Annotated in this window: 49 protein-coding genes and 1 tRNA gene (2 of these 50 cut by a window edge); 32 read left to right on the top strand and 18 right to left on the bottom strand. The window is 62.4% G+C overall.

Annotation, left to right across the window (positions count from 1 at the left end; all coding sequences use genetic code 11):
* The 10 genes in view from Q5H93_RS21750 to Q5H93_RS21795 are tightly spaced (at most 11 nt apart) and all read left to right on the top strand, a layout consistent with a single transcriptional unit that may run on beyond the window.
* On the top strand, positions 1–836 hold the 3' portion of the coding sequence (locus Q5H93_RS21750; protein WP_305008813.1) for a hypothetical protein. Its footprint begins 205 nt before the window's first position; 836 of the gene's 1041 nt are visible here — the last part of the coding sequence; its start codon lies off the left edge, out of view; its stop codon occupies positions 834–836.
* Positions 833–1282, top strand: coding sequence for a hypothetical protein (locus Q5H93_RS21755; RefSeq protein WP_305008814.1), 450 nt, complete (start codon positions 833–835; stop codon positions 1280–1282). The genes Q5H93_RS21750 and Q5H93_RS21755 overlap by 4 nt, the downstream gene beginning before the upstream one ends.
* Positions 1283–1285: 3 nt before the next feature.
* Positions 1286–1507 (top strand): hypothetical protein, encoded by a 222-nt coding sequence (locus Q5H93_RS21760; protein ID WP_305008815.1) that lies wholly within the window; start codon positions 1286–1288, stop codon positions 1505–1507.
* A 2-nt stretch (positions 1508–1509) separates the two neighbouring features.
* Positions 1510–1821: a hypothetical protein gene (locus Q5H93_RS21765; protein WP_305008816.1), complete on the top strand. Its 312-nt coding sequence runs from the start codon at positions 1510–1512 to the stop codon at positions 1819–1821.
* Complete coding sequence (locus Q5H93_RS21770) at positions 1818–2120, top strand: hypothetical protein (RefSeq protein ID WP_305008817.1); 303 nt, start codon at positions 1818–1820, stop codon at positions 2118–2120. The genes Q5H93_RS21765 and Q5H93_RS21770 overlap by 4 nt, the downstream gene beginning before the upstream one ends.
* An 11-nt stretch (positions 2121–2131) precedes the next feature.
* Positions 2132–3010, top strand: coding sequence for a hypothetical protein (locus tag Q5H93_RS21775; RefSeq protein ID WP_305008818.1), 879 nt, complete (start codon positions 2132–2134; stop codon positions 3008–3010).
* Positions 3010–3816, top strand: a complete 807-nt coding sequence (locus tag Q5H93_RS21780; protein ID WP_305008819.1) for a LamG domain-containing protein — start codon at positions 3010–3012, stop codon at positions 3814–3816. Before Q5H93_RS21775 ends, Q5H93_RS21780 begins: the two co-directional genes overlap by 1 nt.
* Position 3817: 1 nt before the next feature.
* On the top strand, positions 3818–4645 hold the full coding sequence (locus Q5H93_RS21785) for a hypothetical protein (protein ID WP_305008820.1): 828 nt from the start codon (positions 3818–3820) through the stop codon (positions 4643–4645).
* Complete coding sequence (locus Q5H93_RS21790) at positions 4632–5129, top strand: hypothetical protein (RefSeq protein ID WP_305008821.1); 498 nt, start codon at positions 4632–4634, stop codon at positions 5127–5129. Before Q5H93_RS21785 ends, Q5H93_RS21790 begins: the two co-directional genes overlap by 14 nt.
* Positions 5126–5980, top strand: coding sequence for a hypothetical protein (locus tag Q5H93_RS21795; RefSeq protein WP_305008822.1), 855 nt, complete (start codon positions 5126–5128; stop codon positions 5978–5980). Before Q5H93_RS21790 ends, Q5H93_RS21795 begins: the two co-directional genes overlap by 4 nt.
* Before the next feature lie 94 nt (positions 5981–6074).
* On the opposite strand, the gene Q5H93_RS21800 is transcribed toward Q5H93_RS21795, so the two are convergent.
* A tRNA-Ile gene (locus Q5H93_RS21800) sits at positions 6075–6148 on the bottom strand.
* A gap of 163 nt (positions 6149–6311) precedes the next feature.
* Here Q5H93_RS21800 and Q5H93_RS21805 point away from each other — a divergent pair.
* From Q5H93_RS21805 to Q5H93_RS21840, 8 genes are all read left to right on the top strand, one after another.
* A complete protein-coding gene (locus tag Q5H93_RS21805) occupies positions 6312–6968 on the top strand; it encodes an HAD family hydrolase (RefSeq protein WP_305008823.1) in 657 nt (218 codons plus the stop codon).
* Positions 6934–8187, top strand: a complete 1254-nt coding sequence (locus Q5H93_RS21810) for a site-2 protease family protein (protein WP_305008824.1) — start codon at positions 6934–6936, stop codon at positions 8185–8187. The genes Q5H93_RS21805 and Q5H93_RS21810 overlap by 35 nt, the downstream gene beginning before the upstream one ends.
* Positions 8188–8229: 42 nt before the next feature.
* Complete coding sequence (locus tag Q5H93_RS21815; protein ID WP_305008825.1) at positions 8230–8850, top strand: hypothetical protein; 621 nt, start codon at positions 8230–8232, stop codon at positions 8848–8850.
* A 132-nt stretch (positions 8851–8982) separates the two neighbouring features.
* Positions 8983–9333 carry a hypothetical protein gene (locus Q5H93_RS21820; protein WP_369811082.1) on the top strand — a complete coding sequence of 117 codons (351 nt, stop codon included), beginning with the start codon at positions 8983–8985 and terminating at the stop codon, positions 9331–9333.
* A 126-nt stretch (positions 9334–9459) separates the two neighbouring features.
* Positions 9460–10296, top strand: coding sequence for an MbnP family protein (locus Q5H93_RS21825; RefSeq protein ID WP_305008826.1), 837 nt, complete (start codon positions 9460–9462; stop codon positions 10294–10296).
* A 124-nt stretch (positions 10297–10420) separates the two neighbouring features.
* Positions 10421–11422, top strand: coding sequence for a hypothetical protein (locus Q5H93_RS21830; protein WP_305008827.1), 1002 nt, complete (start codon positions 10421–10423; stop codon positions 11420–11422).
* 171 nt (positions 11423–11593) lie between these two features.
* Positions 11594–12913: a hypothetical protein gene (locus tag Q5H93_RS21835; protein ID WP_305008828.1), complete on the top strand. Its 1320-nt coding sequence runs from the start codon at positions 11594–11596 to the stop codon at positions 12911–12913.
* A gap of 15 nt (positions 12914–12928) precedes the next feature.
* Complete coding sequence (locus Q5H93_RS21840; RefSeq protein WP_305008829.1) at positions 12929–14194, top strand: hypothetical protein; 1266 nt, start codon at positions 12929–12931, stop codon at positions 14192–14194.
* Between the two features lie 198 nt (positions 14195–14392).
* Here the strand turns inward: Q5H93_RS21840 and Q5H93_RS21845 are convergent, their stop codons facing one another.
* From Q5H93_RS21845 to argH, 10 genes are all read right to left on the bottom strand, one after another.
* Positions 14393–15073: a hypothetical protein gene (locus Q5H93_RS21845; RefSeq protein WP_305008830.1), complete on the bottom strand. Its 681-nt coding sequence runs from the start codon at positions 15071–15073 to the stop codon at positions 14393–14395.
* A gap of 334 nt (positions 15074–15407) precedes the next feature.
* Positions 15408–22769 (bottom strand): DUF8693 domain-containing protein, encoded by a 7362-nt coding sequence (locus Q5H93_RS21850; protein WP_305008831.1) that lies wholly within the window; start codon positions 22767–22769, stop codon positions 15408–15410.
* A gap of 98 nt (positions 22770–22867) precedes the next feature.
* Entirely contained in the window at positions 22868–23815 is a 948-nt protein-coding gene (locus Q5H93_RS21855) for a methionyl-tRNA formyltransferase (RefSeq protein ID WP_305008832.1), read from the bottom strand.
* Between the two features lie 90 nt (positions 23816–23905).
* Positions 23906–24448, bottom strand: coding sequence for a phage tail protein (locus tag Q5H93_RS21860; RefSeq protein ID WP_305008833.1), 543 nt, complete (start codon positions 24446–24448; stop codon positions 23906–23908).
* 36 nt (positions 24449–24484) lie between these two features.
* Positions 24485–25024 (bottom strand): phage tail protein, encoded by a 540-nt coding sequence (locus Q5H93_RS21865; protein ID WP_305008834.1) that lies wholly within the window; start codon positions 25022–25024, stop codon positions 24485–24487.
* Positions 25025–25054: 30 nt separating this feature from the next.
* On the bottom strand, positions 25055–25591 hold the full coding sequence (locus Q5H93_RS21870; RefSeq protein ID WP_305008835.1) for a phage tail protein: 537 nt from the start codon (positions 25589–25591) through the stop codon (positions 25055–25057).
* 333 nt (positions 25592–25924) lie between these two features.
* Complete coding sequence (locus tag Q5H93_RS21875; protein ID WP_305008836.1) at positions 25925–26542, bottom strand: hypothetical protein; 618 nt, start codon at positions 26540–26542, stop codon at positions 25925–25927.
* Positions 26543–26593: 51 nt separating this feature from the next.
* Positions 26594–28012, bottom strand: coding sequence for an MATE family efflux transporter (locus Q5H93_RS21880; protein ID WP_305008837.1), 1419 nt, complete (start codon positions 28010–28012; stop codon positions 26594–26596).
* Between the two features lie 293 nt (positions 28013–28305).
* On the bottom strand, positions 28306–29187 hold the full coding sequence (locus Q5H93_RS21885; RefSeq protein WP_305008838.1) for a hypothetical protein: 882 nt from the start codon (positions 29185–29187) through the stop codon (positions 28306–28308).
* A gap of 85 nt (positions 29188–29272) precedes the next feature.
* Entirely contained in the window at positions 29273–30595 is a 1323-nt protein-coding gene (gene argH, locus Q5H93_RS21890) for an argininosuccinate lyase (protein ID WP_305008839.1), read from the bottom strand.
* 169 nt (positions 30596–30764) lie between these two features.
* On the opposite strand from argH, the gene Q5H93_RS21895 reads away from it, so the two are divergent.
* Positions 30765–31229 (top strand): VOC family protein, encoded by a 465-nt coding sequence (locus Q5H93_RS21895; RefSeq protein WP_305008840.1) that lies wholly within the window; start codon positions 30765–30767, stop codon positions 31227–31229.
* A gap of 13 nt (positions 31230–31242) precedes the next feature.
* Here Q5H93_RS21895 and Q5H93_RS21900 read toward each other — a convergent pair whose 3' ends face one another.
* Together Q5H93_RS21900 and argB are read right to left on the bottom strand one after the other, a co-directional pair.
* Positions 31243–32313, bottom strand: coding sequence for a M20 family metallo-hydrolase (locus Q5H93_RS21900; RefSeq protein WP_305008841.1), 1071 nt, complete (start codon positions 32311–32313; stop codon positions 31243–31245).
* Positions 32301–33083, bottom strand: a complete 783-nt coding sequence (argB, locus tag Q5H93_RS21905; RefSeq protein WP_305008842.1) for an acetylglutamate kinase — start codon at positions 33081–33083, stop codon at positions 32301–32303. Before argB ends, Q5H93_RS21900 begins: the two co-directional genes overlap by 13 nt.
* A 508-nt stretch (positions 33084–33591) precedes the next feature.
* On the opposite strand from argB, the gene Q5H93_RS21910 reads away from it, so the two are divergent.
* The 8 genes from Q5H93_RS21910 to Q5H93_RS21945 all read left to right on the top strand — a co-directional run bounded on the left by Q5H93_RS21910 (position 33592) and on the right by Q5H93_RS21945 (position 43351).
* Positions 33592–34176, top strand: a complete 585-nt coding sequence (locus tag Q5H93_RS21910; protein ID WP_305008843.1) for a GNAT family N-acetyltransferase — start codon at positions 33592–33594, stop codon at positions 34174–34176.
* A gap of 10 nt (positions 34177–34186) precedes the next feature.
* Positions 34187–35383 carry an argininosuccinate synthase gene (gene argG, locus Q5H93_RS21915; protein ID WP_305008844.1) on the top strand — a complete coding sequence of 399 codons (1197 nt, stop codon included), beginning with the start codon at positions 34187–34189 and terminating at the stop codon, positions 35381–35383.
* On the top strand, positions 35373–36353 hold the full coding sequence (gene argC / locus Q5H93_RS21920; protein WP_305008845.1) for an N-acetyl-gamma-glutamyl-phosphate reductase: 981 nt from the start codon (positions 35373–35375) through the stop codon (positions 36351–36353). Before argG ends, argC begins: the two co-directional genes overlap by 11 nt.
* Positions 36353–37516 (top strand): aspartate aminotransferase family protein, encoded by a 1164-nt coding sequence (locus tag Q5H93_RS21925; RefSeq protein ID WP_305008846.1) that lies wholly within the window; start codon positions 36353–36355, stop codon positions 37514–37516. The genes argC and Q5H93_RS21925 overlap by 1 nt, the downstream gene beginning before the upstream one ends.
* A 130-nt stretch (positions 37517–37646) precedes the next feature.
* On the top strand, positions 37647–38729 hold the full coding sequence (carA, locus tag Q5H93_RS21930) for a glutamine-hydrolyzing carbamoyl-phosphate synthase small subunit (protein ID WP_305008847.1): 1083 nt from the start codon (positions 37647–37649) through the stop codon (positions 38727–38729).
* Between the two features lie 112 nt (positions 38730–38841).
* Positions 38842–42072, top strand: a complete 3231-nt coding sequence (gene carB, locus Q5H93_RS21935) for a carbamoyl-phosphate synthase (glutamine-hydrolyzing) large subunit (protein ID WP_305008848.1) — start codon at positions 38842–38844, stop codon at positions 42070–42072.
* A gap of 19 nt (positions 42073–42091) precedes the next feature.
* Complete coding sequence (locus Q5H93_RS21940; protein WP_305008849.1) at positions 42092–42361, top strand: hypothetical protein; 270 nt, start codon at positions 42092–42094, stop codon at positions 42359–42361.
* 45 nt (positions 42362–42406) lie between these two features.
* The gene (locus Q5H93_RS21945) at positions 42407–43351 is read left to right on the top strand and encodes a Rossmann-fold NAD(P)-binding domain-containing protein (protein WP_305008850.1); all 945 of its coding nucleotides are present in this window, start codon (positions 42407–42409) and stop codon (positions 43349–43351) included.
* Positions 43352–43423: 72 nt separating this feature from the next.
* On the opposite strand, the gene Q5H93_RS21950 is transcribed toward Q5H93_RS21945, so the two are convergent.
* The 4 genes from Q5H93_RS21950 to Q5H93_RS21965 form a co-directional block, all read right to left on the bottom strand.
* Positions 43424–44587 carry a T9SS type A sorting domain-containing protein gene (locus Q5H93_RS21950; protein WP_305008851.1) on the bottom strand — a complete coding sequence of 388 codons (1164 nt, stop codon included), beginning with the start codon at positions 44585–44587 and terminating at the stop codon, positions 43424–43426.
* A gap of 239 nt (positions 44588–44826) precedes the next feature.
* A complete protein-coding gene (locus Q5H93_RS21955; protein WP_305008852.1) occupies positions 44827–45750 on the bottom strand; it encodes a pirin family protein in 924 nt (307 codons plus the stop codon).
* Between the two features lie 220 nt (positions 45751–45970).
* Entirely contained in the window at positions 45971–46738 is a 768-nt protein-coding gene (locus Q5H93_RS21960) for a LytR/AlgR family response regulator transcription factor (protein ID WP_305008853.1), read from the bottom strand.
* 101 nt (positions 46739–46839) lie between these two features.
* Positions 46840–48840, bottom strand: a complete 2001-nt coding sequence (locus Q5H93_RS21965) for a sensor histidine kinase (protein ID WP_305008854.1) — start codon at positions 48838–48840, stop codon at positions 46840–46842.
* Between the two features lie 140 nt (positions 48841–48980).
* On the opposite strand from Q5H93_RS21965, the gene Q5H93_RS21970 reads away from it, so the two are divergent.
* From Q5H93_RS21970 to Q5H93_RS21985, 4 genes are all read left to right on the top strand, one after another.
* A complete protein-coding gene (locus tag Q5H93_RS21970) occupies positions 48981–52220 on the top strand; it encodes a tail fiber domain-containing protein (protein ID WP_305008855.1) in 3240 nt (1079 codons plus the stop codon).
* 30 nt (positions 52221–52250) lie between these two features.
* The gene (locus tag Q5H93_RS21975; protein WP_305008856.1) at positions 52251–53381 is read left to right on the top strand and encodes a hypothetical protein; all 1131 of its coding nucleotides are present in this window, start codon (positions 52251–52253) and stop codon (positions 53379–53381) included.
* Positions 53382–53398: 17 nt separating this feature from the next.
* Positions 53399–53728: an SMR family transporter gene (locus Q5H93_RS21980; RefSeq protein ID WP_305008857.1), complete on the top strand. Its 330-nt coding sequence runs from the start codon at positions 53399–53401 to the stop codon at positions 53726–53728.
* A gap of 76 nt (positions 53729–53804) precedes the next feature.
* Entirely contained in the window at positions 53805–54236 is a 432-nt protein-coding gene (locus tag Q5H93_RS21985; RefSeq protein WP_305008858.1) for a GNAT family N-acetyltransferase, read from the top strand.
* Positions 54237–54239: 3 nt separating this feature from the next.
* Here the strand turns inward: Q5H93_RS21985 and Q5H93_RS21990 are convergent, their stop codons facing one another.
* Complete coding sequence (locus tag Q5H93_RS21990) at positions 54240–55175, bottom strand: phytanoyl-CoA dioxygenase family protein (protein WP_305008859.1); 936 nt, start codon at positions 55173–55175, stop codon at positions 54240–54242.
* A 208-nt stretch (positions 55176–55383) separates the two neighbouring features.
* Here Q5H93_RS21990 and Q5H93_RS21995 point away from each other — a divergent pair, with 208 nt between their 5' ends.
* Positions 55384–57536 carry the 5' portion of a ComEC/Rec2 family competence protein gene (locus Q5H93_RS21995; RefSeq protein WP_305008860.1) on the top strand. It continues 238 nt past the right edge of the window, so only the first 2153 of its 2391 coding nucleotides appear in the window; it begins with the start codon at positions 55384–55386; its stop codon lies off the right edge, out of view.

Here is a 57536-nt window from a genome sequence, read left to right on the forward strand (position 1 = left end):
AGTACGGCTACGACGGCCAGTTGCGCACCGAGTTCACGGGCTATGTGTCGGAGTTGAAGCCGGGCACCCCGTTCCAAATCAAGTGCGAAGACCAGATGTGGGCGCTGAAACGGCAGACCCTGAAAAGCAAATCGTGGCATTCGGTCACGTTGCGCGAGGTGCTGACCTATATCCGCGACCAGTCGAGCCTCACGTTCGAGATTCGGGAGCTGGGCAAGCTGGACGTGGGCAAGTACATGATTGACCGGGCCACCGGGGCGCAGGTGTTTGACAACCTTAAAAAGCTCTTTGGGCTCAACTGCTTTTTCCGCGACGGGGTGCTGGTAGCGGGTAAGCCCTACGACAGGGCCACGGCCAAAACCCACGCTTACGGCTTCCGGCAGAACATCATCGACAGCGACCTGGCCTATATCAATGCCGCCGACGTGGCCCTGCACTTTCGCGCCACCAGCACCCAGCCCGATGGCAAGAAGGTGCAGGTGGATGCCTCGGGCGTGGTGAAAACCAATAAGGTGAAAGGCGACAACACGGCCCGCGTGACGGCCCTCAGCGCCGGTATCAGCAAGGGCGAGCTGCGCACGCTCATCGGCCCGCCCGGCCTTACTGCTGCCCAGTTGCTGAAATGGGTAGAGTTGGAGGCGGGCCGCCTGCGCTTCGACGGCTACCGGGGCGGGCTGACCTCCTTCAACCTGCCCACGGCCGAACACGGCGATATCGCCACCATTACCGACCCCGACTATCCCGAGCGGGCCGGCTCCTACTACATCGACAGCGTGAGCAAAACCTTTGGGGTGAATGGCTCGCGGCGCAAACTCAAACTAGGCCCCCGCGCATGACCGCCCGCGAAGTATTCACCCGCCTCATTGATAGCCGCATCCCGACGCAAGTCGTGGGCGGCACGGTGCTGCGCGTGGATAAGACCCGCGCCGTGTGCGACGTGAAGCCCGCCGATGACGAGGCGGCCGAGCTGCTCGACGTGCAGCTGCGGGCCGTGGACGACGGCAGCACCACCGGCTTCATCCTGTGGCCCGTGGAGGGCTCGCCCGTGCTGGTGGGCCTCATCGACAACGACCCCAACAACTGCGTGGTGGTGGGGGTGTCGCGGGTGGAGCAGTTCACCCTCGCCACCGAAACCGACAGCGCGGGCAAGCTCTGGGCCGACTTGTGTGCCGTTCTGGAGGAACTCACTGTCCCTACCAGCGGCGGCCCGAGCGGGAGGCCCATCAACCTGCCTGCCATTCAACGAATCGCCCAACGCGCCGCCGCGCTATTCACCTCTTAACTGATGGCCCTCAACACCGCCCAAGCCGAAACCGACGTGCTGGCCCTGCTCGATGACATGGCCGCCCGAACGACTGACCCCGGCCAATCGCGCCGCGACTACGCCCGCGAGCTGGTGCGCATCATGGCCGACATGATGCGCACGGGCACCGTGACGGGCACCGTGACCACGACCGGCAGCGCCACCACTCAAACCGGCACCATTACCACCGCGACCATCTCCTGACCATGCCCGCCGCTACCGACCTGTTACTTGGCCCAGACTACGACCTCGCTTTTACCGAGGCCGGCGACCTAGCCGTGGGTGCCAGCGACAGCCAACACCTGGCCCTGCTGTTCTACACCTACCAAGGCGAGTGGAAGGCCGACCCATTGGTGGGCATCGGCCTGCGCCGCTACCTGAACGCCCCACTCGGGCCGGCGGAAGCGGCGGCCCTCAACCGCGAGGCATCCATTCAATTCACCCGTGACGGCTTCCAGGTACTGGCCCTGGACCTCTCCGACCTGTCGGCCGCCGTCCTTAACGCTGTGCGCCCATGAGTACCCACACCATCATCACCGCCGGGCAGTCGCTGCTCGATGTGGCCGTGCAGGAGTTGGGCAGCCTCGAAAGCCTGTTCGACCTAGCCGACGCGGCGGGGCTCGCCATCACCGACGCCCTAACGCCCGGGGCTATGCTACCGGTACCCGCCAGCGCCGCCGCCCTGCCGGACGTGGCCCGCTACTTCGCCGGCCGTGGGCAGCGCATCAACACGGGCGACGTGCCCGCCGGCGTCCCGCCACCCCGCCCCGGCGACTACACCCTTGACTACGCTCCCGGCGACTACCTCACGATTTAGCCCACAGCCTTATGCCGCTTACTCCCTACTCGCAGCAGCTCAGCGACCTGCTGCCCCTGAAAATCCGTAGCGCCGGCGACCCGGCCGGGCCGACGACGGCCGAAGACCACCGCGCTTTTGAAGCGCTGGAAATTGAAGCCATTGCCTACCTGGAGTCGATGACGCGGGGCAACCGCATCTTCGTGGCGGAGCTGAATGGCAGCCGGCCCGGCCCGGATATTGAGGCCATCGAAGGCGACCTGTGCCTGGACCGCATCGGGAGCGGTTTGCCGCTGTGGACCTGGCTGGATGGGGAGTGGATTGCGCTGGGCAACCTGGTGGGCGCCGATGGCAGCAAAATCCTGGGCGGCGTGGGCGAACCCGCCCCAGCGCTGGGCATCATCGGCGACTGGTATTTCCGCTACAACGTGGCCGCGTTTGAGAAAATGGCCGGCGGCTGGGTGAGTCGCTTTCCCATCGGCACGGGTGCGACGGTGCCCGACCAAGTGGGGCAAAATGGAAAATACCTCAGCACCAACGGCACGAACACCTTTTGGGCAACCGTGCCCGCCGGCTACTCCGACAACCAGGCCAAGGATGCGGCGCTGCAAGCCATTTTGGCCACCAGCACTATCACAGCGACCTACAACACCGGCACCCGGCTGCTGAGCGTGAACGTGCGGGCGGCCAGCCTCAACATGAGCCACCTCGACCCGGCCGCGCTGGCCACCGGCACCCTCACCGGTGCCCAGCAGACCGCGCTCAGCAACGCGGCCAACTGGACCGCCAAAGCCTACAACAGCAGTACGCTGGTGCTAACGGGCATCCCGGCTGGCACCACGTACGACGACGCTAACTATCTCTACTACTTCGCTTCGGATAATCGGCCACTTCGGATGGCACTCGCATAATGGCACAACGGCTTTTAACACTCGGGGCCGCTGCCCTACGCCTGCGCCTGCCCGGCTACGCGCTGGCCTTCCCGAACTTTCTCCAGAACCTCACCAACGCCACGACCAGCTACGTAGGCAACACCTTTACCCTGGAAACGCTGGTGAAGGTGAATGCCTTTGCCAATCCGCCCGGCTACGGGAGCGGGAACCTGGCCCAGTACATTTTCTTGTGCAGCGGCTCCGAAAGCTATGCGTTCAGCCTACTGTTTTTGGCCAGCGGTAAAATCCGATTCCGGAACTACAAAAACGGCGTCGATTACGAGACGGGCAGCGGCGTGGTGAAGGTGGGCGGCTGGTTTCACCTCGCTTTCGTGCATGACTACGAAAACCTGGTGATGCGCTTCTACATCAATGCCGTGCAGGTGTACCAGACGGACATTGTGATGACCATTCGGCCCAACACGGCCTTTTCCATCGGCAACGTTGATAGTGACCGCTCCAACAGCAACCTGTTTGGCGAGCTGGATGAGTTCCGGATGTGGAAAACAGCCCGCACGGCACAGCAAATCAGCGATAACTACCGCCGCCCGAACGCGGCGTTGATTGCGGACGGGCAAATCACCCCCGCCACCACCGCTTTCTGCCACGATTTCGACACCCCGGTGCCGGTGGCCTCGCCCGTCTTTACCGATGGCTCCGGTAACGGGGTTTCCCTCAGCTCCTCCTATGCCGCGTTGCGGGCAGCCCAGACCGGGCCCTGCCCACTGCTCACCGGCTACCCAACCACCACGCCCCGCAAAATCCTGACGCTTACGACTGCTTAATATGGCCCGTTCGATTGCAACCATTCAGGCCGAAATGGCCGCCGCCCGCGCCGCCCGCGCTGAACTGGCCGGGCTGAGCAGCCCCAGCGCCACCAGCATCTACCGGCTCATGGAGTTCGTGGTGGCCGCCAGCATCTGGGCCTTTGAAACCATCTTGGACCGCTTCCGGGATGAGGTGGCGGGCATCATTGCCCGCGCCCCTGCCGGTACACCGTTATGGTATGCTGACCGGGCGCTGGAATTTCAGCTCGATGATGAGCTGGTGATACTGCCCAGTGGCAAGCCGGGCTACGGCGACGGGGGCACTGGTGCCCGCATCGTGACGCGGGCCACGGCAAAGGAGGCCAGCACGGGCAAGCTCTTCGTGAAGGTGGCTAAGGACGGGGCCACGGCGGGTACGCTGGCGGCGCTCAGCAACGATGAGCTGGTGCAGGTGCGCGGCTACATGGACCGGCTGAAGTTTGCGGGCACCCGGCTGGAGGTGGTGAGCCGGGAAGCCGACCGGCTGCTGGTGCTGGGCACCATCTACTATGACCCGCTGCTGCCGCTGGCCACCGTGCGAGCCAATGCCGTGGCGGCGGTGCAGGGCTACCTGGCGGCGCTCGACTTCGATGGGCAGGTGTACGTGAGCAAGCTGGTGGATGCGCTCCAGGCCGTGGCCGGGGTGCGCGATGTGGAGATGGTGAGCGTGGCCGCCCGCGTAGGGGTAGCCGCTCCGGTGGCCATCCCCCGCGTGTACGAAACGGCGGCGGGCTACATCGTGCCCGAAGACACGCCCGGCCTGACCTTACTCGACACCTTAACCTTCGTGCCCGATGGCCAGCAATAGCCCTATCGACTTTGAGCGCCTGGCGGTGCAACTGATGCCCGCGCTGCTGCGCAAGCCCCGGCTGGTGGCTTGGCTTCAGGCCATGCTCCACCCGCTTCGCCAGCTCTACACCCGGTTTCTGCTGGAGGCCGATGCTACGCGCCGTGAGCTGGCCTACAACAGCCAAACCATTCTGTTTGAGCAGGCGCTGAATGACCAATTCGACCCCAGCGCCCGGCGCATCATCATTCGCAACAGCGACACCGAGCTGCCAGTGGTGTACCTGAACTTCCGCAGTGAAGGCCAGCCCGAGAAGTACGCCCGCTTCGCCGTGGAGGGGCCGCCCTGGCTGCGGCTCTACAGCCAGGCCGAATACAATACCCAACTCGATTTCACCGTGCGCGTGCCGGTGGTGCTGCGCACGGCTGAGCGCACCACCCAGCTCCACGCCCGCATTCAACACTTCAAACTGGCCACGCGCCGCTATACCCTTCGCTTCGTATGAAAAAGCTCGAATTTGATACCGGTGGCCGCCCGTTGGCCAATGATGACTTGGTGGTGCTTCAGGACGAAGCCGCCGCCGTGATGTTTGCCCCCTACACCGGCCGGGGCGCATTCATCGTGTCGGGCTGCCAAGTGAGCGGCGTGGCCGGCGCCTACACAGTGGCCGCTGGCCTGCTGTGCCTGGATGGGGAGTTTCTGCGCTTTTACGGCGCCAGCAATGTGGCCCTGCCTGCGCAATTCCAGCGGGGCGGCTTCGACTTTATTGACGAACGGCCCTACGAAACGGGTGGCACGAAGGCTTGCATTCGGGAGCGTCCGGCCGTACTGGTGGCCCCAAATGCGGGCTACATGGGCGGGGAGTTCCTGCCTTTCACCGCACAAGGTGGCAAGCGCTGGAAGCACGTTTTGCAGGCGGCCACGCGCACTATCGGCGAAACCCAGGAACTGGTAACGGCTAGCAGCTACGTGCCCGCCAACTACGATGCCACTGGTGTAGGACTGGTGGGCACCGAAGCATGGGGCTGGGCACTCTGCAATGGGCAGGGTGGGCGACCCGACCTGCGGGGCCGGGTAACGGTAGGGCTGGACCCAGGCCGGGCAGATTATGACGCCATCGGCGACGCGGGCGGCGTGGAAATGGTCACGCTGTTAGTGTCGCAGATTCCCCAGCACACACACCCGCTGGTGGCCAACGTGGACACGCTTGGCGGCCCTGGGCAGCTTGTTACCCGTGCAGGTAACGCGGGAGCATCTGGCGATACTCCCAACTCCGGCCCGGCTGGTGGTGGTCTGGCCCACGAAAACCGGATGCCGTTCTACACCGTGGTGAAGCGGGTATGGGTAGGGTTCTAAAGTCAGCAGCGCTCGCTTCTGCCAATAAATTGTAGTCGGATTTGTAGTCCAAAAAGTAAAATGGCCCCTCACGCTACCGTGAGGGGCCGTTTCGTGGGCCCAACTGGAATCGAACCAGTGACCTGCTGATTATGAGTCAGCTGCTCTAACCGATTGAGCTATAGGCCCGTTGTCGGAGGTGTTTATTCTTTCACCTTTAAACCCCGGCCATGCCTGGAAACCTCCGACGCTGCAAAAGTACGACCTTCGCGGGGAAATTTCTCGTGGGTGGCCCCAGGTTTTTGCCCGAAAGCCGCCGGAAAATGAGAAAAAGTTTTTCCATAATTCATTCATGCTTCCTCACTTATTATTTGATTTCGGCGGCGTTATCATCAATATTGATTACGACCGCACGCTGGCGGCCATGCGGCAGCTGAGCCGCGCTGGCAGCGCCATCGAGTTTACCCAGGCGCAGCAGGCCGAGTTGTTTGACCAGCTGGAAACCGGGCACCTCACGCCCGCCGAGTTCCGGGCCGGGCTACGGGCGGGCTACGAGCTGGAGGCCAGCGACGAAGCCCTCGACGCCGCCTGGCACGCCATGCTGCTCGACGTGCCCGCCGAGCGGCTGGCCCTCATCGGCGAGCTGCGGCGGCGCGGGCACCAGACGGCCCTGCTCAGCAATACCAACGTGCTGCACATCGGCGCGATAAACCAGCAGCTGGCCACGCAATACGGCTTCCGGCAGGGCATTGCCGATGTGCTCGACCGCGTGTTTTACTCGCAGGAAGTGGGGCTGCGCAAGCCGGGCGGGGAGATTTTTCGGCACGTGCTGCGCGAAATGAACTGGGAGCCGGCCGACGTGTTATTCATCGAAGACAGTCCGCAGCACATTGCCACGGCCCGCCGTCTGGGGCTGCAGGTGCTGTACCTCACCCCGCCCCACACCCTCACTACCGCGCTGCCCGAAGCCCTCCGTGTCTTTCCCGCCGAATACGTTCCCGCCGTCTGAGCCCGCTGGCTCCGAAATCGTTACTTCTTCTACCGAACCTGCCACCTTGCGCGAGGCGCAGGCCGCTTTCCGGCGCTACGAGCGGCCGGCTGCGGCCGTGTGGCGCACCTGGGCCGTGCACCTGGGGCTGCTGCTGGTCACGGTGTTTACCACCACGCTGGCGGGCGTGCGGCTCACGAGCGCCCAGATGATGCCGCTGGAATTTCTGCCGCTGGAGATTTTTCAGTGGCCCCCGGCGCTGCTGCGGGCCGAGCTGACGCGCGGGCTGTGGTTTGCGCTGCCGTTTTTGGGTGTGCTCACGGTGCACGAGTTCGGGCACTACTTCGTGGCGCGCTACCACCGGGTGCGCACCACGCTGCCGTATTACATCCCGTTTCCGCTGGGACTGGGCACGTTCGGGGCGATTATTCGGATTAAGGACAAGATATTTTCGCGGCGCGAGTTTTTTGACATTGGTATTGCCGGGCCGCTGGCGGGTCTGGTGGTGGCCGTGCTGCTGCTGGGGTACGGCTTTACCCACCTGCCGCCGCTCGACTACCTTTTCAGCTTCCACCCCGACTACGCCCCGTACGGCGCCGACTACGCCCGCTACGTGTACGGCCCCGACACGGCGGGCGGCTTCGTGCTGGCCCGGCCGCTGCTCTACCAGGGGCTCGAACACGCCCTAGCCGACCCCGCCCGCCTGCCGCACCCCAACGAGCTGCTGCACTACCCGGTGCTGGTGGCGGGGCTGATGGCGCTGTTCTTCACCGCCCTCAACCTGCTGCCGCTGGGCCAGTTCGACGGCGGGCACATCCTCTACGGGCTGCTGGGCTTCCGGCGCTACAACCGGCTGGTGCCCTTGCTCTTCACCGGCTTCATCTTCTACGCCGGGCTGGGCTTGTTTTCGCTGCGCGACGGCTGGCAAACCTGGCTCTACGGCGGCCTGCCCTACGCGGGGTACCTGGCGCTGGTGTTCTGGCGGATGCTGCCCCGGCCCCGGCAGGGCCTGCTGCTGGGCGCGGCGGTGTGGGCGGCCCAACTGGCCTGTGCCACCGCCTGGCCCACGCTCACCGGCAACCCCGGCTGGCTGCTGATGGGCCTGATAGTGGGGCGCTTCATCGGCGTATACCACCCGCAGGCGCCCGACGAGCGGCCGCTGTCGGCGGGGCGGCAGGTGCTGGGCTGGCTCATGGTGGTTATTTTTGTATTGTGCTTCACGCCCTCGCCGTTTCAGTAGGGTAGGAGCGGCCCTAATGTTTAGGGCAGGGGATGAATTTCAATGGTATTTCAACAAAAACTTCCTTTCCGCAGCACCGTGCTGGGCCTGCGCTCGCACGGCCTCTACCTGTGCCAGCGCAACGTGACCGGGCACGTGACGCTGGAAATGGAAATGCCCTACGAAGAAATGCTGCCCCTGCGCCTGGAGCGCCGCCGGCAGATTCCCTGGGGCGTGGTGACCATGGCGCTGGTGCTGGGCGCCTGCGTCTGGCTTTTGTCAACCAGGCCGTTGATGCCCGCCGATGCGTTATACCAGCGGGCTTTGCTGATAGGCGGCGGCGTACTGGCTTGGTTTGGTATCGGGCTGCGCCACTGGTGGACCAGGCAGATTCTGCACACCTCGCGCCTGCACCTGGTGCTGGCCGACACCGACCGCGCCGAGCTGCGCGCCTTCACCAACTCGCTGGAACAGCGCACCAAAGCCTACTTGCGTAGCGAGTATGGCAGCGTGAACCCCCTGGGCTACATCGAGCCGCAGCTGCGCCGCCTGCACTGGCTGCGCGAGCTGGAGGTGCTGAGTACCGGCGAGGTCACAGCCCTGACCACCCGCCTCACCGGCCGCCTCACGGCCAAGCCGCTGCGTAGCATGGGCCAGCAGCTGGAAGCGCCGTACGTGAATTAGCTTTGAATTATGAGTTTTGAGTTAGAGAAGTGCCGAAACCCCTTTTAACTCATAACTCAAAACTCCTCACCTTACCTTTGTAGCCCTTTAGCAGTCGTCTTCTTGAACCGGTTTCTGGCTTATTTCCTTGCGGTGCTGATGCTCGTCCAGTCGTTTGGGCGGGAGTTGCTGGTGGTGGACTATGCCCTGAACAAAGCCCGCATCACGCGGCTCTACTGCGTGAACAAGGCCCGGCCCCGCCTGCATTGCAACGGCCGCTGCTACCTCGCTCAGAAGCTCCGCAAAGCCGCCGAAACCGAGAAGAAAGCCCCCGCCGGCCCCGAAAAGGTGAAGTATGAGGTGCTGCCCACGGCGGCCGCCTTCGTCCCGCGCCGGCCGCAGCAGTGGCCTGCCCCTACGCCGCGCTTTGCCGCGCTGCGGGGCTCGTGCTACGCGTTTGCCCCGGTGCGGGGCGTATTCCATCCGCCCGCGGTTCGGGCATAAGTTGCTGGTTGCCGGGTACTGCTGATGCGTCCTGGCTTTGAGTGCCGCCATGAGGTGCCTGGGCTATGTGCCGGCATCTGGCGTGGCGCGTCTATTCCCTTCTTTTTCCTGAACTGCTTTTTCCTGATGAAACTCATCACCAATTCCGCTATTGCCCTTTTCCTGACTGCCGCTGCGCTGCTGAGCGGCTGCAAAGACGACGATGACCAGGCGACGCCCACCGGCGTCGGCACCGTGTCCTTCGACGTTGAAAACGTGGTCGGCAGCTTGCCGCTGGTGCTCAAGACCGGCACCTACACCAACGCCGCCACCGAGCGGTTTACAGTGTCGAAGTTCAACTACATCCTCTCCAACTTCAAGCTCCAAAAGGCCGACGGCAGCGAGTACGCCGTGCCCGAGAGCTACGTGCTGCTCTCGGCCGATGCCACGCCCAACGCGGCTTCCAGCGGCAAGGCCTTTACCCTGAAAGATATTCCGGCCGGCGACTACACCGGCCTCACCTTCATGGTGGGCGTGGATGCCGCCCGCAACACCGCCGGCGCCCAAACCGGCGCCCTGGCCACCACCAACGGCATGTACTGGGACTGGAATCAGGGCTACATCTTCCTGAAGATGGAAGGCAGCTGGCAGAAGCCCGACGGCACGACGGGCATGGTGACGTACCACCTCGGCGGCTTCACCGAGCCCAACAACTCGCTGCGCACCGTGGCCCCCACCTGGCCCGTGGGCGGCACCCTGGCCGTGCGTGCCGACCACGCCCCGGAAGTACACCTAAACGTGAACCTGCTGCAGTTGCTCAACGGCGCCACCGCCACCGACCACGTGAGCTTTGCCACCCTGCCCATGGTGCACATGCCCGGCGCCGGCGCCAGCCAGCTGGCTACCAACCTCAGCGGCAGCAGCTCGGCCGCCACCACGGGCACGGCGTCGATGTTCCGCATCGACCACATTCACGCCAACTAACCATTCACCCCACCCCCCACCCCTCCCCTTCGGAAGAGGGGAGCCTGACGACGCATAGCTGCGCAGAACCGGCGCCCCTCTCCCGAAGGGGAGGGGTGGGGGGTGGGGTGAAGCTATTGGGCCGATGAACAAATTCCTTCTTCTCTCCGCACTGCTGCTCCCCGCCGCCGCCCGCGCCTGCGACATCTGCGGGTGCTTCATGGGCATCACGCCCTACGACAACCAAAGCGGCATCAGCCTCATGCACCGCTACCGCAGCTTCAGCGCCTACCGCACGGTGGGGCAGGAGCCGCAGTTTTTCCCCGCCGGGGTGGGGGTGCTCACGCCCCGCCGCCTCAACTCGGTGGATGCCGGCTACCGGCACAACCACCAGAACGACCCCACCGACTACGAGGCCTTCCGCGTAGTGGAATTGCGGGCCAAGTACTTCCTGGCCCGCCGGCTCGAGCTCAACGCCTTCGTGCCCTACGTCATGAACACCTCGCAGATAAACGGCCAGCAGCTCAACGTGTCGGGCCTCGGCGACGTGACGGTATTTGCCGGCTTCCACCTCATCCGCAACATCGAAACGGCCGGCATCCAGAGCCGCCTCATCGTGGGCGGCGGCCTCAAGCTGCCCACCGGCGACTACTCCCGCCAGAATGCCCGCGGCGTGCGCTACTCCATGCTCAGCCAGCCCGGCACCGGCACCACCGACGGCTTCGCCTACGCCAACTACATCGGCAGCTACCGCAGCCTCGGCCTGAGCCTCAACGGCAGCTACCGCCTGGCCTCCGAAAATACCTACCGCAACAGCCTCGCCCCGAGCGTGGCGGCCTTCGCCAACCTCTTCTACCGCCTGCCCCTGGGCGACAACTGGCAGCTCTACCCCTCGGCCCAGCTCTTCTACGAGCGCACCGACGGCGAAATGCTCGAAGGCCGCCTCACCCACGAGCACGAAATGAACAACGCCCTGCTCGGCCCCGGCCTCGACGTGTACTACCGCAACTTCTCGCTCAATACCGCCGTGCAGTTCCCCGTCTACACGGCCCTCACCGACCACCCCGCCAGCGCCGGGCGGCTGGTGCTGGCCCTGGGCTACAGCTTCAAGCAAACGAAGTACCTGCTGGGCAAAAAAGCCGAGTAGGAGCGGGGCAATACCACCGCCATAGCTCGTCATCGACCGCCCCGACCGCCCTGCGGTTGGGGCTTTTTGCGGCCCTTCGTCCTGAAAATTGGTATTGTTCCCAAACTCTGCTACATTGCCTGAAAAATAAGCCCTTGCCCGGCTGCTTACTTCCACCTTTTTCAGCAACGTATGTCAGAACAACCCGAACAAAAGCCGGCCGTGCCCCGGCCGGCCCGCCGCAACCGCGCCCGCGTCGAGAAACGCGCCCTTACCGAAAAGCAGCTGCGCAAAAAGCCGGAGGTGCAAGCCTTCCTCGACCAGTTTTATGCCAACGGGGAGAATTTTCTCCATAACTACCTGAACTGGCGCGACGGCCTGCTGAATGAAGGCGTTGCCACCTGGCAGCAGCAGCAGGCTGCCGAAGCCCAGCTGGCGCGCACCGCCGTTCAGCGCCTGTGGCAGATTCAGCAGCGCAAGCTGTTTGTGCAGCAGTGCCAGTGGCGCGCCGATGCCCTCGACCTGCGCGCCGAAGGCATCGAAACCGCCGCCGATTTTGGTTCCTGGGGCCACCGCATTCACGAGTGCGCCTGGCTGCCACCCATCACCAAAGCCGAGGTCGAGGAATACCTCGCCTACCTCGAGACCGAGGATTGCGAAGACCTCAACCCCCACATCCCCTATCAGATAGACCACTGGCAGTTTCACGAGCCCTTCTGGCTGAATGTTTACGGCCGGCTCGACCACGGCGACCTGGCTTACCTCACCGCCGCCCGCTCGCTGGCCGAAGATGGCCACCTCAATACTCTGCACAGCCTGCAGGAAAGCTACAACTGGAATACTCCTTATCCGCTGTGGTACAACTGGTGCGATGAGTACCACCAGCCTCCGCTGCCGGTCATCAACCTGCCCAACCTGCGCGGCGTGCGCGAATACCGCTACCTCACGGCCGCCCTGCAGCAGCAGCAGCTCTCGGAGCCACCCGCCGCCCCAACGGCCGCCCCGCCCGACACCCCTGCGCCGGCGGCCGTGGCCCCGGCCCCGCCCGCCCCTGCGGAGCTGCTGCCCCTGGACCCCGACAACTGGAACGTCATCTACACCCTGCTGGAAGAAGAAAACCTCCAGACCCAGCAGCATTTCCGGGTGGTGTGGCCCGTTAAGTTCCGCATCATGTCGTTTGGCTGGGACCCGGAGGAGTTTCTCGAAACCCGCGGCGAGCAGCTGGAAAAAGAGCTGCTCACCCTTACCGAGCGGCTGCCGCTGGCCCCCCACGCCGACTACCGCCAGGCCCTCTACCTCACCTGGCTGGGGCACTACCGCCGCCGCCTGCAGGCCGCCATTCGCCACGAGTTTGCGGCCTACCAGCAGCGCCGGGCCGCCGGCCAGCCCCACCCCGACCCCTATCCCGACCCCGCCCCCAAAGCCGCCCACGCGGCCCTGCGCGCGGAGTACAATGCCCTTATTCTGGCCGGCCGCGCCCTCGCCGGCGAGCCCCAAACTTTCGACTTTTAAGCGCTTATCCCGTCCATGCTTGATAACGAAAACCTCCCAGGCGTAGCCCGGGAAGACGCCGACGAGGCTGCCGCCCAGGCCCTGGCCGCCCAGCTGGCCACCGACCCGCGCTACCTCCGCCACCTGGCCCGCTACCGCCCCCAGGACCACGCCGCCTTCCTGCTGGCCTACGCCCAGCGCATCGTGCACGCCCGCCGCAATGGCCCTTACCAACTCAATTTCTCCCTGCTCGACCCCAGCACCAACCCCGGCGAAGCGGCCTACGATTGGCTGTTTCACATTCAGCAGAAGAAGTTCTTCGACCTGCAGGTGCGCTGGCGGGCGGGCGAAATCTCCTTGCCCGGCATCTACTACGAGTATCAATTCGAGAAGTGGAAGCAGCACCTGCATGCCTGCCCCTGGCTGCCGCCCATCACCGAGGCCGAGTACGAGCTGTTCGTCGATTACCTGGCCAGTGGGGCCTGCCGCACCGTGGGCTTCCATCCCGAGCACCAGCTGCCCGTCGATGACTGGCAAGACTACGAGGCCATGCGCCGCCATTGGCAAGCTCGGCAAACCGGCACCGCCCCCGACCGCCACGCCCAGCCCTACCCCGAGTGGTATGCCTACTACGATGCCCGCACCGGAGCCCCGGCCGGCTACCCCTTCGCCACGCACTCCAACCAGCGCGCCGAGCAGCACCTGCACTACCGCCACCTGGGTATCGACCACTCCCTGGCCCAGCGCTGGCCCGACGGCCCGCCCCCCGAGTACCGCGACCGCCGCCCCAGCCCCAGCTGGCCCGATGGCCTCGACGATACCTTCGCCACCGACCCGGCCGAGCGCCTGCTACCCGACTACGACGAAGCCTTCTACGAATTTGCCCGCCGCTTCGACCCCGGCCCCGGCACCGCGCGCCTCCGCGAGCTTACCCAGGCCCTTCGCCGGGCCGATTACTACGGCTCGTCGCGCGTGGCCGAGTGCGTACACCAAAGCCTCGACTACCTGCGCAAAGCCGAGCTCATCTGGCCCACCAACGGCGACGACGACTGGCGCCGCGCCATCGTGGAGGCCGCCCAGCACCTGCACCGCCAGCGCCTGCTGGCCGCCCTGCCCCAGGCCTTCGCCGACTACCGCTTCCGCATCGACACCGGCCTGCAGCCTGCCCCGCCCTGGAGCGCCTTTCACTGGGTACCCTTCCCCCGCAATCAGGAGCAGGAATGCGCTCCCGAAGCCGACTGGTTCGAAGACTACCTCCTTGGCCGTGAGCTGGCCGGCCTGCCCCGCGTGCTGGAATACTAAAGCTCCCCCGCCAGCTGCCATTCGTTGAGCTCGACTGCCAGCGGCAGAACCGCTGGCAGTCGTTTCTTCGCCTCGGTTGAGGCAAAAAGCCCCTGAAACAACTGCTGTGACCCGTTTTCGTCTGCTTTTTGTAGCCCCCAAACAACGAAAAAGCCCCGGCTGCGCGAGCGGCCGGGGCTTTTTCTTCAGCATCAGTGCTTACGCTTGCGGCGCATCTCCCGTTGGCCCGTGCCCGGCGTCCACTATCATCCGGGCCTTTTTGTAGCGCGCCACCAGCTCGGGCAGGGCCTCGCTCAGGTTGGGCACCCGCACATCCAGGCGTTTGAGGGCGGCGCGGGCGGCCCCCAGCGAGGCCACGGCCTTCTCGCGCTCCCGCGAGCCCTCCGTGGTTTGCTGGCGCGGCGTACCCAGCAGGGGCTTAAACAAGGCCGTTTTATCGTGCAGCTTTTTGAGATGGTCGGCCGTCACCAGCTCCTCTTTTAGCTCCTTGGCCAGCGGCAGGGCCTGGTTATAAAGCTCCTCCAGCGCCGCCACCTGCGGCAAGCCCCGCAGCTCGTCGAGGCTGGAGCGGGTGTGGGCGGCCAGTTCCGCCAGCTCCGGCCGGGGCTTATCGAGCTGCAGCGCCTTCAGGCCGCGCAGTACCGGCACGGCCGCATCCAGGGCGGCTATTTCGGCCAGGTCCTTGGCATCGGCGTAGCCCGCGCTGCTCAGGCCACTCAGTTTCTGCGCGGCGGCATCGGTCACGCCCAGCGCCGTTTGCAGGGCCTCGAAGTCGGGCAGCATTTTGGGATAAAGCGGCTCCCACTGCGGGCGCGTATCGGTGAGCAAGCCCAGCGTCGCCAGGCTCATGGTTTGGAAATTGAGTTCGCGGTCAGTCATGGGTAAGGGTAAAAAAGAAGTGAGAAAGGAGTAGCGCGCCCCCGGCCCCGATTAGGCCGCCGTCAGCAGCAGTTAGTCGGGTGCCAGCGGGCATTATTTGCCTGCGAGTAGTAATTATTTCAGCGTCATTAGTAATTATTTTAGGGTAAACCCTGGTAAGGCGCCTGTCAGTAGTAATTATTTCAGTGTAAGTAGTAATTATTTCAGCGTTAGTAATGATTATTCCGGCGGCAGTAGCCACCCGCAAAAGGTCCGAAAAAAGAAACGACCCCCTACTTCACAACGCGCAAAGTCGGGGGTCGCCTCTTCAATCAGCCGAAGTGCTCCGGGCGAATTACTCCACCGTCAGCTTCTTGGTCACCGTGCCCTGGGCCGTTTGCAGGCGCACGGCGTACACGCCGGCGGCCACGCCTTCCAGCGACAGCTGCGTGCTGGTACCGGTCAGCTTCTGCGTCAGCACCGAGCGGCCGAGGGCATCCACCAGCGTCACCGTCACCGCCGAGCGGCTCAGCGTAGCGGGCAGCTCCACAAACACCGCCTTGTGGGCCGGGTTGGGGAACACCGCCACCTGGGCGCTCAGGCTGGCCGGGGCCACGCCCGTCACGCGCTGCGGCGTGAAGAACAGCTCGAAGCGCTGGCCGGTATAGGCCGCGTTCAGCGAGAACGTGTAGTCGGGCTGCTGGCTCAGGTCCTGCACGGCACCCGTTTGCAGGTCGCGCAGGTAAGCCACCATGCCCGCGGGCAGGTTCACGATGCTGGCCGCGTGCAAGGTGTAAGTGCCGGTAGCCGGCACGCGCACCTGCAGGGGCACGGTCAGGTTGGTCGTGGGCAGCGGCAGGCCGTTGATGCTCATCTCGGCGGCACCGGCCACGGCGCTCAGGTTGAGGCCGTGGGTGTTGGGCATTTTCACGGCGTCAAACTCCGAGTCCATGCCGGCAGTAGCGCCCTGCTCGAAGTACACGTAGAGCGGGTCGGCGTGGTTGGCGCCTTGCAGGTCCAGCTGCACCAGCGGGCGGGTGCTGCTCGTGCGGTTGTAGGCCGGGTTCGCGTAGTTCGTCACGCGCTGCGAGTTGCGGAAGGTGAGCGAGCCGCTGGTCTGGCCCGCCGCCACCCGCACCCAGAAGCCCTGGCCCAGGGCCAGCAGCGGGTCGCCGCCCACGCCGTTCACGTAGCTGCGGAAGGTGCCATTATACTGGTCCACGCTGCCGTAGACGTAGATGGCCCCTTCGATGTTCACGCGGTCGGCCGCGGCCACCAGCGAGTAGTTCAGGGGCGAGGGGTAGGGGTTGCCCACCAGGTGCCAGCCGCTCTGGTCGGGGTTGCCCCGCACCGGGCCGCGGCTCAGCGTCTGGCTGTAGGTACCATTGTTCTGCGGCCCCGTGAAGCTGAAGGCCTGCTGCGCCGCCAGGTTGGCCGCCAGGGCTTTGCCCACGGTCAGGGGCGTGCTCAGCGCCGCCGGCGAGTAGTAGCCCTTGCTGAAGAAGTCCTGGTCGTTCACCAGGCCCAGGCGGCTCTCGTCGTAGCCAAACACCGTGGGGAAGGGCGTCACGAAGCCCGGCGTGGCCGAGGTGTTGTAGGCCGGGTTCACCACCGGCGAGAAGCTGCCCGTGGCCAGGCTGGCCACCGTGGCGTTGCTCACCGGCGGCGAGATGTGGCGGTAGCCCGCGCCCGCATTGCTGCCCGGCAGGATGTAGCGCTGCACCGTCACGTTGCCGCTGATAACGCCGCCGTTGTTGTACACCATGCCGGTGCCATTCGCGTCCGACTCCGTCACGAAGTCGTTGCCGTTGGTCGTCAGGTTGCCGTTCAGCGTGAGCAGGCGGCGCACCGAAGCGCCGGCCGAGGTGCTGAGTTGGGCGGTGTTGGCGCCCACCGTCAGGTTCCAGAAGCGCACGCGCGACGAGCCCAGCAGGTTGCTCAGGGTAGTGCCGCCCAGCGCCACCGTGCCGCCGGTGGGTACGAAGCTGCCGTTGTTGGTCACGTTGCCGGCCACGTTCAGCGTGTTAGCCGTCATATTCAGCGTGGCGCCCGTGGCGATGCTCACGTTGTTGGCCGCCGCCGTGGCCGCATTGGCGGCGATAACGGGGAAGCGGTTGCCGCTGGGCGCAGTCGGGATGGTGGCGCTGATGGCCGCGGTGGGCACCTGGTTCGGGCTCCAGTTGCCGGCCGTAAACCAGTCGGTGCTCACGCTGCCGTTCCAGATTACGCTGGTTACGACGGCGGGCGCGATGGTCACGGAGTAGGAGCGGGAGCCGCTGTAGGGACCGGGGGCCGCCGAGTTGTCGGTAGCCGTAATGGTGAAGTTAAACGTGCCGCTAGCCGTGGGCGTGCCCGACAGCGTGCTGCCCGACAGCGTCAGGCCCGAAGGCGCCGACCCGGTGAGGGCGTAGGTGTAGGAACCCGAGCCGCCCGTGGCCGACAAGGTCTGGCTGTAAGCCGTGCCCTGCGTGCCGCCCGGCAGCGAGGCCGGGCTCACCGTGATGGTGGGCGCCTGGAAGGTCAGCGCGTAGGTGACCGAAGCCGAGTTGCCGTTGCCGGCCGCATCCTGCACGCTGTTGCCTGCCACGGTCACGGTGGTGGCGGTGCCCGGCGTCGTCGGCGTCACCTGGAGGGTGTAGGTGGTACCGCTGCCCGTCGGGCCGCTGGTCACCGTGCCATTCGTCACCGTGATGTCGCCGGCCACGAAGCCCGTCACGCTTTCCGAGAACGTCGCCGTGAAGCTCAACGGCGAGGTCGTCGCCGTGCCGCCGCTGGCGCCGCTGGTCGAGGTCAGCGTCACGGTCGGGGCCGTCGTGTCCACGATGAAAGTGTTCGTATTCGACGGCTGGCTGGTCGACTGGCCATTGGCCTGGGCCGTCACGTATATCGTGTGCGAGCCCTCGGCCAGGGGGACGAACGCCGTCTTGCGCCAGTTGCCGGCGGCATTGGCAAAGGTCGTGTCGGCAAAGGCACCGTCCACGAACAGAACGATGTTGCTACCGGCCGCAGCCGTGCCGCCGTAGGTCGGCGTATTGTCGTTGGTGCGGTCGCCGTTGGCGGGCGTCAGCACCACCGGCGTCGCCGTCTGCGGCTGGGTGTAGGTAAGGCTAACCGGCGTAGCGGCGGTATTGAAGTTGGTGGCAAAGTCCTGCACCACGTTGGCCGGTACGCTCACCGTCACGGTGCCGCTGCCCGCAGGCGTCACATCAAAGGTGTAGGTAGTGCCCGCGCCCGAGATGCTCGAAATGCTGCCGTTGCTTACCGTCACGTCGCCAACTGCGAAGCCCGACACGCTTTCCGAGAACGTAACCGTGAAGGGAATCGGCGAGGTGCTGGTCGGGTTGCTAGCCGAAGAGCTGATGCTTACCGTCGGGCGCGTGGCGTCCACCGTAAAGCCGTTGGTGTTGCTCACGGGGCTCACCAGCGCGCCGCTGGTTTGGGCCGTGGCGTTCACCACGTGGGTGCCGTCGGCCAGGGCCACGGGCTGCGTCAGGCTGAAGGCGCCGCCGGCCGTGGCCGTGGTGGTGCCGATGGCCGTGTTGTCCACGTACACCGTTACGGTGCTGCCGGCCGGAGCCGTGCCGGAGTAGGTCGGCGTGTTGTCGTTGGTCAGCGTCACGTTGGCCGGGGTGGTAACCACCGGGGCCGCCGTAGTGGCCTGGCCGATAACCAGGGTGTAATCGCGGAAGCCGCTGAAGGGGCCAGGAGCCGCCGAGTTGTCAGTCGCCGCCACGCGGAAGTTAAACGTCCCATTGGTCGTGGGCGTGCCCGCAATCGTGCTGCCCGTCAGGCTCAACCCGCTGGGCAGCGCCCCGCTGGTGATGGCGTAGGTATAAGGAGCCTCCCCGCCCGAGGCTGACAGGCCCTGGCTGTAAGCCACGCCCTGCGTGCCGCCAGGCAGCGAGGCCGGGCCCACCGTGATGGTGGGGTTCTGCACCGTGAAGGCGCTGGTAATGGTTTGCGAGCAGGGAGCCGTCAGCGAGATGGTGCCCGAGCCGCTGGCCGCCGCAGCCGGCACCACAAAGGTGAAGCCGGTAGCCGTCAGGCTGCTGATGGTGGCCGTCGCGCCGCCCACCGTCAGGCTGGTGGCGCCGCTCAGGTTCGTGCCGCTCACCGTCACGGTAGCACCGCGCAGCGCCGAGCTGGGGCTCACGCTGCTGATGGTAGCCGTGGCCGGCGCGTTCACCGTCACCTGAGCTACCGAGGTGCTGGTAGTCGTGCCGTTGCTCACGGTCAGCAGCACGTACTGGGTTTTGTTGGCCTCCGAGCAGTTGTAGCTTAGCGCGGCAGCATCGTTCGAGTAGGCAGCCTGCACGGCCAGCGCTTTCGGCGTGCCCGAGCAGGGGTCGCCGAGGACGGGGCTGTTGTTAGTAGCAGAGGTATTAGAGGCATCCATGCTGCCGGTGCTGCGGCCGACGAACGAGTTTTGGGCCGTCGCCTCGCTGTTGGCGGCGTCGCAGCTACCGAGGCGGTAGTTGCCGTTGGCATCGTTGGTGGGCGTGCCGTAGCTGGCAAAGCGGATAGCCGTGAAGTTCGCGCCGCTGGGCGTGGTCAGCATCAGGGTGTTGTTTTCGGCTACCCGCCCGTAGACGATTTTCTGAATGGTGTACGTCAGCGCACCAGGGCCGGTGCTGCCGTTGTTCACGCTGCTGGCAGCCAGGGTGCCGTTGCCGCTGGCGTCGAGCTGCACCGTCACGCTTTGGCTGGTGGCCACCAGCGGCTGCTGGTAGGTGATGCCGAACTGCGTGGCGACCGTATTGCCGTTGCCGGCCGCATCCTGCGCCTGGTTGGCGGCGATGTTCACCGTGATGGTGCTGCCGCTGCCGGCCGGCGTCACGCTAAAGGTGTAGGTCGTGCCCGAGCCCGAGAAGCCCGAGATGGCCCCGCCCGTCACGTTCAGGTCGTTCTGCGCGAAGTTCGTCACGCTCTCCGAGAACGTCACCGTGAACGGCACCGGCGTAGTCGCCGTCGTGCTGCCATTGCCCCCGGCCGACGAAGTGATGGTCACTGAGGGAGGAGTCACGTCGTTCACCGTCATGGTCACGGTAGCGGTCGACGTCAGGCTGCCATCCGAAATGGTGTAGGTAAACGTGGTGGTGCCAGCGAAGCCCGCCGCGGGCGTGAAGCGCACCACACCGCCCGTCAGCGTCACCGTGCCGTTGGCCGGCTGGGTCACGGCCGTCACCGTCAGCGTCGTGCCGGCATCGGGGTCCGAGTCGTTGGCCAGCACGTCCAGCACCGTGGCGCCGCTGTTCTGGTTCACCGAAAAGGAATTGTTGCTGGCCACGGGGGCCTCGTTCACGTTAGTCACGGCAATGGTGAAGCTCTGCGAGCTGGTCAGCGAGCCGTCCGACGCCTGCACCGTGATGGAGTGCGACGTATTCGTTTCAAAGTCGAGCAACGCGCCGTTGGCCACCGTCACCACGCCCGTCGAGGCATTGATGGCGAAGCGGCCGCCTGCGTTATTGGTCAGCGAGTAGCTCAGCGTCGTGCCCTCCGGGTCGGTAGCCGAGGCCGTGATGCCGACCGTGCTGCCGTTGGCGGCATTCTCCGCCACGGTGTTGGCGGCCGCGTTCACATCGGTCACGGCGCCCGGGGCTTCGTTCACGTTGGTCACGTTCACGTTCACCGTAGCCGAGGCGCTGGCGGCGGGGATGCCGTTGTCGGTCACCTGCACCGTCAGGCTGTAGGCGGGGGTAGCTTCGAAGTTGAGGGCCGCCGAGTTGGCTACCGTCAGCTGACCCGTGGCGCTGTTGATGGCGAAAGCGCCGCCAGTGTTGCCGGCCGTGATGGCGTAGGTCAGCGTGTTGCCATCGGCGTCGGAGGCCGTGATGGCTGCACCTACGTTGGTGCCGTTGGCCGAGTTCTCGGCCACGCTGCGCGTCTGGCTGTTGATGGTCGGCGCGGTGTTGGCCGTGCCTGTCACCCGAATATTATCGAAGGCAAACTCTGCGTCAATACCGTCGCCGGAGAGCTCCAGCTTAAAGTCAACCTGCTGCCCGTTGGCATCGGCTGGTATCGTGAAGTCATAATTAGTCAGCGCGGGGCTTAGCGTAGCCGTGCCGGCCGGTACGGCCGGCAGGCTGGCGAGGTCCTCCGTCCGATCCTGGCGCAGGTCGCCAATGCCGTTGGTGGTAGTAGCAGTGCCGCGGAACGAGCCAAACAGCTTCCAGGTGCCGCTGCTGCCGCCCGTGCGGTAGTACATCTTAAAGTAGTCGCTGGTCTGCCACCGCGCGCTCGCGCCCGACTCGGCCCCCAACAGCACCTGAAAGTGCAGGGCGCTGTAGCTGGTCGCATCAACCTGCCGGGTTTCCAGCCGGCCAATGCGTTCCGAGTTCTGGGTGGAGTTGGTGTTCACTCCGTACCAATAATAGGCATTGCTGATGTTGCTGAACGTTACTGCGCCCGTCTTGTAGGTGGCAGCGTTGGTGCGGGTGAAGGCAAAGTCGGTGCCGGTGCTACCGGTGCCCAAAAACCAGTTCGAGCCGTAGCGAATGCCCTCCCCATCGGTCGTGAAGTCTTCCGTGTAAGGTATGGTGGTCGCGCCAGCCAGAATGGCCCGCACCAGCACGTTGCGAATCACGCCCGAGCTGCTGGAAGCGCCACTTTGCACCACAAACTGAATCGAGCGGTTGCCGCCCTTCGCCGTCGTCTGGTTCGAGTTGCGGTACTTCACCGATTTCAGCACCGTCACGTAGTCGGCTATTGGGGCCACCCCCGAAAAGGTGAGGGTGCCATTCGCATAAGTGCCGGTGATGCCGGTTACGGGCGTAAAGCTCAGCTCGTCTTCCGACGCGACGAAGCCGTTGCCGATGGTCACCGTCGCGCCGCTGAGCGTGGTGCCCGCCGGGTTAGTCGCCGTAATGGACGAAGTAATCTGCGTGGCCGGGTCGGTTTCATTGTAGTTGATGGTGGCCGTCTGCGCATCGCTCAGCGTGGGCGGCTGCACCGTGCTGGCCGTGCCGGTGATGCGGATGTTGTCGAATGCTAGTTCCTGGCCGCCGCCCTGGTCCACCACCACGCGCACCGTCAGCGAAGCCGGCGAACCAACAACCCCGGTAGGACCGCTGAAGATGTAGTCCGTCATTCGGTAGTTCAGCGTGGGCCCTGTCTCGTCCGATACCGAGCCGTTCAGGTTAACGTCCTGCTCCATATCGCCAGTGCTGGTAGCTTCATTGCCTATAAACCGGCCGATGGTGGTGAAATCAGTACCATTGGTCGAGTACTGGATTTCTATCTTGTCGTCGGCGCTAAATGTGCTAGCGGTTGCAGCACCATTGTTGATGTGTAAAGAGCCGGGGCCATGGGGGTCGGCCAGGGCCACGGTCACCACGATGTTGGTGTAGCTGCTGGCATTGACGGGGTTCATCGTCACCACGCCTGCGCTACGAGTATAGGACGAGGGAGTATTCGAAGTACCCCGCACACCTTCCGCAATCCAGAACCTGCCTGGGTAAACTGCTGAGTTATCCGCGGTTCTAATAGCAATCGGGTCGGTATTGCTGCCGAAAGAAGCATTCGACGTATTGTTCGGGTTTACGGGCGGATTGGTGTTTGTAATGGTGAAGTATTGAATATTCGAAGTCGCGCGCAGGTCGAACGCGTTCGAGGTATAGTTGACCGTCTCGTTCGTCTCGAACGACTGGCTGGTCGGGAGCTGGGCCCATCCGCTACTGGTGCATAACAGCAGTAGCCAAAGTAATAGTGGTGATTTCATGCCATCAGAATTAGTTGAGAAAAGAAGTAAGTCAGTCAGTAAAAAAAGAAAATCAGTAAGAGAAAGAAAAGTAAAGATAAATGCCAGAAAGCCAATTGTTAGCCAGGCAGCGGACTACTGCCGAGTATCTCGCCGGTGCCTACCCCCAATTGTAGCAGCTGCAAGCCCGTAAAATAGCCTTCGTCGAGGGCTACCATGTCGAGGCGCAGGGCCTCGCCGGTGCCGCAGGCTACCCATAGGCCGGTCGTTGGGTCGGCGTGCAATACCATGCCGGGGGTGGTGGGGCCGGTGGCGGCGTGGGGGTGGGGCGTCACGGCCAGCAGGCGCAGGGGCTGCCCGCGCAGGGTCGTCAGCGCCCCGCGGTTCCAGGGATTGGTGGCGCGCACCAGGCGCTCAATGGTTACCACCGGCGCGTCCCATTGCACGCACACATCGGCCAGGCCGGGGCGCGGCCAATAGCGGGCCGGTGCCTCGGCCTGGGCCATGGGTGTCAGGGGGGCGGCTTCGCCGCGCAGGCTGGCCAGCAGGCGCAGGGCCACGGGGGCGGCCCGCCCGGCCAGCTGGGCCCGGTGCAGGCCGTGCGTATCGGCGGGACCGATGGGCACCGACTCGGCCAGCACCACGGGGCCCGTGTCGAAGTCGGCATCCATCCGGTGGACGGTCACGGCCCCGGTGGTTTCGCCGTTGCGCAGCAACCAGAAGAGGGGCTCGGGGCCCCGGTAGGCCGGCAAAGGCGCCAGGTGAAAATTAAGAAAGCCCTGCGGCGGCAGCGCCAGCACAGCCGCCGGAATGCGCCAGGGCATAGTAAAGACCAGTACGGCCGCCACCGACAGCGGAGCAAGCCAGCTGGTGAGGTCGGCGCTAAGCTGCGGCCGGCTCAGGCGCGTCACGGGCAGCCCCAGGGCAGCCACTTGCTGCGCCAGCTGCTCGGTTTCGGCCGCGGGGGCGCAGTAGGGCACGGCTACGGCCGCCACGCCACCCTGGGCGGCCAGAGCCTGCAGGGCGGGCCAGCCCAGTCCACTACTAATGATAACAGCAACTTGCATAGGATAGCAGAAAAAGCCAGCCAAACCGTGCCCATAGCAGTTGAGCTGTGCTTAGGGGAGTGCGGTTTGGCTGGCTTGGTTCACGAGGCCTTAGCCGCGCGATGGGAAAATGCCTGTAAGGGCAATAGCGTAGTTCATCGCCATAAAAGGCTGTCGATTTTCGTGGGGCTGGTTGCCGCCGGCTGGGTTCAGCGTGCCTTGCAGCGCCGCGCCCATGCTGGCATTGGGCGTACCCGCCGTGTAGGCATTGATGGCCGGGTCGCTGATGGTGGTGGCGGGGAAGGTACTATCCGCGCTATTGATTTCGGCGTCGCCACCAATGTTCAGCGTACCCGCAAAAGAGTGGCTGTGTGCTGGTATCTGGCTGGTCGTCAGAGTTACGCCTTCCGACCCGAGTGCCTGGCCCATGCTGTATACGGCCCCACTGGGGGCCTTGCCCTGGCCCACGGCTACCCGGCCGCGCAGGTCGGGCAGCTTAAATGTGGTAACGCCATCGCCGCCAAAAGACGTGCCGAGCAGCGAAAACAGGGCCTGATTCTGATTGATGGGCAGGGTCTGGCCCTGGCAGTAGGCCCAGCCTCTAGGTGCGCGGTCAAAGCCCATCAGGCGGATTTCACCAAGAAAATTTTCCATGATTAGAGTAAGAAAGTATGAGCGTGAAGGATGAGTTTAGTCGAACGACGGGTAAATGCCTTGCAAAGCAATAATGTAATTCAGCGCCAGTACGGGCTGAATGTTGCTATGCGGCTGGCCGCCGCCCGCGGGGCTCGATTGGCCGGTTACGGCACTGGCATTCAGTTTCTGCCCCGAGTTGGTAGTCGCGTAGGCACTGGCGCCTTGGTCGCCGAAGAAAGCGCCGGCAGGACTGGTCTGGCCGGTGCCGCCGGTGATGGCGGTGATGGTGGTATTGAGAACCGGGTGCTGGTGCGACGGCAGTTGAGCAGCAAGGACCGTTACCGCTTCCACACCGGCGGCCATGCCCACGGGATAGCTGGTACCCTGCACGCTCTGGCCCTGGCCCACCACTACCCGGCTTTGCAGGTTGGGCACGGCAAAGGTCGTCTGCCCATCGCCGCCATAGGTGGTGCCGATGAGAGAGTACAATACATCATACTCGCTGATAGCCAGAAGCTGGCCTTTGCAAAAGACCCAGTTTTCAGGGGCGAAATTGCCGGCGAAGATGCGGATTTCTCCAACGTAGTTATCCATGAGTGAAAGAAGGCTGAAAAAGGTGAAGAATTAAGAGCGCGGCGGAAAAATGCCGCTCAGGCAGATGATGTAGTTGATTGCGAGGGAAGGCATCATGTTGGAATGCGGCTGGTTGCCGCCGGCCGGTCCGGCCGCGCCCTTTATCATGTTGGCTCCCATGGTGCCGGTGCCCACGTTTTCGTTGTATTGGTTTTCAGCAGTAGCCGCCAGAAAGTTATTGGTCGGGTCGGTGCTGCCGCCCTCCTCGGCCTGAGTTAAGAAGCTGCCACCCAGCGTGTGCAGGTGCGGCGGCATTGTATCAGTGAGCAACGTCACGCTTTCGGTGCCCGTGACCTCGCCCTGTACGTAGGGGGAAAGCCCCGGCCCCTGGCCGACGCCAACGATGGCCTGGCCGTTGAGGTTAGGCAGCGCGAAGGTGGTCTTGCCATCGCCACCATAGGCCGTGCCCAGAAGGGAAAACAGCGCGGTGTACCGGTTAATTGGCATTAGCTGCCCGGAGCAGAATGCCCAATTCATTGGCGCGAAATTGAAGCCGACGGCACGAACTTCGCCTAAGAAAGCGTCCATAAAAAAAAGTGAAGGTGAAAGGTGAAAAATGAAGGGTGAAAAAACTCGGCGCCAACCATTGGCGCCGAATGAAAAAGCAGGCGCAGCATGCAAGCCATAGCATAGCCCAGGCACGATGCCAAAAGAGAATTATCGATTTTTTTGGGGAGTTCCAGCGCGACACCATAGCCACTTCAGTTCCGGCAAGCCGTTGGAAACGGGATGCAGCCGGGCAATTGAAGAATTCTATTAGTAACTGGAAAAATAAAGCCGTCGAAAATCGTGGGCTTTACCGGGGGCAGTCGGGGCAATGCCGGGGGGACGGCCGCTCCGCTACGCGTAGCAAGGAAGGAATTATAATGTTATGCTATTCTGCGAGACGCCCAAATGTCGGGAAATATTCCGAATCAGCGCGCTTTCGTTGTTTGTTTTTTTATTAAAAAAAGCTAACTTATCAGTAAGTACAGCCAATTTCGGTGGCGTTGGCTGGTCAGCGCTGGGCATTGCACAAAGGAATAGCGGGCAGTTGGACAATACTAGAGTAAAAACACCCTTTTTGCTAACCCCGTAAAAATACCCTTGCACAAGTCCCGGCTGTGACAGGTCGGGCTTGGGAATTCTTTTGCAAAGATGAACCCTTGCATAACAGGCTACAATAGCCTGAACATGCTGCCTCCGGCAGCCCCGGTTTTTCGTGATGCGGCTGTTTTCAGAGGTGACATGGGTAGATTGGCCGAATTTTTTTAGCAAAAAAACAGCAGGTAGGGTATGTTTCACCACAAAATGTCGTGAACGACCACCAGCGCGGCATGAGTAACCAATATATGTTCGTGAAATGCCTGCAGCCCTGCTAGCGCGTGAGCAGCGGATGGCTGAAAAACCTGCAATCAGAAAGAGAGTCATCCCCTGGCGACCGGTGGGTATCAGCCGCCGGGCGCGTACCATGATGCACAGCGGAATGCAGCGCGCCATGCATGCCAGCTATGCTATGTGGTGAGCTACCGCTTGCCTGCCCGCGCGCCCCTATACCACCTTATCCTCCAGCGCAACGGCGGAGTCGGCCTGCTTTTGAAGCTCGTCGGCGAGGGCGTTGCGTTTCCAGTCGCCGCGCAGGTACCACAGGCCCGCCAGTGTGGCGGCCAGCACGTTGGCAATGACAAACGACCACCACAGGCCGCGAAAGCCCAGTTCGGTGCGGCTCGACAGGTACCAGGCCAGCGGAAACTGCAGCACCCAGGTGCCGATGATGGTGAGCAGCATGGCCGCCAGCGTGTGCCCGGCTCCGCGTAGGGCGCCCGAGATGGATTGCTGCACGCCGGTGAAGCACAGGCTGAGGGCCGCAATTCGCACAAACTCGACGGCGTCGCGCGTCACGGCTTCGTCGCCGGCCAGGAAGAAGCGCACCAGCGGGGTGGCGGCCAGGTAGATGGCGGCGCTCACCAGCAGCAGACCGCCGAAGCTGAGGCCGATGGCGTAGTTGGCGGTGCGCTCGGCGCGGGCCACGTTGCGGGCGCCGATATTCTGGGCTACCAGGGTGGAGCAGGCCAGCGACACGCCCAGCGCCGGGATGATGCCCAGCGCCAGAATGCGGGTGCCGATGCCGTACGTAGCCAGCACGGTGGTGCCGAAGCCGGTGGCCAGCACCGTCATCACCGACATGCCCAGGGCGCGGGCCGATAAGTCGATGGAGGAAGGCACGCCCAAGGTGAAGGCGCGGCGGATGAGGGGCCAGTCGGGGCGGAAGCGGCGGAACGAGAGCGTGATGCCCGAGCGGCCGCGCAGCAGCACCCCTACGCCAATGCTGACCGACAGCGCCTGCGTGCAGACGGTGGCGACGGCCGCGCCGGCCACGCCGAAGGCGGGCACCGGCCCCCAGCCGTAGACGAAGAGCGGGTCGAGCAGGAAGTTGAGGGCTAGGGTGCCGAGGTTGATGTAGAGCGGGATGCGGACTTCGCCCACGCCGCGCATCAGGGCCTGGAACATGAGGAAGCCGAAGTTGAAGACCAGGCCCAGGAACAGGACGCGTTGGAACTGGTTGGCCTCGGCGAAGATTTCGGGGCCGACGCCGATGAGGTGCAGGAGCGGGGGGGAGGCGAAGTAGGCGCCGGCGGTGAGCAGCAGGGCGAGGGCGGTTTCGAGCACCAGAACCTGGGTGGCGACGTGGTTGACGGTGTCGAATTTGCGGGCGCCGAAGTTCTGGGCTACCAGCACCGAGCCGGCCACTGAAAAGCCGGAGCCCAGGGCCATGAGCAGGAAGTTGATGGGGAAGCTGACGGCGACGGCGGCCACGGCATTGGCCCCGAGGCGGCCCACCCAGAAGGCGTCGACGAGCTGGTAGCCGGTTTGGAGGAGGTTGCCGAGGACGATGGGGCCGGCCAGGGTGAGCAAGGATTTCAGAATGGGGCCCTGGGTGAGGGCGGGGCGGGCGAGGGGCGGGGGCATGCCTGGCAGTACGGGCGGCGGCAAAAAAAGAGTGCCCCGAACGGCTGGTTCGGGGCACCTGGGGGAGCTAACGGATGGGGGGATTAGGCGGCAGGCTAACGGCGCGGCATGCGGAATTGAGTGGGGCGGTAGTAAACTGACGAATAAGCCAATAGCGTAATGCTGAGTGCCGTCAAGCTCCTCGTGGGCGGCACTAAATCGGGGAGTTGCGCTAATTGGAAGGAGCGGTTACTCAGGGTTCGGTGGGCCGCAACTAGGGGATTAAATTGTGTTAAAAGGCGGCCGCGCAGACTTCATTTTACCTGCTTGGCGAACAGCTTGAACACGTCCTTACCCCATTGGGGGTCCCCTTCGGTCACTACCGCGGCCAAATGCGCGCCATCGGCTGTATCCACAATGCGCGCGGTATTGGATAGGTTACCAACGTAGGCATAGTGCGGGTCGGCTGCCAGCACGGCGGTTTCAATTTCTGGGACCGTCACCAGCTGAAAAGGATAAGGGTAGATTTTCCGAAGCTCGGATTCGGTGAGGCCTTCCGGCAGCCCGGTTTGGTCGATGAGCAGCGTTTTCGTGCGCAGGCGCTGGCTGTATTCCTGTCTTTCGGCCCGCTCATCCAACGGTGGTGTCGCTCTGGCGGCCTTCACTTTCAGCTGCAGGTTGCGCAGGCCCGACACTATATCGTAAGCCGCCACGCTGCGGGGCGGCATGACCGTAGATAGCGACCACACCGCCCGCCGCCCGCCCATCAGGGCCAGTAGCCATTTGGTGTCAGAGTACGTACCGCCCCAAGTATGGTTCATGTTATCCAGCGAGCCCAAGCGCTGCTGCGTGTACATAAGCACCAGTGTGGCTTGCTGTTTATTTTTTTTGAAAGCCTCCAGCTCCTCTTCCGACTTAAACTCGATGGCGGGCGAAAGCGTCCAGATTTTGGGGATGAGCTGCTGTACTTGGCTATTGTAGAGCGCTACCGAGGCCTTGTACTGAGCCAAGTCGGTCGGTCTTTTGGCCAGCTTCTGCAACTCCTGGGGGCTTTCATCCCGGAGCAGTACTACCAAGGGCTGGCTTTCAAGAGCCGCCAGCACCTCCTTGTACATGGCTGGGGTAGATTGCGCCGGACTAATGGACGGGCGCAGAAGGGAATTGGCCAGCAGGACCAATAGAAGTTTCCAGTTCATAACAGGATGACGTAAAATGCGGCCAGGCAATATTAAGGCGGCTGATTGGAATACGTTTGCTATAGGTCGGTCGCAGTTCTTACCCCTAGCCGGCGGCTGACGACGGATTCCTGGCCCACTCCAGCCGCTGACGGGTGGCGGCCAGCTTCTCGCCGATTTCGGCCAAGCCGGGGTTGTGCACGCTGCCCAGGTGCGTGGTTTGAAACTTGCGCTGCGGGATGTAGCTGCCGTCGTTCACGGCCTGGCCTACTTGCTGGTAGGCGGTGCGGAAAGGCACACCCTGCTGAATTAATTCGTTGATATTCTCGACCGTAAACACGGTGTCGTACTTGGCCTGGTTCAGCAAGTCGGGCTTCACGCGGAGCTGGGGCAGAGCAAAAATCAGCAGGTCCAGAATATCGAGCAGCTGGGCCAGCGGCTCGAAGAGGATTTCCTTCAGAACCTGAAAGTCGCGGTGGTAGCCGCTGGGTAGGTTGCTGGTAGCAAGAATGAGCGTGTTTGGCAAAGCCTGCAGGGTGTTGCAGCGCGCCCGGATGAGCTCGAACACATCCGGGTTTTTCTTGTGCGGCATGATGCTGGAGCCGGTGGTGAAGGCAGCCGGCAGCTCCACAAAGGCCATATCCTGGCTATTGTACAGTACCAGGTCGTAGGCCATTTTGCCCAGCGTGGCGGCCAAGCCGGCCACCGCAAAAGCTACCGTGCGCTCGGTTTTACCGCGCAGCAGCTGGGCGCCCACGCTGCTCACTGCCACCGCGCCAAAGTGCAATTCGCGGGTGGTCATTTCGCGGTCGATGGGGAAGCTGCTGCCGAAGCCCGCGCCGGAGCCCAGCGGGTTCTGGTCGGCCACGGTGCGGGCGGCTTCGAAGAGGGGCAGGTCCAGCAGCAGGTGCTCGGCGTAGGCGCCGAACCAGAGGCCGAAGCTGCTGGGCATAGCGGCCTGAAAGTGGGTATAGCCAGGCAGGAGGGCGTTTTTGTGCGTCTCAGCTTGCTGTAGGAGTACGTCGGCCAGGGCCAGCATCTGCCGTGCGGCGCGGGCGGTGTAGTCTTTCAGGAAAAGCTGCTGTGCTGTTAGCACTTGGTCGTTGCGTGAGCGGGCGGTGTGTATTTTTTTGCCCGCGTCGCCAAACTTCTCAGTCAGGTAAAATTCAATTTTGGAGTGTACGTCCTCGAAGTCCTCACCAATAGCAAACTCTCCACTGGTTATCTGCGCCGCCAGTTCGCCCAGGCCCTGCTGAAGCTGTTGGTTTTCAGCGGCCGAAAGTAGGCCTGCTTTGGCCAGCATGTTGGCCTGGGCCCGGGAGGCCTGCACATCGAATTGCGCCAGATACATGTCCAGCTCCCGGTCGCGGCCGATGGTGAACTGCTCAATTTTTTTGTCAACGGCGATGCCCTTTTCCCAAATTTTCATGGGTGCAAAAGTAGGGCGCCGGCCCAAGCAATGCCGGGTAGGCTGGGTAAAATGCGGGTAATATATTGGCGTAACTGCCCCAGCAGCTTGCCGTTTTTGGCCCTGAAAATCTTAATGGTAGTCCAGTAGCTTTGCAGTACCACCTTTCTTAAACCCAAAGCTCGCTGCCATGCAGAAAATCACCACTTTTCTTACTTACAACGACCAGGCGGAAGAAGCTGTCAGGCTCTACGTAAGCTTATTTGAGAACTCGAAAATCACCAAAATCACGCACTATCCACCGGGCGCGCCCATGCCCGCCGGCGCCGTGATGAAGGTGGCGTTTAAGCTGGCGGGCCAGCAGTACGTGGCGCTGAATGGCGGCTCGTACTTCAGCTTTGCGGAAGGTGTTTCGCTATCGGTAGCCTGTGAAAATCAGGCTGAAATCGACCGGCTATGGGATGCCCTGACGGCCGATGGCGGCCAGCCCGGCAACTGTGGCTGGCTGAAAGACCGGTTCGGCGTGTCGTGGCAAATCACGCCGGCCAACCTGGGAGAAATCCTGCGCGACACTACGCCCGAGCAGTCGCAGCGGCGCATGCAGGCCCTGATGAAGATGTACAAAATCGACATTGCCGCGCTGGAGCAGGCGTAACAAGAATAGAGCTTTACAGCGACAAACCGCGCAGTAATTCGATGTAACCCAACACAGCCGCTCGAATTTCGCTCAGCATGATATACTCGTCCGGCGTGTGCGAGCGGGCCGAATCACCAGGGCCAATCTTCACGGTATCAAAGGATAGCAAAGCCTGGTCCGACAGGGTAGGGGAGCCGAAGCAGCGCCAGCCCAGCGCCTGGGCTCGCTGCACTACCGGGTGCCCGGGCGCAATGCCCGAGGAGTTGAGCCGCAGCGAGCGCGGCATCAGTTCTGACAGCACTTCGCGCTGCAGAATTTCTACTACTTCGGCATTGGAGTAGCACTCGTTGGTGCGCACGTCCACCACGAACGTGCAGCGGTCGGGCACCACGTTGTGCTGGGTGCCGGCGGCTATCTGCGTCACGGTCAGTTTTACTGGGCCGAGTAGGGGCGAGGTGTTGACAAAATGGAAGTTGCGCAGCTTTTCAATGTCCGCGATGGCGCGATATAGAGCGTTATCGCCTTCGTCGCGGGCGGCGTGTCCGGTACGGCCGTGCGCCGTGCCGTCGATGACGACGAGGCCTTTTTCGGCCACGGCCAGCGCCATCTGGGTGGGCTCGCCCACAATGCCGAGGTCAATAGGGCCCAGCTCCGGCAGGATGCTGGCGATGCCGCCCGTGCCCGAAATTTCTTCCTCGGCCGTGATGGCGCAGATGAGATTAAACGGCAGGCCGCCAGTTTGTTCAAAATGGAGAAACGTTGCGAGTAGCGCTACCGCCGAGGCGCCCGCGTCGTTGCTGCCGAGGCCGGTGAGCCGGTCGCCGTCGAGGGTAGCGCCGAACGGGTCGGTGGTCCAGCTGGGGCCGGGTTCCACGGTGTCGTGGTGGGAGTTCAGGAGCACCGTGGGGCGGTTGGGTTGCCAGTGCCGCGAGCGCGCCCAAACGTTGTTGCCGCGGCGTTGAGGTTGAGTGCCCTGGTCAGTCAGAAAGTTGAAAATCAATGCTGCCGTTGCGGCCTCTTCCCGCGAAAACGAAGGGGTGCGAATGAGGCTTTGCAGGAGCTCAATAGCCAGTTCACTCCACTGCTGGGTTAGCTGCGGCATAATACGGTTTTGATTGGCTCGTTGATTTTGAGCGCGTTTTCAATTACCGCCGCTTCTACGCCGGCTGTCAGCGCAGCAAAGGCATTATCCAGTTTCGGTACCATGCCCGCCGAAACAACGCCGTCAGCTTTCAACTGCGCGTATTCGTCCGGGGTAATGCGCCGAATCACCGACTGTTCGTCGTTGGCATCGGCCAGCACGCCGTCTTTCTCGAAGCAGAAATGCAGCGTTACGGCGTAGCTTCCGGCCATTGCCTGGGCAATGGCGCTGGCAATAGTATCGGCGTTGGTATTCAGGAGTTGGCCCGCGCCATCGTGAGTGATGGCGCAAAGTACCGGCACGAGATTCATATTCAGCAGACCCCGCAATAAGTCGGTATTGATGCTGCCGGCTGCGAGGTCGCCCACGAAGCCATAATCGACTTCGCGCACCGGCCGGCGGCTGGCCCGAATGGCGTTGCCATCGGCCCCACTCAAGCCCAGGGCTGGCACGCTGGAGGCTTGCAGCAAGGCCACGAGTTGCTTGTTGGTTTTGCCGGCGTAGAACATTGTTACCACATCAAGCGTGGCCGCGTCGGTGATGCGGCGGCCCTGCACCATCTGGGGGGCAATGCCCAGGTTGTGAAGTAATTCGCTGGCGCCTTTGCCGCCGCCGTGCACGAGAATTTTTGGGCCTGCAACCCGGGCAAAGGCGGCTGCAAATTGTTGGAGCGAAGTTTCGTCATCCAAGACGTGGCCGCCAATTTTAAATACGTGCAAGGGAGTTTTCATGTGCACAAGCCTACGGGGAAAAAGCCCTTTGAAGAGGGCCGGGCAGCAAATATCCGGCATTATTTTTTTGGGGCATTTGAAACAAAAACCACTTCTTTCCCTGTTTAATGGCCGCAAAGCTTCCCGACCCGCCAGATTATTTTTGAGCAAAATGCTTGCGGTGGGTTATCAAACGGGGTACTTTTGCGCAAAAATTCAGAAAGCGGTTGCCCTTCTCTGGCGGCCAAGTGCAGGAATGACGCAAGCTTTGGCTTTTCTTCGACGACAGGTGTAGGCGCTCACAGCGCCCGCCGGGGGTGGCACGCAGCCGCCAACCGGCGATGGACTTCGCCCCGGCAGAAGCCCACCTGAGCCACTTGCTCTGAGTTTATCAGTTTGTTACCACGGGAACCGGGCCCTCGGGCCCTCGTATTTGAGCCAATAGCTCGAAGCCGTACCCATCTGTCCAGACTGTTTTTTACACTCCGCCGCTGCCCCATGGGCCGGCACCTCCCCCTCCCAGTTTGCCATGCTTCTTCGAGTAGCGACGGCCGCCGATGCGCGGCACGCCGAAACTTTATGCCAATGGTACGAGCAATCGGCCAAAGCGCGGGGCGTGGGTATCGCCAAGCGCGACCCTGCCTACGTGGTGAAAAAAATGCGGAACGGCGATGCCATCATTGCCTTCGTGGACGATGAGCTGGCTGGCTTCTGCTACATCGAAACCTTCGAGGACGCCAAGTTTGTCGTCAATTCAGGCCTGATTGTCAACACCGAGCTGCGCAAGGAGGGCCTCGGCCGCGCTATCAAGCAGCGGGTGTTTGAGCTGTCGCGCACCAAGTACCCGGCCGCTAAACTCTTCGGCATCACGACCAGCGCGGCGGTGATGAAAATCAACAACGAGCTGGGCTACCGCCCCGTCACCTTCCCCGAGCTCACCCAAAGCGACGACTTCTGGAAAGGCTGCGGCAGCTGCAAAAACTACCCGATTTTGCAGGACAACGAGCGCAAAATGTGCCTCTGCACTGGCATGGTCTACGACAAGCTGGACGACGAATACGGCCGCGCTGCCCAGGTGCAGGCCACTATCGACATTCTCGAACCTCATTCCTAAACACCTCAAAGTGGAGCAAAAAAAGAAGGTAGTTCTCGCCTACAGCGGCGGTCTCGACACCTCGTACTGCGCAGTTTACCTTACCCGCGAGCTGGGTCTGGAAGTGCATACGGTCATCGTCAACTCGGGCGGCTTTTCGGTAGAAGAACTGGCGGCCATCGAGAAGCGCGCCTACGAGTTGGGCTCAACCACGCACCAGGTTATCGACGTGACGGAGCGCTTTTACCAGCAGTGCCTGCGCTACCTCATTTTTGGGAATATCCTCAAAAACGATACGTACCCGCTGAGTGTGAGTGCCGAGCGCATGTTTCAGTCGCTGGCCATTGCCGAGTACGCCCGCGAAACCGGGGCCGAGTACATTGCCCACGGCAGCACCGGCGCCGGCAACGACCAGGTACGTTTCGACGTGGCCTTCGCCGTCATTGCGCCCAACACCGAAATCATTACGCCCATCCGCGACCTGCGCCTCTCGCGCCAGGCCGAGATTGAGTACCTGCAAAAACAGGGCTTCGAAATGAGCTGGGAGAAAGCCAAATACTCCATCAACAAGGGCATCTGGGGTACCAGTGTGGGCGGCGTCGAAACGCTGACCTCGCATCAGGCACTACCCGAGTCGGCCTATCCCACGCAGCTCAGCCGTACCGCGCCGGCTACGGTGGAAATCACTTTCGAAAAAGGTGAGCCGGTGGCGCTGAACGGTGAGCGGCTCAATCCCGTGAATCTCATTCAGGTGCTTAATGATTTGGCCGGGCAATACGCCATTGGGCGCGATACGCACGTCGGCGATACTATCTTGGGTATCAAGGGACGAGTGGGTTTCGAAGCCCCCGCGCCGCTGATTCTCATCAAGGCGCATCACCTGCTGGAGAAGCACACGTCGAGCCGCTGGCAGCAGTTGCACAAGGACTATGTGGCCAACTGGTACGGCACGCTGCTGCACGAAGCCCAGTACCTCGACCCGGTGATGCGCGACTTCGAAGCGTTGCTGGAGTCATCGCAGGAGCGCGTATCGGGCACAGTGTTCGTGACTTTGAAGCCCTACCAGTTCGAGCTGCAAGGTGTTGATTCCAAGTACGACATGATGCGCTCGAAAGTAGCCACCTACGGCGAGGAAAACAACGCCTGGGATTCACGCGACGCCAAAGGCTTCATCAAGATTTTCAGCAACCAATTACGCATTCACTCCTCGCTCAACGATGAAAATTAGGGTTGGTATTGTGGGCGGGGCTGGCTACACGGCCGGCGAATTAATTCGGATTCTATTGCACCACGAGTTTGTGGAGCTGGCGGCTATTGTCAGCTTTTCGAATGCCGGAAATCCAGTGTATCAGGTGCACGATGATTTGGTGGGCGACACGGAATTGCTGTTTACCGCCGAGCTGGCGGGTGATGAAGACGTGGTATTTCTGTGTTTGGGCCACGGCAATTCCAAAGTGTGGCTGGAAAAGCACCCGCTGCCCGAAGCTACCACTATTATTGACCTCAGCAATGATTTTCGGTTGGTGGCAGATGCGGAATTTGGCAACCGTGAGTTTATTTATGGCTTGCCCGAATTAAATAAAGTACGCATTCAGCAGGCCCAAAGCATCGCTAATCCGGGCTGTTTTGCCACGGCAATTCAATTAGCACTATTGCCGCTGGCTGCCGCTGGCAAACTCACGGATGACGTGCATGTTTCGGCCATCACCGGCTCAACTGGGGCCGGGCAGAGCTTATCGGAAACGGTGCATTTTTCGTGGCGTACTAATAATGTGTCCATTTACAAGCCTTTTACGCACCAGCATTTGGGTGAAATAGGGGAGAGCCTAATGCAATTGCAGCCGCAATTGGATGCTGACGTACATTTTATTCCCTACCGCGGCAATTTCTCGCGGGGCATTTTCGCCAGCGTTTACACTCCTTCGGATTTAACACAGGAAGAGGCGCAGGAGCTGTATCGGGAATACTACGCCGAGGCGCCATTTACCACAGTTTCGGAGAAAGAAATCCACCTCAAGCAGGTTGTCAATACCAATAAATGCCTGCTGCACGTGCAGAAAATCGGCAAGCAATTATTAATTACCTCGGCAATTGATAATCTGGTGAAAGGTGCGTCGGGGCAGGCGGTGCAGAATATGAATTTAGTTTTTGGCCTGCCGGAAACGACAGGCCTCAACCTTAAATCGGTGCTTTTCTAATGGAGCTTTTCAACGTTTATCCGCTCGTCGACATCACGCCCGTGCGGGCACTGGGAGCCAAACTCTGGGACGATAAAGGCCAGGAATACCTGGACTTTTACGGCGGTCACGCCGTGATTTCTATTGGCCACAGCCACCCGCACTACGTGCAGCGGCTTACGGAGCAGCTGCAACATATCGGATTCTATTCCAACTCGGTGCAGATTCCAATTCAGACGCAGTTGGCGCACAAGCTGGGCCAGGTGTCGGGCTACGATGACTACGCGCTGTTCCTGTGTAACTCGGGAGCCGAGGCCAACGAGAATGCGCTTAAACTGGCCTCCTTCCACACCGGTAAAAAACGCGTTATTGCCTTTAAAGGCGCGTTTCATGGGCGCACCTCAGGGGCAGTGGCCGCGACGGATAATCCTAAAATCGTGGCACCTTTCAATGCTGGCCACGCCATTTCCTTTATGGAATATGACTTGGCGGCGGTAGAAAAGATATTGCAGGGCGGCGACGTATGTTCAGTAATTATTGAGCCAATTCAGGGCGTGGGTGGTATAATTATGCCTTCCGATGAATTCCTGCAGAGCTTGGCGATTTTGTGTAAGCAGTACGGCGTGCTGTTAATTGCTGACGAAGTACAAAGCGGCTATGGCCGGAGTGGTAAATTCTTCGCGCACCAGCACGTCGGAATTAAACCCGATATTATCTCGGTAGCCAAGGGCATGGGCAATGGCTTTCCTATCGGCGCAACTCTGATTTCACCTGAGTTGAAGGCTTCTTACGGCTTGCTGGGCACTACTTTCGGGGGCAACCATCTGGCCTGCGCGGCTGCGCTAGCGGTGCTGGAAGTCATTGAAACAGAAAAGCTGGTGCAGCATGCTGCGGCAATGGGCGACTACCTCCGCACCGATTTGGAGAACCACGCCGGCGCGGAAGAAATCCGCGGCCGAGGGTTGATGATGGGAATTAAATACGACTTCCCCATCAAGGACGTACGCGACAAATTGCTGACGGATTACCGCATTTTTGTGGGCAATGCCTCAGACCCCACGGTGCTACGGCTGTTGCCCCCGCTAAATATCACCAAGCCGGAAGTTGACCGGTTTTTGCAGGCGCTGTATGCGCTGACGGAAAAACCGGTAGAGGTGATTCAGCAAGCTTCGGCGCTGGACTAGAATGGTATAGGAACGCAATATTTTGAGCCTTACTGTTTAACAACTCGCTTTGAAAGGCACATCCGAGTTTACAATAACATCAGCAACGATTGAGACGCAAAATATTGCATCTCTACAATCAGAACGATAGATGTCTCAAACCGTAAAACTTATCCTCAAAGACGGTACCGAAATAGAAGGTCAATCCTTCGGCGCGTTCACTTCATCGGCCGGCGAAGTTGTGTTCAGCACGGCTATGACCGGCTATCCCGAAAACCTGACCGACCCGTCGTTCGCCGGTCAGATTCTGGTGCTTACCTACCCGATGGTGGGCAACTACGGCGTACCCGGCGAGGAATTATACGAGTCGATTTCGCAGATTTTCGAGTCGGATAAAATTCACATTGCCGGGCTGGTGGTGAATTATTACTCCGAAGAGCACAGCCACTGGAACGCCGCCAAAAGCCTCGGCGACTGGTTGAAGGAGTATGACATCCCCGGTATCTGCGGTGTGGATACGCGCATGCTCACCAAAATCCTACGGGAAAAAGGCGCCATGCTAGGCAAAATCGTGGCCGGAGAAGACGTGCCCCTGCACGACCCCAACCAGGACAACCTCGTGGCCCAGGTGAGCCCCACCGAAGTGACGCGCTACGGCCAGGGCCAGCACAAAATCGTGCTCGTGGACTGCGGCACCAAAACTAACATCCTCCGTTGCTTCCTGAACCGGGATGTGGAGCTTATCCGAGTGCCCTGGGACTACGATTATAGCCAACTCGACTACGACGGCCTGTTCTTGAGCAACGGCCCCGGCGACCCCAAAATGTGCACCGCCACCATCGCCCACCTGCAAACCGCCCTCAACCAGGACAAGCCCATTTTCGGCATCTGCCTAGGCTCGCAACTCATGGGCCTGGCGGCGGGCGGCGACACCTTCAAGCTGAAATACGGCCACCGCAGCCACAATCAGCCGGTGAAGCTCAGCGGCACGCAGCGCAGCTACATTACCAGCCAGAACCACGGCTTCGCAATGGACCCGGCGACGCTACCGGCGGAGTGGGAAATGCTGTTTGAGAATCTGAACGACGGTACTTGCGAGGGCATTAAGCACAAAACCAAGCCGTTTTTCTCGACGCAGTTTCACCCCGAAGCAGCTGGTGGGCCGGAGGATACGGAGTTTCTGTTTGATGAATTTTTGCAGGCGGTGGCGGAGTACAAACAAGCTGCGATGTAGCGACGTGACCCTTGACATCTGGTAGTTGAACGGCCAGATGCGCTCAATTAACGCACAGCAATACCAACATCAGCACCTACTTGAGACGCGAAGGGTCGCGTCTCTACAGCCCATGAACAAACCCAACAAAGTCCTCATCCTTGGTTCCGGCGCGCTCAAAATCGGCGAGGCCGGGGAGTTCGATTATTCCGGCTCGCAGGCCCTCAAGGCGCTGAAAGAGGAAGGTATCCGCACCATCCTCATCAACCCGAACATCGCCACCGTCCAGACCTCCGAGGGCATGGCCGATGACGTATATTTCCTGCCCGTGACGCCCTACTTCGTGGAGGAAGTCATCAAAAAGGAGCAACCTGACGGTATTCTGGTAGCTTTCGGGGGGCAAACGGCGCTGAACTGCGCCGTGGCGCTGTATCGCGCGGGGGTGTTTGAGCAATATGGCGTGCAGGTGTTGGGTACGCCGGTGCAGGCCATCATCGATACTGAGGACCGGGATATTTTCAAGGATAAACTCGACCAGATTGGCGTGCTGTCGGCCCGCAGCGTGGCGGTGACGACGCTGGACGACGCGCTGGCCGCCGGGGAGAAAATAGGCTTTCCGATTATCGTGCGGGCGGCGTTTGCGCTGGGCGGGCTGGGCAGCGGCTTCGCCAACAACATGGACGAACTGCGGGCGCTGGCAGTGAAAGCCTTCACGACTTCCGACCAGATTCTGGTGGAGGAATCGCTGAAGGGCTGGAAGGAAGTGGAGTACGAAGTAGTGCGCGACCAGTACGACAACTGCATCACGGTCTGCAACATGGAAAACTTCGACCCCATCGGCATCCACACCGGCGAGAGCATCGTGGTGGCCCCGTCGCAGACGCTCAGCAACCGCGAGTACCACAAGCTGCGCAGCATCGGCATCAAGACCATTCGCCACCTGGGCATCGTGGGCGAGTGCAACATTCAGTACGCGCTGGACCCGGTTTCGGAAGATTACCGCGTGATTGAGGTGAATGCGCGGCTGTCGCGCTCCTCGGCGCTGGCCTCGAAGGCGACGGGCTACCCGCTGGCCTTCGTGGCGGCCAAGCTCAGCCTGGGCTACTCGCTGGCCGAGCTGAAAAACAGCGTGACGCAGACGACTTCGGCCTTTTTCGAGCCGGCGCTCGACTACGTGGTGGTGAAGCTACCGCGCTGGGATTTGGGTAAGTTTGCGGGTGTCAATCGGCAGATTGGTAGCGCGATGAAAAGTGTAGGCGAGGTCATGGCCATCGGCAAATCCTTCGAGGAAGCCATCCAGAAAGGCCTGCGGATGCTGGACACCGGCAAGCGCGGCTTCGTAGCCAACCGGCCCGAGAACGTGGACGTGGCCACCATCGACAAGCTGCTGAATGAGCCCAATGAGGAGCGGATTTTTGCCATTAATCTGGCGTTTGAGGCGGGCTATACCATTGAGCAAATCCACGCGCTAACGAGAATTGACCTGTGGTTTTTGCAGCGTTTGCTTACCATTTTCCGGCTCGGCCAGCAGCTGGCGGCGCAGCGCGGCGCGGGCCTGGACGGTTTGGAAACCAGCTTGCTGCGCGAGGTCAAAAAGGCCGGCTTCTCCGACCAGCAGATTGCCGTGCAGCTACTGGGCGAGGGCGACGTGAAGGCCGACGAGCTGCTGGTGCGGGCCCGCCGCAAGGCGCTGGGCGTGCTGCCGGTCATCAAACAGATTGACACGCTGGCGGCCGAGTTTCCGGCCAAAACCAACTACCTCTACAGCACCTACCACGGCACCGAAAACGACCTCGCGCCCGAAACCGCCAAGTCGGTGGTGGTGCTGGGCTCGGGCGTGTACCGCATCGGTTCGTCGGTCGAGTTCGACTGGTGCGGCGTGCAGGCCGTGCAGACGGCCGCCGAGGAAGGCTACAAAACCATCATCATCAACTACAACCCCGAAACCGTTTCGACCGACTACGACGTCAGCGACCGGCTGTACTTCGAGGAGCTGAGCTTCGAGCGGGTGATGGATATTCTGGACTTTGAGCAGCCCGAGGGCGTGATTCTGAGTACCGGCGGGCAGATTCCGAACAACTTGGCCACCCGGCTGGCCGAGGCGCAGGCGCCCATCCTGGGCACCGCGCCGGCCCGCATCGACGAGGCCGAGAACCGCCACAAATTCAGCAGCATTATGGATGAGCTGGGTATTGCTCAGCCCCGCTGGCGCGAGCTGACCTCGCTGGCGGCCATGCACGAATTCGTGAGCGAGGTGGGCTACCCGGTGCTTATCCGGCCGAGCTACGTGCTGTCGGGCGCGGCCATGAACGTAGTATCCAATGCTTTTGAGCTGGAGGCGTTCCTGAAAGCGGCCGAGGAAGTGAGCGCTGAGTATCCGGTGGTGGTGTCGGAATTCATTCAGGATGCCAAGGAAATCGAGCTGGACGCGGTGGCCGACCACGGCGACATCGTTAGCTACGCCATTTCCGAGCACGTGGAGTTTGCCGGGGTGCATTCCGGCGACGCTACTATGTATTACCCGCCCCAGAAGGTGTACGTGGGCACCATCCGCAAGCTCAAAATCATCGCCGAAAAAATAGCCCGGCGCTACGAAATCAGCGGGCCGTTCAACATCCAGTTCCTGGAAAAGGACGGCGCCATCCGCGTGATTGAGTGCAATATCCGAGCCTCGCGCAGCTACCCCTTTGTGTCGAAAATCTCGGGCAATAACCTCGTCCGCAAAGCCACGCAGGTGCTGCTGGGCAAGACGGTGGCCCGCGACGAAAGCGAGCGCATCTACGACCTGCCCTTCGTGGGCGTGAAGGCCCCGCAGTTCTCCTTCACCCGCCTGCCCGGCGCCGACCCGGTGCTGCGCGTGGACATGGTGAGCACCGGCGAAGTGGGCTGCCTGGGCGACACCGCCGAGGAAGCCCTGCTGAAATCGATGCTGAGCGTGGGCTACAAAATCCCGGCGAAAACGGTGCTTATTTCCGGCGGCCCCATCAAGTCGAAGGTGGCGCTGCTCTCGGCCGTGGAACTGCTGGTGAAACGCGGCTACCTCATCTACGCCACCCAGGGCACGCACCGCTTCTTCGCCGAAAACGGGGTGCCCAGCAGCCTGCTCTTCTGGCCCGACGACCACCAGGAACCCAACGTGCTGACCTACCTGCGCGAGAAGAAAATCGACCTCGTCATCAACATCCCTAAAAACCTCTCGAAGGGCGAGCTCGACAACGACTACAAAATCCGCCGCACCGCTATCGACTTCGGCATCCCGCTGCTGACTAATGCGCGACTGGCCTCGGCGTTCGTGCAGGCATTCTGCAACTTGCGGATGGAGGATTTGAAGATTAAGAGCTGGAGTGAGTATCGGGCGATGTAACTTTTGAACCCTGATTATTATGCGCCACGAAGATTTGCCGGAACGCTGGAAACTGAAGCTTCAGGAGTATTTGATTGCCAAAGGAAACACAAAGTATAGTAAGCTTGGTGCTTCGAATTTTGTGTCGGATGGTATAGTTCGAATTCGGTTTGAAGATGATTCGTACGTAGAATTCAATTATGCTTTTGCTATTGAAGCGCCAGAGTTTCGGCAAGTCGCAGTTTTTACGGAGCATTGTGGCTACCATCTGTTTCCGTGGTATGAAGGAATAGAACTGACAACATCGTAGCCTACACCAATCCAATCGCGGACCACAAAGTCCGCGCTACTTTCAATGAAAAACTTCACCTCCTTCGCCGACGTCGGCGACTATAAAGCCCTGCTCCAGCAAGCCCTCGAAATCAAGGCCAATCCCTACGGCTACCAGCACATCGGGCGCAACAAAACCGTGGGCCTTATCTTCTTCAACCCCAGCTTGCGCACGCGGCTGAGCTCGGTGAAGGCGGCGTATAACCTGGGCGCGCAGGCCTGGGTACTCAACGCCGGGGCCGACTCCTGGACCCTGGAAATGGCCGACGGCGCGGTGATGAACGGCGGCACCCAGGAGCACATCAAGGATGCCATTGCGGTGATGAGCCAATACTGCGACGTGCTGGGCGTGCGCACCTTTCCGACGCTCAAGGACAAGGCTGAGGACTACGGCGAAGTGGTGTTCAACAAGATTTTGCAGTACGCCACGGTGCCCGTCATCAGCCTCGAAAGCGCCACGCTGCACCCGCTGCAGAGCTTCGCCGATTTGATTACGGTGGCGGAGACGAAGAAGAAGGAGCGCGTGAAAGTGGTGCTGACCTGGGCCCCGCACGTGCGCGCCCTGCCGCAGTGCGTGCCCAACTCCTTCGCCGACTGGTTTTCGGAAATCGACTGGGTTGATTTCGTCATCACCCACCCCGAGGGCTACGAGTTGGACCCCAAATTCACGAAGGGCGCCCGCATCGAATACGACCAGAAAAAGGCCCTCGAAGGCGCCGACTACGTGCAGGCCAAGAACTGGAGCAGCTACCAGGACTACGGTCAGGTGCTGCAAAACGACCCCTCCTGGATGCTCACGCCCGCGCACATGGAGCTGACTGACAACGCCAAATTTCTGCACTGCCTGCCGGTGCGCCGCAACGTGGAAGTGTCCGACGCCGTGCTCGATGCGCCCGGTTCGCTCATCGTTCAGGAGGCGGGCAACCGCACGTTTTCGATGCAGACGGTGCTACACGAACTGCTGAAATAAGTGGAGCGCAGGCACAAAAAAGCGGCCCGAAACCAGCTGGTTTCGAGCCGCTTTTTTGCGATTTATTCAGCCTTATTGGACGCTGATGCGCTGGGTGCCCTGGCGCCCGTCGGCGGTGCGGATTTCCAGCAGATAGTTGCCGTGGGGCAGGCCGTTCAGGATGCTGGTGGGCTGGCCGGTGATGCCGGTGCCAGTAGCCAGGGTGCGGCCTAGTACGTCGCGCACGGTCAGCGTAACGGTTTGGCGTTGGCCATCGAGAGCGGCTAACTGCAGCGGCTGATTGCTGGCCGACGGGTTGGGGTAAGCGCTGATGCCGGTGAGGGTCAGGGCCGAGCGGGTAGCACTGACCAGCGAAGCCTCAGTAGAGTAATAGATTTCATTGGGAGCCTGGTAGCTGGCGTTAGGATAGTAAAGCTCCAGCAGCGTCTGGCCCGAGTTTTCGCGGTAGAACCAGTCGGAGTAGTACACCGTTTGCTGGCCCTGCTGCAGGTTGAGGGCGGACACGAGGGCCGCGGGAGCGGGCTGGCCGTTGAGGTATAGACTGTCGGTTTGCACGTACTTGCGACGCACCAGCAGGGCGCGCACGCTCGCGGTGCCACCACTGGCAGCGGGTAGCAGCACGGTGCCCCAACCGGCCACGCTGTCGACGCGCACGATACGTTGAACTAGGCGCATCGGCGCATTATTGAGGAAAAAGGCCGGCACTTTCACGCGGCCGATGACGCCGACGCGGTAAGTCTGGCGTAGGCGCGAGCCGGTGGTGAAAGGAAAGCTGACTATCTGGTAATTGGCCGTCGCAGATTGGGCCGGCACGATGAGTGAGTCGGAGCTGCTACCCGTCACCTGCTGCAGGCTGTAGCGCTGGGTGGGGTTCGACTGGCCCAGGTTGCTAAGGCCGCTGGCGCTTAGCTGTTGGTAGCTAGTGCGGTTGAGGTTGATGACGCCCAGCGTCAGCGAACTGTTGACGGTGCGGGTGGCGGCGGGGAAGGGCGAGCCAGCGGCGGGGGCGGCGTAGCTGCGCACGTCGGGCGCCACGCCTTGCAGGCTGGCGTAGTTCCAGGTCTGGTTGGCGCCGAGGCCCGGGGCAGCCACATTGGTTGCCAGGGCGTTGTTCCAGCTGTCGGTAGCAGTGGCGGTAGCCGGAAAATTGCTTTGTGTGAGAGTAATGGCCGTCTGGGCCTGAGCGGCCAGGCTGCTTAGCGTAAGGGCAGCGATGGGGAGTAATAAGTGTTTCATGGCGGCAAAAAGTAAGGTTGAGAAAGTAGTTGAAGCTAGGCGGGCACTGGCAGTTTGCCAGAACACGTTTCAAATGTCCACTTACCAAGCCGGTTTAGAAAATGCCGGGTAATGAAATGCGAAAATTTGCGCATGAACGGCGCAAAAAGTGCTATGAAAAGCCCGACAAATACAAGCTTGCTGCCTCAGAATTCAGCTTGTCGTTTCGGCAGTGAGCTTAAGAAAGCCGGCCAGCAACCTTACGACAGTGCCTGCGGGGCCGGGCTGCCACCCGTGCCCGCCGGGCGCGACTTATCCTGCGGCAGTGGCACAAACTCAGAATTGTCGTTGGGCGGCAACAGGATACGGCCCGCCTGCCAGTCGGCCTTGGCTTGCTCGATACGCTCGCGGCGCGACGACACAAAGTTCCACCAGATGAACCGCTCGCCCAACGGCTCGCCGCCCAGCAGCATCAGCGTACTGGTTTCCTGGGCAATGATAACCGGGTCGACCCCGGCCGTGAACACCAGCAGCTGGCCTGCGCCGTAGCTGCGGCCACTCACCTCCACGCGGCCCTTGGCCACGTAGGCGCCGCGCTCGGGGTAGCCGCGCGGCAGACCGAAGCGCCCGCCGGGCTGCAGCTCGACGTGCAGGTAAAACAGTGGCGAGTGAGTTTGCACGCCGTTTTTTAAACCGAAGGCATCGCCGGCGATGAGGCGCATCCACACGCCGGTATCGGTGAAAACGGGGAGCTGGTGGGGCTGGTAATTGGTGAAGGCGGGGGCGTCTTCCTCATTTTTTTCGGGCAGGGCCACCCAGGTCTGCAGCATTTCGAGGGCGTGGCCGGCCAGTAGGGCGGGGTCTTCAAAACGCTCGGAATGAGCAATGCCGGAGCCCGCCGTCATCCAGTTTACCTCGCCGGGACGGATGATTTGCTCCACGCCCAGGCTGTCGCGGTGCGTCACCTGGCCATCGAGCAGGTAGCTCACGGTGCTCAGGCCGATGTGCGGGTGCGGCAGCACGTCGAGGTCGGGCATGCACTCCGGCGCCACGTTCACCGGCCCGGCGTGGTCGAGGAAAATGAACGGGCCGAGCATCCGCTTGAGGCGGTAGGGCAGGATGCGGCGCACCTCAAAACCAGGGGAGAGGGCGGCGGCACGGGCGTCGATGACGAGGTCGAGCATGGGAAAGAATGTTAGAACGTCAAACTCCCCTCCTTGGAAAGGAGGGGATGTTTCAGCGTAGCTGAAACGGGGGTGGTTGGCCCGGTCGCGCCGCCTGGGCTTTCAAGAGAATTACTGCGTCGTTCTATTGGCGCGGACGGGCGAACCACCCCCGTTCGCTGCTCAACGCAGCTCACATCCCCTCCTTGGAAAGGAGGGGAGTTTGTTCTTGCCGTCAAACTCAGCCTTCGCCTACCTGCTGCAGGCGGCGCAGCAGCAGGTCCTTATACGAACGGCCCAATGGCAGGGCGTGGCCACTGACGGTCACGGTACCATCCACGGGGTCAACTTGTTCGAGGTGGTCGGCGTTGATGATGACCGAGCGGTGGACCTGCACGAAGGAGCTTGGGGGCAGGCTGGCGGCCAGGTCGCGCAGGGTGATGCGCAAGGCGTGCTTGCGGCCGCCGGCGCGCACGAGCATGCTGTAGCGGCCGTCGGCCTCAATCCAGAGTACGTCTTGCTGGCGCACTTTCACCAGCATGTTGCGCTCTTTCAGGAAGAAGGCGTCGCGCACCAGCATGTCGGTGGCCCAGTGGGTAATGGGCTCATCGTCAGGCTCCGCCGCGGCATCGGGGCGCACGAAGTTTTGCAGGGCCAGCTCCACGGCGCTTTGCACACTGAGGGCGGTGAAAGGCTTATTGAGGTAGGCTGAAGGCGCCACGGTGCGGGCGCGGTCGAAGGTTTCGCGGTCGGTGAAGGCGGTGATGAATATGAGCGGCGTGGGTTGCGCAGCTAGTAGCTCGCGCGCCAGTTCGATACCATCGATTTCGCCGCGCAGGCCCACGTCGAATAATAACAAATCAGGCTGCTGGGCATGGAAAACCGGCTGCGCCTCGGCGGCGGTGGGGTAGGGGCCCAGCACCTCGTAGCCGAGGTCCTCTAGATGCATGGTCAGCAATTCGCTGAAAACGACCTCATCTTCAACCAATAATACTCTTACTGGACTCATATTTTCGCAATTAGCAATTGACAATTAACAATGAGCAGCTGGCCGGAAACACTTTTTTGTGAGCAGGCCAACACCAAGACGCAAGCAAAGGTACCCATTGCTCATTGCTGCGCCGGCAGCGTCACCCAGGCGGTGCTGCCCTGGCCGGGGGCGCTATCGATGCCAAACTGGCCGCCGTGGCGCTCGGCGAAGGCGCGGCAGAGCAGCAGGCCCAGGCCCGCGCCGCCGCGCTGGCGGCCGGGCGCGTGGGGCTGGCGGTCGGGGGCCAGTAGGGCTTCCAGCTGGGCGGGGGCCATGCCGGGGCCGGTGTCCGTCACGGCTAGGCGCAGCCAGCCGGGGGCGTGCGGCACGGGCGTAGCGCTGAGGCTGACATGGCCGCCCCGGGGCGTGGCTTCCAAGGCGTTGCCGACGAGATTGCGCAGGATGAGGTGGGCCATATTGTGGTCGGCGTGTAGCACTAGTTTCTCGGGGGCTGTGAGGTGCAGCTGCACGTCGGCGGCCTCGGCGGCGGGCTGGTAGAGGTCGAGGCATTCGCGGAGCAGGGTGGCGGCGGGCAGCGGCTCGGGGCGGCAACTGAGCTCGCCGGTTTGGGCCACGGCCCAGCCCAGCAGGTTATCGAGCAGGTGGTGCAGGGTTTGGGCCGACTGGCGAACGTGCTCGGTGAGGCGCTGCACCTGGTCGGCGGCGCCGCGGCGCAGGTGGTGGGCCATGAGCTCGGCCGCCCCGGCAAAGGAAATGACGGGGCTGCGTAAGTCGTGGGCAATGAGCGCATAAAGCCGGTCTTTGCTGCGGGTGCTGGCTTCGAGGGCTAGGTTTTTCTCGTGCAGCTCGGCCCGGTTGTGGCGCAGCTTGATATAGAGGCCGATGACGGCGGCCAGCGTGGCCGCCGCGCCCAGCAGCACCAGCAGCAGGGTGTAGAAACGGCTTTGCTGGCGCTCGGCCCGCAGCTGCTGCACCTGGCCCTGCTGCGTAAGCTCGCGGATGCGGCTTTCCTTCTGCTCGGTGTCGAACTGCACGCGCAGGTTGGCGATTTCGGCATTTTTGCCGGTGTTTATCAGGCTGTCGTGGGCGGTTTGGTAGTGGCGCTGCCAGTCGTAAGCCTGCCGGAAATTGCCGCGCTGCTCCTCAATCATTGCCAGGGTGTGGTAGCAGTTGGCTACCACTTCGGCGTTGCCAGTGCGTTGCGCATACAAGAGCCCGCGGCGGGTATAAGTTTCGGCCGCAGCCAGGTTGCTGGCTATCCGCTCGACATTGCCCAATAGCTCGTTGTTCACACCAAGATAGTAGTCATTACCAATGACAAGGCTGGCAGCAATGGCCCGTTGAGCCGCGCTACGCGCCTTAGGCAACTGCATTTGGTCGTAGGCCATCTGGGCCATGTTGGTGAGGCAGCTGGCGCGGCCCAGCTGGTTGCCCAGCGAGTCGTAGAGGTGCAGGGCCTGCCGAAACTGCACCTCGGCCGCCGCAAACTGCTTGCGGTTGCGCAGCACGTTGGCCAGATTGCCGCCAAACAGGGCGCGGTCGGCGGCCGAGCGAGTGCGTTGGGTGAGCGCCAGGGCCTTTTCGAGGTTGCGCTGGGCCTCGGCAAATTCCAGTTGGTCCACGTTAAGATTGGCCAGACCGTTGTAGGCAAACCCCATGATATCGAGTCGCTGAGGTTCCTGTTGGGCCAAACTGAGGGCTTGCAGGAAGTAGCGGGTGCCGGCCGCGTGGTCGCTGGCGTAGGTGGCACAGTTGCCGAGGTCGGTGAGGCACTTCATTTCGCCGGTGCGGTAGCGCAGCTGGCGGGCCAGGGCCAGCCCCTGGCGGCCGTAGGCGGCGGCCTGCTTGAGGTCGGAGCTGCTTAATTGCCAGCACAGTTCGTCGAGCAGCAGCACGCGGCTGGTATCGGGCGGGGCGGTGGCCAGGCGCTGGCGCAGGCTGTCGACCACCCCTCCCGGCTGCGCCCGGGCCGAGCCCAACAGCAACCAAAGTAAAACTGCCGGTAGCCACCGGCCCACAGGCAGATTCATCTGGCTAAGATACGAGGGCAGCAGGGATGCTGCCAGCGCTATTTGCAGCTGTTTGGGCAATGCAGCGGCGGCTGCGGATGGGGTAAGCATAGGCAGCATTGCCCTGCCGCTCATGCCGCGTCGGCTGCCCTTGATGCACAAAAGCGCGCCGTTCATACGCTTTTTCTGCCATGGTATTGCTAGCCCAGATAGTTTTGAGCAGATTCCAACGTGCTTATCACTTACTGCTTATGAAAACCACCCTTCGCTTGGCCCTGCTGAGCCTGAGCCTGCTGGTCGCCCCCGCGGCCAGAGCGCAGGTAGGCATTGGCACCCCTACGCCCGATGCCTCGGCCGCACTTGATGTGAAGGCCACTAACAAGGGTCTGCTGCCGCCGCGCCTAACCAGCGTGCAGCGCGACGCCATCACCAGCCCGGCAGCGGGCCTCACCATCTATAATACCGATGCGGGCAAGCTCAACACCTGGAACGGCTTCTACTGGGCCGAGCCCGTGCAGAGCCTGCCAGCCAGCGGTCCGCAAACGGTAACTTTCAACTTCACCGGCACCACCCAGACCTGGACCGTGCCGCCGAACGTAACCAGCGTGCAGGTAGACATGGCCGGGGCCCGGGGCCGCACCATCGACAATTGCAGCAACTGCTACCGGGGCGGTCGGGGTGGCCGCGTCCAGGCCACGCTGGCGGTGACGCCGGGCCAGGTACTGACCATTGAAGTAGGCGGCGACCGGGGCTACAATCCTAGTACGCTTTACCAGGACGGCGGCTACAACGGCGGGGGGCGCGGTAGCGAACCGGGCGGTGGGGCCACCGACATCCGCATTGGCGGCACGGCCCTGACCAACCGGGTGCTGGTGGCCGGCGGCGGCGGCGGCTCGGGCTACTACGCCCGGGGCGGTCCCGGCGGGGGGCTCGCCGGTGGCGACGGGCTGGTGCCCACGGCGGGCAACCCGACGGGCGTGCCCGCCACCGGCGGTACCCAAACGGCCGGCGGCACGAATGGCGGCACGCCGCAGCAGTATTGCTACTGCGGCTCGAGCCCGGCGGGCCCAGGCGTAGCTGCCGGCCTGACCGGCGGCACCAGTTGGGGTGCTGCCGGCGGCGGGGGCGGCTATTACGGCGGGGGCATGAGCCACGGCAACGCCGGCGCGGGCGGCGGCTCGTCGTACACCGACCCGACGCTGGCCACTAACGTGAGTCACACCCAGGGCTACCAGAACGGGGCCGGCTATGCCCGCCTCACGTTCAGCTTCCAGCCCGAAGCCCCCGCTATTAGTCTCAATAATACCACCACCTCGCAGGCGGCGGGCGGCGTTATCTTCAGCGACGGAGCGAAACTGGCCGGTAACACCGGGCAACTGTACTGGGACAATGCCGGTACCCGGTTGGGGGTGGGCACCAGCAGCCCGCAGGCCAAGCTGCACGTAGCCGGCGCGGCCCGCATCGACGGGCTGGCTGGCACCGGCACCCGCATGGTGACTACCGACGCCAGTGGCACCCTGGTGGCTCAAGCTCTGCCCACCGACGCGCAGACGCTGAGCCTAAGTGGCCAGGGCCTGAGCATCAGCGGTGGCAATAGCATTACTCTACCCAACGGCGCCGACAACCTGGGCAACCACACGGCCACCCAAAACCTCAACCTCGGCACTTACCAACTCGTGGGCAACGGCGGCAGCACTGGCCTGGGCCTGAGCAGTACGGGCGGCCTGCTGCTGCCGGGCGTCATTCAGCGTGCCGGCGCGCCTATCACCAGCACCTCCGACCTGGGCCTGTACTCGCGCCAGAACGGGGCCTACCTGCGCCTAGTCACCAACAACGCCCCCATACGCTTTTATGCCGACGACGACGCGGGCACCACGCCCACCGTGAGCATCGAAGCCAATGGTTCGGTGGGCATCGGCACGGGCAACGCCCTGCCCCAGAACCGCCTCGACGTGCAAACTACTGCCGGCCGCATCGGCGCTCACGCCTCGGGCCGCCCGCTGTACGTGACCGGCGACTTCAATGAAGCCGCCGGCGGCGCGGAATTTCGCCACTATAACGGCACGCAAGGCGTGGGCATCGGCTATAATTCCCTCTACGCGGCCGGTTCCAACGCCGACCAGAGCCTAAACCTGATGCCCAAAGGTGCGGGCGGGGTGGGCATTGGCACCACCAGCCCGGCAGCCCTGCTCGACGTGAACGGCAGCGAGCTGGTACGGGGCAACCTGAGCTTTGGCGCCGCTACCCGACAGATGATTGGACTGTGGAATACGAATTATGGCATTGGCATTCAAACGGGGACGCAATACTTCCGCTCTGGCGAAGCCTTTGCCTGGTACGTCGGCGGCGCGCACAGCGACAACCAGTTCGACGCCGGTGGTGGTAGCCAGCAGATGATACTTAAAGATGGCCGCCTCGGCATCGGTACGGGTTTCAGCAATGCGGCCCTGCCCAACGGCCCGCTGGAAATTCGCCAAGCCAGCCCCTATCTGGTGGTGCATTCGCCCGGCAACGCCTGGGCCTCCTTTGGGCTGGATGCCGGCGACAACTACAAGCTCAAACTCAACGACGGCCCAGGCTTTAGTGGTACCAATTATATGACCTTCAGCGGTACCAATGTAGGTATTGGTACCACCGCACCCAGTTTTCCGCTGGATGTGCAGCGCGTCGTCACGCCTGGCAACTATAACTATGGCTACCTCAACGGCGGCGGTCAGGTCAACTACGCCACCAACAACACCGGCCCGGTGAGCATCCGCGCCACCGGCCGGGTGCTGGCCACCGAGTTCAACGCCACCTCCGACCGCCGCCTCAAAACCGTCATCGGCCTCAGCGACCGCGCTGCCGACCTGGCCTTGCTCCAGAAAATTCGCATCACCGACTACACTATGCGCGACCGGGCGCAGTACGGCGCCCGGCAGTTCAAAAAAGTCATTGCCCAGGAAGTGGAAGAAATTTTCCCGCAGGCCGTGAGCCAGCACGTCGGTTTCCTGCCCGATGTATACGCCGTGGCCTCAGAGGTGCGGAGCGAAGGCGACTCGCTGCTGGTGCTGATGCTGCCTAATGCGCTGCCGGAAGCCGCGAAAGCGGGCCAGCGCGTGAAGCTAATCGGCGAGCAGAAAGAGCTGACAGCCATCGTGGCCCGCGCCGCCAGTGCTAGCACGCTGGTAGTGCGTGGCGCTAAGGAACTGGCCAGCCAAAAGGTATTCGTCTTCGGCCTGGAGCACGCCGACGTGCGCACTGTGGACTACGAGGCCCTGGCCATGCTCAACGTGAGCGCTACCCAGGAGCTGGCCCGCAAAGTAGCTGCGCTCGAACAGCAAAACGCCGCCCTGCGCCAGCAAACCCAGCAGCAAACCTGCCGCCTCGACGAGCAGCAGGCCGCCCTGCAAACCCTCCAAACCCAGGCCACGGCCGAAACCGCCAGCCTGGCCGAACGCCTCAAGGCCCTGGAAAACCTGCTCGGCACCAAAGCCGAAGCCACCCGTTAATGCATCCTTACTTCCCACCCTCCCCGCTGTATGCAAGAATTTAACATCCTGGCAGCCCCCGCTACCGCCGATACCCTCACCACCCTCAATTGCCCCGTAAACTCCCACAACGAGTGGGACCCGCTGGAGGAAGTCATCGTCGGCAGCCTCGAAGCCGCCATGTTTCCCGACTGGGCCACCATCAACGAAGTGACCGTGCCGCCCGGCGAGTGGAAGGAAATCGAGCGCAAAATCGGCGGCAGCGGCATCCCGTACCCGATTGAAATGGTGAAGGCCGCGATGAAAGACCGCGCCGAGTTCATTCATATCCTCGAAACCGAAGGCGTGCGCGTGCGGCACGTCGACCGGGGTAATTTCCCGCGGCCCTTCGCCACGCCCGACTGGCAGATGTCGTCGGGCTTCTGCGCCGCCAACCCGCGCGACCCCTTCTTGGTCATCGGCAACGAAATCATCGAAACGCCGATGGCCGACCGCGCCCGCTACTTCGAGGCCTTCCCGTACCGCACGCTGTTCAAGGAATACTTCCACGGCGGCGCCAAATGGTCGGCCGCGCCCAAGCCGCAGCTGCTTGATGCGCTGTATGATGCCAACTACACCGTGCCCACCGACGACGAAGCCATGCGCTACCTCGTCACCGAGTTTGAGCCCGTGTTCGACGGCGCCGACTGCGTGCGCTGCGGCCGCGACATCTTCATGCAAATCAGCAACGTGACCAACCGCGCCGGCCTGCTCTGGCTGCAGCGCCATCTCGGCGACGGCTACCGCGTGCACGAAATCCAGAACCGCTCGCCCGAGGCCATCCACATCGACACCACCTTCATGCCCCTGGCCCCCGGCAAGCTCCTCATCAACCCCGACTGGATTGACGTGGACAAATTGCCGCCCATCCTCAAAAGCTGGGACATCCTGGAAGCCCCGCGCCCGCTGCCCAACAAGGACCCGCTCGGCGTAGTGAGCGAGTGGATTAGCATCAACGTGCTGATGCTGGACGAGGAGCGCGTGATTGTGGAAAAAGGCCAGACGCCGCTTATCAAAGCCCTCAAGGACTGGGGCTTCAAGCCCATTCCCTGTTCCTTCGATGCCTATTTCCCCTTCATGGGCGCCTTCCACTGCGCCACGCTCGACGTGCGCCGCCGCGGTACCTTGCAAAGCTATTTTTAACCTTTCAGCTTTTCCGCGTGCAGTTCCGCTATTTGTACCTGGCCCTGACCATTGTGTTTGACTCGCTGGGTATTGCCTTCCTCAACAAAGCCGAGGGCACCACCCACCTGCGGTTTCTGGCCTTGGGCCTGCTGCTGCTGAATATGGGCCTGGTGTCGCTGTCGTACACCCTGAAATATATGGACGTCACCATTGCCAATACCACCTTTGCCGGGGTGAGCAGCGTGCTCATTGCGGCCATCGGTTACTATTGGTTTGGCGAGCGGTACAGCATGTTTCAATACTGCTGCCTGGCACTGGTGCTGTTTGGGCTGGCTGGCCTGCACCTCACGGGCGTGAGCAAGTAGCCGAATTCCGACCGCCCACGCGGGGCACTGGCCGGACAATTCCGCCTGTGCCCCGCGTGGGCGTTTTCTTTGCACCATGACCACTGCCCACCGCGTTACCGACCTGCGCGACCTCGACGCCGCCTTCACCATCCGCGAGCAAGTGTTCGTGGGCGAGCAAGGCGTACCCCTCGACCTCGAATACGACGAGCACGACCGCCGCGACGCCCGCCACTACCTCGCCCGCCTCGCCGACGGCACCCCCGCCGGGGCCGCCCGCTGGCGCGAAACCGACAAAGGCATCAAGTTGGAGCGCTTCGCCGTGCTGCCCGAGCACCGCAACCAACAGGTGGGAGCCGCCCTGCTGCAAGCCGTGCTCCGCGATGTGCTCCAAGAGTTTCCGGCCGCGCCGGTGTACCTGAATGCCCAGGTAGGCGCCGTGCGCTTCTACGAGCGCCACGGTTTTCACAAGGTGGGGGAGATGTTCGTGGAGGCTGATATCCAGCACTACAAGATGGTGCTGGGGTAACGATTACCCCAGTAGCGCCGGTCGCTGCGTCACCTCGTGGTAGCAAATGTGGTCGGGGCTGAAGTAGTGCAGCACCATGCTTTTGCGCGTCAGAGCCTTGTTGGTGTGCGCCTCGCCGCCGTGCAGCAGGTTGGCGTGCCAGATGAAGATGTCGCCCTTGCGGGCCAGGAAAATCTGCTTCTGCAAGCCTAGCGCCTGCACCCGCGACTCGATAAAGGCTTCGTATTCTGAATAATCCTTGGCCCCGATGAGCAGAGCGTTGCCCTCGTTGTCGTAGTCGGCATTGAGGTAGTAGGGCAGCTGGTGGCTGCCGGGGAAGTAGTGCAACGGCCCGTTTTCCAATGTAATATCATCCAGCGCCACCCAGGCGGCGATGAGGCCGCCCAGCGGGTAGGTGCTCATGTGAATGCTGTCGGAATGCGTGTGCTGCTCGCTGCCGCTCAGGAAATTGATGCTCTGAAACAGCCGCGCCTCGTGCCCCAGCAGCGCCGACAGCAACTCTAGCAGCTGCGGGTCCTGCGCCGCCTGCCGCAACGTTTCCGAATGCCGGAAAGCAAACATCAGCTTGTTGCGGTACTTAAACTTCACCTCGCCCGAGCTCAGCAGCCGCTCCACTTCCGCATTCATTGCCGCCACCCGCTCGGCCGGGAAAAAGCCCGGCAGCACCGCAAAGCCATTATCCTCAAACGCCAGCAAACTAGTCTGGGCCGCCGCGGGCAGCACAGCAAAGGCCTCGCTTTGCACCAGGCGGGCGGGCAGTGCCGGGACGTTGCCGGCGGGCGTGGCCGGCAGGTTCCGGAAGTCGCGGCTCGAAATGGGGGAGAAATACGACTTGTTCAGTCCTAGTTTTTTGTATAATACCGCATTGTGAATCAGGCGGCGACGCTGGAAAATGTTGTAGAGGGCGTAGGCGGGCTTGAGGCGGCGGAGAAAGCTCATCGGCAGTGTAAACGAGGAATAACTACGAAGTTAGGGCCTCCCTAAGAAAGAACATGCTGCGCCCTCTGCGCCAACACTGCGCCTTCTGCGGGAGGCCACAGTAGAATTTAAGAAATCCTAAACCGCTCAATCCAAAAAAATCCTCCTATCTTCCGGGCCTAGAAATAGCTTCCTTTCCAAAGCGTTTCACCTTCTACCCCGTTGCCAGATGATTACCTGGGCAACTTACCCCTTCGTGCGCTATACTTCGGCGCTCATTGGGGGCATCGTCACCTACCTCTATTGGGGTGACGCCTGGCCGGATATCTGGCCCTACGCCGCCTTGTTTGCCCTGCTGGCCGTCCCCTTGCTATGGTGGGCTGCCCGGCAGAGCCGGCCCGCCTATGCCGACCTTGTGGGCGTGGGCACGCTGCTCCTGTTGGTGGTGCTGGGCGCGGCCATCACCCAGCGCAGCATTGCGGCCCGGCGCGCCGACCATCTGTTCCGCTACGGGACTAGAATAGAGGCCTATAAAGCCGTGGTGGACGAGGCCACCGTAGTGCGCGCCAAGACCTTCGCCACCACGATAGATGTGGAACAGGTGCGCGTGGCCGGCCGTTGGCACTCCGCCACCGGCAAGGTGCGCATTTCCCTGCCGCGCGACTCGGGCGTGGCCGAGCCGCGCTACGGCCAAATCTGGCTGATTCGTGGTCACCCCGACCCCAGCAAGCCGCCCCTCAACCCGGGCGAGTTTGACTACCGGCGCTACCTCGAGTACCGACAGGTGTACCACCAGCAATACGTGCACCCCGACCAGTACCACATTCTGGGCGTGGCGCCAAACAATGTGTTCATCGCCATTGGTATGCGCAGCTCGGCGGTGCTCGATGGGGTTTTTCGCCACTACATCAGGGAGCAGCGGGAGTATGCCATTGCCTCGGCGCTGGTACTGGGCAAGCAGGATGAAGTGGACCACGAAACCAAGCAGGCCTACACTGCCACCGGCACCACGCATATCATGGCCGTGTCGGGGCTGCAGGTGGGGCTACTCTTCACGGCCATGACCTGGCTGCTGCAGCGGCTGTTTGGCCGCGCGCGCAACTTTCACCGCTGGGGCCCACTGCTGGGTCTAGCCGTCATCTGGAGCTACGCGGTGCTCACGGGCCTGTCGGCCTCGGTGATGCGGGCCACGGTCATGTTCACGCTCATCACCTTTGGGCAGATGAGCGAGCGGCAAACCAACATCTTCAACACCCTGGCCTGCGCGGCGTTCCTGCTCCTGCTGTGGAATCCGTTCTACCTCACTGACGTAGGCTTTCAGCTCTCGTTTCTGGCCGTGTTGAGCATCGTGTATCTGCAACCCAAAATCGTGGCCTGGCTGAACGTAAAGGCGTGGTTCGGGGCGCGGCGGCGGCCCTGGCAGCCCCGGCCGCTGCAGTGGTGGTGGCGGGCCAATGGCTGGTTATGGGACTTCGTGTGGCAGGCCACAGCGCTGTCGCTGGCGGCACAGGTGGCCACTTGCTCGCTCAGCTTGTACTACTTCCACCAGTTTCCGCTGAGCTTTTTGTTTGCCAACCTCATTGCCGTACCCATCTCTACCATTGCTGTGTACGTAGGGCTAGTGCTGTTGCTAGCCTGGGGGCTAACTACGGCGGTGGCCACACTGCTGCCCGCCGCTGTAGGAGCGGTGCTCGACTGGCTGCCGCGCGCCATTGCCTGGCTTTTTGAATGGATGGTCTGGTGTTTCAACTCCGTCATTTTCTGGATAAGCAGCACGTTCGACAGCTGGGTAATCCGCGAAATCCACGTCTCGGCCCTGCAAACAGCGCTGATTTTCGGCCTCATCGGCACCTTTCTGGTGTGGACCGGTACCAAGCGCCTGGCCTGGATGCGCTGGCTGACGGTGCTGGCAGCCTGCTACGGCGGCAGCCGGGTGCTGGAGGCCCGGCAAGTAGCTAAAGAAGAAGAATTCATCGTGTACAGCATCCCGCGCCGCTCGGCCATCGGCTTCTGGCAGGGCGCGGCGGCCGAGTTTATTACGCCTGACAGCATCCCGCTCAACGAAACCGAGCGCACTTACCGCCTGCTGCCGGGCATCATTCAGCGGCAGGCGCGACGCACGCGCTACTGCCCCGGCTGGCTGGGCTGCACCGTGCCCGTGCGCCGCCTCGCCGATGCCGACAGTGCGAATGAAAAGCTCTGGCAAAAGCCCGGCCCGGTGGTGCTGGCGCAGTGGCGCGGCCTGCGCCTCGGCTTCGTTTCGAATAGTATTTCCTCGGCCACGCAGCCCACGCCGCTCGATGTGCTGGTGCTGCGCCGCAACGCCCGCGTTAAGCCCGAAACCATTGCGGCCGTATTTGGGCCGCGGGTGCGCGTGGTATT

This window comes from Hymenobacter aranciens (genome assembly GCF_030580865.1).
Taxonomy (GTDB): domain Bacteria; phylum Bacteroidota; class Bacteroidia; order Cytophagales; family Hymenobacteraceae; genus Hymenobacter; species Hymenobacter aranciens.

Excerpts from the sequence above, each read along its gene's own strand:
- Q5H93_RS21970 (WP_305008855.1), top strand. The coding sequence starts at position 48,981 with ATGAAAACCACCCTTCGCTTGGCCCTGCTGAGCCTGAGCCTGCTGGTC.
- Q5H93_RS21845 (WP_305008830.1), bottom strand. The coding sequence starts at position 15,073 with ATGACTGACCGCGAACTCAATTTCCAAACCATGAGCCTGGCGACGCTG.
- Q5H93_RS21925 (WP_305008846.1), top strand. The coding sequence starts at position 36,353 with ATGGAGCTTTTCAACGTTTATCCGCTCGTCGACATCACGCCCGTGCGG.
- Q5H93_RS21780 (WP_305008819.1), top strand. The coding sequence starts at position 3,010 with ATGGCACAACGGCTTTTAACACTCGGGGCCGCTGCCCTACGCCTGCGC.
- Q5H93_RS21850 (WP_305008831.1), bottom strand. The coding sequence starts at position 22,769 with ATGAAATCACCACTATTACTTTGGCTACTGCTGTTATGCACCAGTAGC.
- carB (WP_305008848.1), top strand. The coding sequence starts at position 38,842 with ATGAACAAACCCAACAAAGTCCTCATCCTTGGTTCCGGCGCGCTCAAA.
- Q5H93_RS21770 (WP_305008817.1), top strand. The coding sequence starts at position 1,818 with ATGAGTACCCACACCATCATCACCGCCGGGCAGTCGCTGCTCGATGTG.
- Q5H93_RS21790 (WP_305008821.1), top strand. The coding sequence starts at position 4,632 with ATGGCCAGCAATAGCCCTATCGACTTTGAGCGCCTGGCGGTGCAACTG.
- Q5H93_RS21775 (WP_305008818.1), top strand. The coding sequence starts at position 2,132 with ATGCCGCTTACTCCCTACTCGCAGCAGCTCAGCGACCTGCTGCCCCTG.
- Q5H93_RS21855 (WP_305008832.1), bottom strand. The coding sequence starts at position 23,815 with ATGCAAGTTGCTGTTATCATTAGTAGTGGACTGGGCTGGCCCGCCCTG.
- Q5H93_RS21825 (WP_305008826.1), top strand. The coding sequence starts at position 9,460 with ATGAAACTCATCACCAATTCCGCTATTGCCCTTTTCCTGACTGCCGCT.
- Q5H93_RS21860 (WP_305008833.1), bottom strand. The coding sequence starts at position 24,448 with ATGGAAAATTTTCTTGGTGAAATCCGCCTGATGGGCTTTGACCGCGCA.
- Q5H93_RS21795 (WP_305008822.1), top strand. The coding sequence starts at position 5,126 with ATGAAAAAGCTCGAATTTGATACCGGTGGCCGCCCGTTGGCCAATGAT.
- Q5H93_RS21990 (WP_305008859.1), bottom strand. The coding sequence starts at position 55,175 with ATGAGCTTTCTCCGCCGCCTCAAGCCCGCCTACGCCCTCTACAACATT.
- Q5H93_RS21975 (WP_305008856.1), top strand. The coding sequence starts at position 52,251 with ATGCAAGAATTTAACATCCTGGCAGCCCCCGCTACCGCCGATACCCTC.
- Q5H93_RS21755 (WP_305008814.1), top strand. The coding sequence starts at position 833 with ATGACCGCCCGCGAAGTATTCACCCGCCTCATTGATAGCCGCATCCCG.
- Q5H93_RS21910 (WP_305008843.1), top strand. The coding sequence starts at position 33,592 with ATGCTTCTTCGAGTAGCGACGGCCGCCGATGCGCGGCACGCCGAAACT.
- Q5H93_RS21960 (WP_305008853.1), bottom strand. The coding sequence starts at position 46,738 with ATGAGTCCAGTAAGAGTATTATTGGTTGAAGATGAGGTCGTTTTCAGC.
- Q5H93_RS21955 (WP_305008852.1), bottom strand. The coding sequence starts at position 45,750 with ATGCTCGACCTCGTCATCGACGCCCGTGCCGCCGCCCTCTCCCCTGGT.
- Q5H93_RS21875 (WP_305008836.1), bottom strand. The coding sequence starts at position 26,542 with ATGGCGCGCTGCATTCCGCTGTGCATCATGGTACGCGCCCGGCGGCTG.
- Q5H93_RS21785 (WP_305008820.1), top strand. The coding sequence starts at position 3,818 with ATGGCCCGTTCGATTGCAACCATTCAGGCCGAAATGGCCGCCGCCCGC.
- Q5H93_RS21950 (WP_305008851.1), bottom strand. The coding sequence starts at position 44,587 with ATGAAACACTTATTACTCCCCATCGCTGCCCTTACGCTAAGCAGCCTG.
- Q5H93_RS21985 (WP_305008858.1), top strand. The coding sequence starts at position 53,805 with ATGACCACTGCCCACCGCGTTACCGACCTGCGCGACCTCGACGCCGCC.
- Q5H93_RS21945 (WP_305008850.1), top strand. The coding sequence starts at position 42,407 with ATGAAAAACTTCACCTCCTTCGCCGACGTCGGCGACTATAAAGCCCTG.
- argH (WP_305008839.1), bottom strand. The coding sequence starts at position 30,595 with ATGAAAATTTGGGAAAAGGGCATCGCCGTTGACAAAAAAATTGAGCAG.
- Q5H93_RS21760 (WP_305008815.1), top strand. The coding sequence starts at position 1,286 with ATGGCCCTCAACACCGCCCAAGCCGAAACCGACGTGCTGGCCCTGCTC.
- Q5H93_RS21885 (WP_305008838.1), bottom strand. The coding sequence starts at position 29,187 with ATGAACTGGAAACTTCTATTGGTCCTGCTGGCCAATTCCCTTCTGCGC.
- carA (WP_305008847.1), top strand. The coding sequence starts at position 37,647 with ATGTCTCAAACCGTAAAACTTATCCTCAAAGACGGTACCGAAATAGAA.
- Q5H93_RS21940 (WP_305008849.1), top strand. The coding sequence starts at position 42,092 with ATGCGCCACGAAGATTTGCCGGAACGCTGGAAACTGAAGCTTCAGGAG.
- Q5H93_RS21870 (WP_305008835.1), bottom strand. The coding sequence starts at position 25,591 with ATGGACGCTTTCTTAGGCGAAGTTCGTGCCGTCGGCTTCAATTTCGCG.
- argC (WP_305008845.1), top strand. The coding sequence starts at position 35,373 with ATGAAAATTAGGGTTGGTATTGTGGGCGGGGCTGGCTACACGGCCGGC.
- Q5H93_RS21900 (WP_305008841.1), bottom strand. The coding sequence starts at position 32,313 with ATGCCGCAGCTAACCCAGCAGTGGAGTGAACTGGCTATTGAGCTCCTG.
- Q5H93_RS21865 (WP_305008834.1), bottom strand. The coding sequence starts at position 25,024 with ATGGATAACTACGTTGGAGAAATCCGCATCTTCGCCGGCAATTTCGCC.
- Q5H93_RS21835 (WP_305008828.1), top strand. The coding sequence starts at position 11,594 with ATGTCAGAACAACCCGAACAAAAGCCGGCCGTGCCCCGGCCGGCCCGC.
- Q5H93_RS21895 (WP_305008840.1), top strand. The coding sequence starts at position 30,765 with ATGCAGAAAATCACCACTTTTCTTACTTACAACGACCAGGCGGAAGAA.
- Q5H93_RS21965 (WP_305008854.1), bottom strand. The coding sequence starts at position 48,840 with ATGCTTACCCCATCCGCAGCCGCCGCTGCATTGCCCAAACAGCTGCAA.
- Q5H93_RS21765 (WP_305008816.1), top strand. The coding sequence starts at position 1,510 with ATGCCCGCCGCTACCGACCTGTTACTTGGCCCAGACTACGACCTCGCT.
- Q5H93_RS21880 (WP_305008837.1), bottom strand. The coding sequence starts at position 28,012 with ATGCCCCCGCCCCTCGCCCGCCCCGCCCTCACCCAGGGCCCCATTCTG.
- Q5H93_RS21805 (WP_305008823.1), top strand. The coding sequence starts at position 6,312 with ATGCTTCCTCACTTATTATTTGATTTCGGCGGCGTTATCATCAATATT.
- Q5H93_RS21840 (WP_305008829.1), top strand. The coding sequence starts at position 12,929 with ATGCTTGATAACGAAAACCTCCCAGGCGTAGCCCGGGAAGACGCCGAC.
- Q5H93_RS21815 (WP_305008825.1), top strand. The coding sequence starts at position 8,230 with ATGGTATTTCAACAAAAACTTCCTTTCCGCAGCACCGTGCTGGGCCTG.
- argB (WP_305008842.1), bottom strand. The coding sequence starts at position 33,083 with ATGAAAACTCCCTTGCACGTATTTAAAATTGGCGGCCACGTCTTGGAT.
- Q5H93_RS21830 (WP_305008827.1), top strand. The coding sequence starts at position 10,421 with ATGAACAAATTCCTTCTTCTCTCCGCACTGCTGCTCCCCGCCGCCGCC.